This is a genomic window from Streptomyces sp. AA4, from assembly GCF_000158875.1.
Lineage (GTDB): Bacteria > Actinomycetota > Actinomycetes > Mycobacteriales > Pseudonocardiaceae > Amycolatopsis.
In genome coordinates, this window is sequence record NZ_GG657747.1 from 1 (window position 1) to 56414 (window position 56414).

At 68.8% G+C, this 56414-nt stretch carries 57 protein-coding genes, 3 tRNA genes and 2 pseudogenes (1 of these 62 running past the window's edge); 34 read left to right on the forward strand and 28 right to left on the reverse strand.

Annotated features, from left to right (window positions below):
• The 10 genes from recF to SSMG_RS38830 form a co-directional block, all read left to right on the forward strand.
• Window positions 1-624: DNA replication and repair protein RecF (recF, locus tag SSMG_RS38790; protein WP_037718901.1), on the forward strand; the 624-nt coding region annotated here is incomplete at its 5' end.
• Window positions 625-691: 67 nt separating this feature from the next.
• The gene (locus SSMG_RS38795; RefSeq protein WP_286157097.1) at window positions 692-1369 is read left to right on the forward strand and encodes a DciA family protein; all 678 of its coding nucleotides are present in this window, start codon (window positions 692-694) and stop codon (window positions 1367-1369) included.
• Between the two features lie 197 nt (window positions 1370-1566).
• Window positions 1567-3534 carry a DNA topoisomerase (ATP-hydrolyzing) subunit B gene (gene gyrB / locus SSMG_RS38800; RefSeq protein WP_009085476.1) on the forward strand — a complete coding sequence of 656 codons (1968 nt, stop codon included), beginning with the start codon at window positions 1567-1569 and terminating at the stop codon, window positions 3532-3534.
• A gap of 50 nt (window positions 3535-3584) precedes the next feature.
• Window positions 3585-6212 (forward strand): DNA gyrase subunit A, encoded by a 2628-nt coding sequence (gene gyrA / locus SSMG_RS38805; RefSeq protein ID WP_009085478.1) that lies wholly within the window; start codon window positions 3585-3587, stop codon window positions 6210-6212.
• Between the two features lie 35 nt (window positions 6213-6247).
• On the forward strand, window positions 6248-6904 hold the full coding sequence (locus SSMG_RS38810) for a DUF3566 domain-containing protein (RefSeq protein ID WP_009085480.1): 657 nt from the start codon (window positions 6248-6250) through the stop codon (window positions 6902-6904).
• A 50-nt stretch (window positions 6905-6954) separates the two neighbouring features.
• A tRNA-Ile gene (locus tag SSMG_RS38815) sits at window positions 6955-7028 on the forward strand.
• Between the two features lie 89 nt (window positions 7029-7117).
• Window positions 7118-8509 (forward strand): hypothetical protein, encoded by a 1392-nt coding sequence (locus tag SSMG_RS38820; protein ID WP_009085482.1) that lies wholly within the window; start codon window positions 7118-7120, stop codon window positions 8507-8509.
• Complete coding sequence (locus tag SSMG_RS38825; protein ID WP_009085483.1) at window positions 8506-9276, forward strand: phosphotransferase; 771 nt, start codon at window positions 8506-8508, stop codon at window positions 9274-9276. Before SSMG_RS38820 ends, SSMG_RS38825 begins: the two co-directional genes overlap by 4 nt.
• A gap of 157 nt (window positions 9277-9433) precedes the next feature.
• Window positions 9434-9604, forward strand: a complete 171-nt coding sequence (locus SSMG_RS44520; protein WP_009085484.1) for a DLW-39 family protein — start codon at window positions 9434-9436, stop codon at window positions 9602-9604.
• A 30-nt stretch (window positions 9605-9634) separates the two neighbouring features.
• Window positions 9635-9707: transfer RNA gene (locus tag SSMG_RS38830), tRNA-Ala, on the forward strand.
• 56 nt (window positions 9708-9763) lie between these two features.
• Here the strand turns inward: SSMG_RS38830 and SSMG_RS47450 are convergent.
• Entirely contained in the window at window positions 9764-9889 is a 126-nt protein-coding gene (locus tag SSMG_RS47450; protein ID WP_255409793.1) for a hypothetical protein, read from the reverse strand.
• 84 nt (window positions 9890-9973) lie between these two features.
• Between SSMG_RS47450 and SSMG_RS38835 the strand changes: the two genes are divergently transcribed.
• A complete protein-coding gene (locus SSMG_RS38835) occupies window positions 9974-10612 on the forward strand; it encodes an antibiotic biosynthesis monooxygenase (RefSeq protein WP_009085485.1) in 639 nt (212 codons plus the stop codon).
• A 6-nt stretch (window positions 10613-10618) separates the two neighbouring features.
• Here the strand turns inward: SSMG_RS38835 and SSMG_RS44085 are convergent, their stop codons facing one another.
• Window positions 10619-10849: an ester cyclase gene (locus tag SSMG_RS44085; protein WP_078561220.1), complete on the reverse strand. Its 231-nt coding sequence runs from the start codon at window positions 10847-10849 to the stop codon at window positions 10619-10621.
• Between the two features lie 172 nt (window positions 10850-11021).
• Here SSMG_RS44085 and SSMG_RS45755 point away from each other — a divergent pair, with 172 nt between their 5' ends.
• Window positions 11022-11183 (forward strand): hypothetical protein, encoded by a 162-nt coding sequence (locus SSMG_RS45755; protein WP_009085486.1) that lies wholly within the window; start codon window positions 11022-11024, stop codon window positions 11181-11183.
• Window positions 11184-11264: 81 nt separating this feature from the next.
• Here the strand turns inward: SSMG_RS45755 and SSMG_RS38845 are convergent, their stop codons facing one another.
• Together SSMG_RS38845 and SSMG_RS38850 are read right to left on the reverse strand one after the other, a co-directional pair.
• The gene (locus SSMG_RS38845; RefSeq protein WP_009085487.1) at window positions 11265-12329 is read right to left on the reverse strand and encodes an ankyrin repeat domain-containing protein; all 1065 of its coding nucleotides are present in this window, start codon (window positions 12327-12329) and stop codon (window positions 11265-11267) included.
• Window positions 12330-12375: 46 nt separating this feature from the next.
• Window positions 12376-12852 (reverse strand): MarR family winged helix-turn-helix transcriptional regulator, encoded by a 477-nt coding sequence (locus SSMG_RS38850; RefSeq protein WP_009085488.1) that lies wholly within the window; start codon window positions 12850-12852, stop codon window positions 12376-12378.
• Window positions 12853-12908: 56 nt separating this feature from the next.
• Between SSMG_RS38850 and SSMG_RS38855 the strand changes: the two genes are divergently transcribed.
• Complete coding sequence (locus SSMG_RS38855) at window positions 12909-13751, forward strand: LLM class flavin-dependent oxidoreductase (protein WP_009085489.1); 843 nt, start codon at window positions 12909-12911, stop codon at window positions 13749-13751.
• A gap of 101 nt (window positions 13752-13852) precedes the next feature.
• Here SSMG_RS38855 and SSMG_RS38860 read toward each other — a convergent pair whose 3' ends face one another.
• Entirely contained in the window at window positions 13853-14476 is a 624-nt protein-coding gene (locus SSMG_RS38860; protein ID WP_009085496.1) for a TetR/AcrR family transcriptional regulator, read from the reverse strand.
• A gap of 86 nt (window positions 14477-14562) precedes the next feature.
• On the opposite strand from SSMG_RS38860, the gene SSMG_RS38865 reads away from it, so the two are divergent.
• Window positions 14563-16617 carry an AAA family ATPase gene (locus SSMG_RS38865; protein ID WP_009085502.1) on the forward strand — a complete coding sequence of 685 codons (2055 nt, stop codon included), beginning with the start codon at window positions 14563-14565 and terminating at the stop codon, window positions 16615-16617.
• Here SSMG_RS38865 and SSMG_RS38870 read toward each other — a convergent pair.
• Together SSMG_RS38870 and SSMG_RS38875 are read right to left on the reverse strand one after the other, a co-directional pair.
• Window positions 16599-17798 carry a glycosyltransferase 87 family protein gene (locus tag SSMG_RS38870; protein WP_009085504.1) on the reverse strand — a complete coding sequence of 400 codons (1200 nt, stop codon included), beginning with the start codon at window positions 17796-17798 and terminating at the stop codon, window positions 16599-16601. The genes SSMG_RS38865 and SSMG_RS38870 overlap by 19 nt on opposite strands.
• A gap of 22 nt (window positions 17799-17820) precedes the next feature.
• A pseudogene (locus SSMG_RS38875) lies at window positions 17821-18055 on the reverse strand (helix-turn-helix domain-containing protein); the annotation flags it as partial.
• On the opposite strand from SSMG_RS38875, the gene SSMG_RS45760 reads away from it, so the two are divergent.
• Complete coding sequence (locus SSMG_RS45760; RefSeq protein ID WP_255409895.1) at window positions 18042-18881, forward strand: amidase family protein; 840 nt, start codon at window positions 18042-18044, stop codon at window positions 18879-18881. The pseudogene SSMG_RS38875 and the gene SSMG_RS45760 sit on opposite strands and share 14 nt — an antisense overlap.
• 1 nt (window position 18882) lies before the next feature.
• Here SSMG_RS45760 and SSMG_RS38885 read toward each other — a convergent pair whose 3' ends face one another.
• From SSMG_RS38885 to SSMG_RS38895, 3 genes are read right to left on the reverse strand one after another with little or no spacing between them, the layout of a single operon-like run.
• Entirely contained in the window at window positions 18883-21261 is a 2379-nt protein-coding gene (locus SSMG_RS38885; protein WP_009085509.1) for an excinuclease ABC subunit UvrA, read from the reverse strand.
• Between the two features lie 42 nt (window positions 21262-21303).
• Window positions 21304-21714, reverse strand: a complete 411-nt coding sequence (locus SSMG_RS38890) for a VOC family protein (RefSeq protein ID WP_037719044.1) — start codon at window positions 21712-21714, stop codon at window positions 21304-21306.
• A gap of 10 nt (window positions 21715-21724) precedes the next feature.
• Window positions 21725-22168, reverse strand: coding sequence for a helix-turn-helix transcriptional regulator (locus SSMG_RS38895; protein WP_009085513.1), 444 nt, complete (start codon window positions 22166-22168; stop codon window positions 21725-21727).
• A gap of 107 nt (window positions 22169-22275) precedes the next feature.
• On the opposite strand from SSMG_RS38895, the gene SSMG_RS38900 reads away from it, so the two are divergent.
• Entirely contained in the window at window positions 22276-23160 is an 885-nt protein-coding gene (locus SSMG_RS38900) for a hypothetical protein (RefSeq protein WP_037719046.1), read from the forward strand.
• Here the strand turns inward: SSMG_RS38900 and SSMG_RS38905 are convergent.
• Window positions 23157-23795 carry a pyridoxal 5'-phosphate synthase gene (locus tag SSMG_RS38905; protein WP_009085516.1) on the reverse strand — a complete coding sequence of 213 codons (639 nt, stop codon included), beginning with the start codon at window positions 23793-23795 and terminating at the stop codon, window positions 23157-23159. The genes SSMG_RS38900 and SSMG_RS38905 overlap by 4 nt on opposite strands.
• 1 nt (window position 23796) lies before the next feature.
• The gene (locus SSMG_RS38910) at window positions 23797-24510 is read right to left on the reverse strand and encodes a hypothetical protein (RefSeq protein WP_009085518.1); all 714 of its coding nucleotides are present in this window, start codon (window positions 24508-24510) and stop codon (window positions 23797-23799) included.
• 57 nt (window positions 24511-24567) lie between these two features.
• Between SSMG_RS38910 and SSMG_RS38915 the strand changes: the two genes are divergently transcribed.
• Both SSMG_RS38915 and SSMG_RS38920 read left to right on the forward strand, forming a co-directional pair.
• A complete protein-coding gene (locus tag SSMG_RS38915; protein WP_009085520.1) occupies window positions 24568-25095 on the forward strand; it encodes a DUF2020 domain-containing protein in 528 nt (175 codons plus the stop codon).
• 141 nt (window positions 25096-25236) lie between these two features.
• Window positions 25237-25689: a hypothetical protein gene (locus tag SSMG_RS38920; protein WP_009085521.1), complete on the forward strand. Its 453-nt coding sequence runs from the start codon at window positions 25237-25239 to the stop codon at window positions 25687-25689.
• A gap of 190 nt (window positions 25690-25879) precedes the next feature.
• Here SSMG_RS38920 and SSMG_RS38925 read toward each other — a convergent pair whose 3' ends face one another.
• Window positions 25880-26515: a hypothetical protein gene (locus SSMG_RS38925; RefSeq protein ID WP_037719053.1), complete on the reverse strand. Its 636-nt coding sequence runs from the start codon at window positions 26513-26515 to the stop codon at window positions 25880-25882.
• A 206-nt stretch (window positions 26516-26721) separates the two neighbouring features.
• Between SSMG_RS38925 and SSMG_RS38930 the strand changes: the two genes are divergently transcribed.
• Both SSMG_RS38930 and SSMG_RS38935 read left to right on the forward strand, forming a co-directional pair.
• On the forward strand, window positions 26722-27246 hold the full coding sequence (locus SSMG_RS38930) for a peptidylprolyl isomerase (protein ID WP_009085526.1): 525 nt from the start codon (window positions 26722-26724) through the stop codon (window positions 27244-27246).
• 43 nt (window positions 27247-27289) lie between these two features.
• A complete protein-coding gene (locus SSMG_RS38935; protein WP_009085528.1) occupies window positions 27290-28252 on the forward strand; it encodes a rhomboid family intramembrane serine protease in 963 nt (320 codons plus the stop codon).
• Here the strand turns inward: SSMG_RS38935 and SSMG_RS38940 are convergent.
• Both SSMG_RS38940 and crgA read right to left on the reverse strand, forming a co-directional pair.
• The gene (locus SSMG_RS38940; protein WP_050788525.1) at window positions 28238-28618 is read right to left on the reverse strand and encodes a PH domain-containing protein; all 381 of its coding nucleotides are present in this window, start codon (window positions 28616-28618) and stop codon (window positions 28238-28240) included. The two genes, SSMG_RS38935 and SSMG_RS38940, sit on opposite strands and share 15 nt — an antisense overlap.
• Before the next feature lie 133 nt (window positions 28619-28751).
• Complete coding sequence (gene crgA, locus SSMG_RS38945) at window positions 28752-29018, reverse strand: cell division protein CrgA (RefSeq protein WP_009085533.1); 267 nt, start codon at window positions 29016-29018, stop codon at window positions 28752-28754.
• Between the two features lie 629 nt (window positions 29019-29647).
• On the opposite strand from crgA, the gene SSMG_RS38950 reads away from it, so the two are divergent.
• The 3 genes from SSMG_RS38950 to SSMG_RS38955 are packed head-to-tail and all read left to right on the forward strand — an operon-like array spanning window position 29648 to window position 31742.
• Complete coding sequence (locus tag SSMG_RS38950; RefSeq protein WP_100266994.1) at window positions 29648-30601, forward strand: class E sortase; 954 nt, start codon at window positions 29648-29650, stop codon at window positions 30599-30601.
• A complete protein-coding gene (locus SSMG_RS46530; RefSeq protein ID WP_009085537.1) occupies window positions 30601-30759 on the forward strand; it encodes a hypothetical protein in 159 nt (52 codons plus the stop codon). Before SSMG_RS38950 ends, SSMG_RS46530 begins: the two co-directional genes overlap by 1 nt.
• Window positions 30756-31742 carry an LLM class flavin-dependent oxidoreductase gene (locus SSMG_RS38955; RefSeq protein WP_037719056.1) on the forward strand — a complete coding sequence of 329 codons (987 nt, stop codon included), beginning with the start codon at window positions 30756-30758 and terminating at the stop codon, window positions 31740-31742. The genes SSMG_RS46530 and SSMG_RS38955 overlap by 4 nt, the downstream gene beginning before the upstream one ends.
• A gap of 16 nt (window positions 31743-31758) precedes the next feature.
• On the opposite strand, the gene SSMG_RS38960 is transcribed toward SSMG_RS38955, so the two are convergent.
• From SSMG_RS38960 to SSMG_RS38970, 3 genes and pseudogenes are all read right to left on the reverse strand, one after another.
• Entirely contained in the window at window positions 31759-32145 is a 387-nt protein-coding gene (locus SSMG_RS38960) for an SCO5389 family protein (protein WP_037719058.1), read from the reverse strand.
• 92 nt (window positions 32146-32237) lie between these two features.
• Entirely contained in the window at window positions 32238-32963 is a 726-nt protein-coding gene (locus SSMG_RS38965; RefSeq protein ID WP_009085541.1) for an ABC transporter permease, read from the reverse strand.
• Between the two features lie 72 nt (window positions 32964-33035).
• Window positions 33036-33686 (reverse strand): annotated as a pseudogene (locus SSMG_RS38970) (ABC transporter ATP-binding protein); the annotation flags it as partial.
• A 168-nt stretch (window positions 33687-33854) separates the two neighbouring features.
• On the opposite strand from SSMG_RS38970, the gene SSMG_RS47455 reads away from it, so the two are divergent.
• The gene (locus SSMG_RS47455; RefSeq protein ID WP_037718911.1) at window positions 33855-35657 is read left to right on the forward strand and encodes a sensor histidine kinase; all 1803 of its coding nucleotides are present in this window, start codon (window positions 33855-33857) and stop codon (window positions 35655-35657) included.
• Entirely contained in the window at window positions 35597-36253 is a 657-nt protein-coding gene (locus tag SSMG_RS38980; protein ID WP_009085546.1) for a response regulator transcription factor, read from the forward strand. Before SSMG_RS47455 ends, SSMG_RS38980 begins: the two co-directional genes overlap by 61 nt.
• Here the strand turns inward: SSMG_RS38980 and SSMG_RS38985 are convergent.
• Complete coding sequence (locus SSMG_RS38985) at window positions 36246-36839, reverse strand: TetR/AcrR family transcriptional regulator (RefSeq protein ID WP_199841110.1); 594 nt, start codon at window positions 36837-36839, stop codon at window positions 36246-36248. The two genes, SSMG_RS38980 and SSMG_RS38985, sit on opposite strands and share 8 nt — an antisense overlap.
• Window positions 36840-36901: 62 nt before the next feature.
• Between SSMG_RS38985 and SSMG_RS38990 the strand changes: the two genes are divergently transcribed.
• Window positions 36902-37798: an NADP-dependent oxidoreductase gene (locus SSMG_RS38990; protein WP_037718913.1), complete on the forward strand. Its 897-nt coding sequence runs from the start codon at window positions 36902-36904 to the stop codon at window positions 37796-37798.
• On the opposite strand, the gene SSMG_RS38995 is transcribed toward SSMG_RS38990, so the two are convergent.
• On the reverse strand, window positions 37795-39138 hold the full coding sequence (locus SSMG_RS38995) for an FAD-dependent oxidoreductase (protein WP_009085552.1): 1344 nt from the start codon (window positions 39136-39138) through the stop codon (window positions 37795-37797). The two genes, SSMG_RS38990 and SSMG_RS38995, sit on opposite strands and share 4 nt — an antisense overlap.
• 83 nt (window positions 39139-39221) lie before the next feature.
• On the opposite strand from SSMG_RS38995, the gene SSMG_RS39000 reads away from it, so the two are divergent.
• From SSMG_RS39000 to SSMG_RS39015, 4 genes are all read left to right on the forward strand, one after another.
• The gene (locus SSMG_RS39000) at window positions 39222-39866 is read left to right on the forward strand and encodes an aminodeoxychorismate/anthranilate synthase component II (protein ID WP_009085554.1); all 645 of its coding nucleotides are present in this window, start codon (window positions 39222-39224) and stop codon (window positions 39864-39866) included.
• Entirely contained in the window at window positions 39863-40684 is an 822-nt protein-coding gene (locus tag SSMG_RS39005; RefSeq protein WP_009085556.1) for an ATP-binding cassette domain-containing protein, read from the forward strand. Before SSMG_RS39000 ends, SSMG_RS39005 begins: the two co-directional genes overlap by 4 nt.
• Entirely contained in the window at window positions 40672-41316 is a 645-nt protein-coding gene (locus tag SSMG_RS39010) for a hypothetical protein (RefSeq protein ID WP_009085558.1), read from the forward strand. The genes SSMG_RS39005 and SSMG_RS39010 overlap by 13 nt, the downstream gene beginning before the upstream one ends.
• 362 nt (window positions 41317-41678) lie before the next feature.
• Entirely contained in the window at window positions 41679-42005 is a 327-nt protein-coding gene (locus tag SSMG_RS39015) for a hypothetical protein (RefSeq protein WP_009085569.1), read from the forward strand.
• Window positions 42006-42073: 68 nt separating this feature from the next.
• Here the strand turns inward: SSMG_RS39015 and pknB are convergent, their stop codons facing one another.
• The 7 genes from pknB to SSMG_RS39050 form a co-directional block, all read right to left on the reverse strand.
• Window positions 42074-44068, reverse strand: a complete 1995-nt coding sequence (pknB, locus tag SSMG_RS39020) for a Stk1 family PASTA domain-containing Ser/Thr kinase (protein ID WP_009085571.1) — start codon at window positions 44066-44068, stop codon at window positions 42074-42076.
• Window positions 44065-45306, reverse strand: coding sequence for a serine/threonine-protein kinase (locus SSMG_RS39025; protein WP_009085572.1), 1242 nt, complete (start codon window positions 45304-45306; stop codon window positions 44065-44067). The genes pknB and SSMG_RS39025 overlap by 4 nt, the downstream gene beginning before the upstream one ends.
• Window positions 45307-45309: 3 nt before the next feature.
• On the reverse strand, window positions 45310-46773 hold the full coding sequence (locus SSMG_RS39030; RefSeq protein WP_009085574.1) for a penicillin-binding protein 2: 1464 nt from the start codon (window positions 46771-46773) through the stop codon (window positions 45310-45312).
• Window positions 46770-48257 carry an FtsW/RodA/SpoVE family cell cycle protein gene (locus tag SSMG_RS39035; protein ID WP_009085576.1) on the reverse strand — a complete coding sequence of 496 codons (1488 nt, stop codon included), beginning with the start codon at window positions 48255-48257 and terminating at the stop codon, window positions 46770-46772. Before SSMG_RS39035 ends, SSMG_RS39030 begins: the two co-directional genes overlap by 4 nt.
• Entirely contained in the window at window positions 48257-49633 is a 1377-nt protein-coding gene (locus tag SSMG_RS39040) for a PP2C family serine/threonine-protein phosphatase (protein WP_009085578.1), read from the reverse strand. Before SSMG_RS39040 ends, SSMG_RS39035 begins: the two co-directional genes overlap by 1 nt.
• Window positions 49630-50091 (reverse strand): FHA domain-containing protein, encoded by a 462-nt coding sequence (locus SSMG_RS39045; protein WP_037718919.1) that lies wholly within the window; start codon window positions 50089-50091, stop codon window positions 49630-49632. Before SSMG_RS39045 ends, SSMG_RS39040 begins: the two co-directional genes overlap by 4 nt.
• A 102-nt stretch (window positions 50092-50193) precedes the next feature.
• The gene (locus SSMG_RS39050; protein ID WP_009085583.1) at window positions 50194-51420 is read right to left on the reverse strand and encodes an FhaA domain-containing protein; all 1227 of its coding nucleotides are present in this window, start codon (window positions 51418-51420) and stop codon (window positions 50194-50196) included.
• A gap of 130 nt (window positions 51421-51550) precedes the next feature.
• Between SSMG_RS39050 and SSMG_RS39055 the strand changes: the two genes are divergently transcribed.
• The 3 genes from SSMG_RS39055 to SSMG_RS39065 all read left to right on the forward strand — a co-directional run bounded on the left by SSMG_RS39055 (window position 51551) and on the right by SSMG_RS39065 (window position 54478).
• Window positions 51551-51636, forward strand: a tRNA-Leu gene (locus SSMG_RS39055).
• Window positions 51637-51904: 268 nt separating this feature from the next.
• The gene (locus tag SSMG_RS39060) at window positions 51905-52390 is read left to right on the forward strand and encodes a hypothetical protein (RefSeq protein ID WP_009085585.1); all 486 of its coding nucleotides are present in this window, start codon (window positions 51905-51907) and stop codon (window positions 52388-52390) included.
• Window positions 52391-52429: 39 nt separating this feature from the next.
• Window positions 52430-54478 (forward strand): hypothetical protein, encoded by a 2049-nt coding sequence (locus tag SSMG_RS39065; protein WP_009085588.1) that lies wholly within the window; start codon window positions 52430-52432, stop codon window positions 54476-54478.
• Here the strand turns inward: SSMG_RS39065 and SSMG_RS39070 are convergent.
• Window positions 54440-55972, reverse strand: a complete 1533-nt coding sequence (locus tag SSMG_RS39070; protein WP_063632075.1) for a hypothetical protein — start codon at window positions 55970-55972, stop codon at window positions 54440-54442. The genes SSMG_RS39065 and SSMG_RS39070 overlap by 39 nt on opposite strands.
• 230 nt (window positions 55973-56202) lie before the next feature.
• Between SSMG_RS39070 and SSMG_RS39075 the strand changes: the two genes are divergently transcribed.
• On the forward strand, window positions 56203-56414 hold the 5' end (the start) of the coding sequence (locus tag SSMG_RS39075) for an ATP-binding protein (RefSeq protein WP_037718921.1). Its footprint extends 1801 nt past the window's final position; 212 of the gene's 2013 nt are visible here — the first part of the coding sequence; it begins with the start codon at window positions 56203-56205; its stop codon lies beyond the right edge, outside the window.

The following is a 56414-nucleotide window of genomic DNA, read 5'->3' on the forward strand; positions in this document are numbered from 1 at the left end:
CCGTACGCGCTGTCGACGCTCGACGTGTGGGACGACCATCTCTCGGTGGCTGGCGCGCAGTTGCTGGCGGCACGGTTGAACCTCATCGCGGACCTCGCGCCGTACACGGCTGACGCTTATATGGGAGTCGCGCCTGACTCTCGTCCGGCGAAGATCGCGTACAAGTCTTCGCTCGGCGAAGCGCTTCCGCCGTCGTACGGAGTGCCTGGCGGCGAGCGGGCCGAGCCGGAGGTACTGCGCGAGCTGTTGCTGAAGGCGCTGGCTGACACGCGGCGGCAGGAACTGGAGCGAGGGATCAGTCTCGTCGGCCCGCATCGGGACGAATTGGAGCTGATCCTCGGCGAGGCGCCGGCGAAGGGATACGCGAGTCACGGCGAGTCGTGGTCGTTCGCGCTCGCGTTGCGGCTCGGAAGTTACGAACTTCTGCGTGCCGAAGCGGGCGAACCGGTCTTGTTGCTGGACGATGTGTTCGCCGAACTCGACCGCAAGCGCCGGGCCCGGCTGGCCGAGGTCGCCGCGGGCGCCGAACAGGTGCTCATCACCGCGGCGGTGGCCGAGGACGTGCCCACCGAGCTCGCCGGAGCGAGGTTCACGGTGGCCGACGGGGAGGTGAACCGTGCCTGAACAGCCACGACGACCACGCGGGGTGACCGGGGTCACGCGGGTTGCCCACCGATCTGGGGACAAACCTGTGGACAGTGTGGATAAACCCGGTGGCGCGTTATCGCCGCGCGTGACGAACCGGCCGGATGGCGGTCTTGACACCCCGGAAGCGCGGGTTAACCCTCGAAATCCCGTCCGCGACGCCACGGAGCGTGACAGTTCCACTGGGCCGAACGAGACGCCCGCCGGGGACAAACCGAGCGGCCGCGACCTCGCGCACGCCGCGCTCGAGGCGGCGAAGGCCAAAGCCCGCGAACGCGGAGCCCCGCCGAACCTGCGGCGCGGCCGGATCACCGGGGGCGGCGGGCAGAACCGGGCGCGCCGGCGCTGGTCCGGGCCCGGCGCGGATCCGCGCGACCCGCAGCCGCTCGGCAGGCTCGTGTCGCGGCTGATCTCCGACAGCGGCTGGCAGGACACGATGACCAACGCGCGCGTGTTCGGGCAGTGGGCCCGGCTCGTCGGCGAGGACGTCGCCGAACACGCCCAGCCGGTCGCGTTGAAAGACGGCGAGCTGACCGTCCGCGCGAGTTCCACCGCGTGGGCGACGCAGCTGCGGTTGCTGCAGGGCAAATTGCTGGCGAAGATCGCCGCGGGCGTCGGGAACGGCGTGGTCAAGCGGATGCGGATCCAGGGTCCGACCGCTCCGAGCTGGCGGAAAGGCCCCCGGCACGTGCCTGGTCGCGGGCCGCGTGACACGTACGGCTGACGGGACTTGCGCTCCGGCGGATGAGTTCCCCGAGAACCGGGCCGCGCAGGTGCAGATACGAGATGACTCAACTGAGGGTGATTTCGTCCCTCTGCGACCGGCTGAGGGGTGTCCTAGCCGCATGTGAGCGCGTGCGGCCAAGTACACTGTTGTAGTAGCGGACGTCCGCTCGGGCGAGACGAGGAGAAACAACGCCGGTGACCGAGAACAAGAGCGAGTACAACGCGTCGTCCATCACCGTGCTCGAAGGCCTCGAAGCAGTTCGCAAGCGCCCCGGCATGTACATCGGTTCCACCGGTGAGCGCGGTCTCCACCACCTGGTCCAGGAGGTGGTGGACAACTCCGTGGACGAGGCGATGGCGGGGTACGCCACCAAGGTCGAGGTTACCCTGCTCGCGGACGGCGGGGTGCGCGTCGTCGACGACGGCCGCGGGATCCCGGTCGACATCCACCCCAAGGAGAAGAAGCCGACGCTCGAGGTCGTGCTCACCATCCTGCACGCGGGCGGCAAGTTCGACAGCGACTCCTACGCGGTGTCCGGCGGTCTGCACGGCGTCGGCGTCTCCGTGGTGAACGCGCTGTCCACGAAGCTGCTCGCGGAGATCAAGGTCGGCGGCCGCAGCTGGCGCCAGGAGTACCTCAACCAGGTCCCGGGCCCGCTCGAGGACCTCGGCCCGGCCACCGACACCGGCACCACCATCACGTTCTGGGCCGACGGCGACATCTTCGAGACCACCACCTACAACTTCGAGACCATCTCGCGCCGCCTGCAGGAGATGGCGTTCCTCAACAAGGGCCTCACCCTGTCGCTGCGCGACGAGCGCGTCGCCGACGAGGAGACCGAAGAGGACGCCGCGGGCAAGCAGGCCAGGGTCAAGGAAGTCGTCTACTGCTACCCGGGCGGGCTCGAGGACTTCGTCAAGCACATCAACGGCAGCAAGGACCCGATCCACGAGAGCGTCATCTCCTTCGACGCCAAGGGCTCCGGCCTCGAGGTCGAGGTCGCGATGCAGTGGAACACCGGGTTCACGCCGTCGGTGTACACCTTCGCCAACACGATCAACACGCACGAGGGCGGCACGCACGAAGAGGGCTTCCGCGCCGCGCTCACCCGCGTGGTCAACGCGTACGCGCGCGAGAAGAAGCTGCTCAAGGAGAAGGACGCGAACCTGACCGGCGACGACGTGCGCGAGGGTCTCGCCGCGATCGTGTCGATCAAGCTGGCCGAACCGCAGTTCGAGGGCCAGACCAAGACCAAGCTGGGCAACAGCGAGGCCAAGACGTTCGTGCAGCAGCAGTCGAACGAATGGCTCGGCGACTGGTTCGAGCGCAACCCGAGCGAAGCCAAGACGATCATCAACAAGTCGATCTCGTCGGCGCAGGCCCGGCTCGCCGCCCGCAAGGCGCGCGACCTGGTGCGGCGCAAGGGCGCGCTGGAGATCGGCGGACTTCCGGGCAAGCTCAAGGACTGCCGCTCGAACGACCCCGGCGAATGCGAGCTCTACATCGTGGAGGGCGACTCGGCGGGCGGTTCGGCCAAGGAAGGCCGCGACTCGATGTACCAGGCGATCCTGCCGATCCGGGGCAAGATCATCAACGTCGAGAAGGCCCGCATCGACCGCGTCCTCAAGAACACCGAGGTCCAGTCGCTGATCACCGCGCTCGGCACCGGCATCCACGACGATTTCGACATCTCGAAGCTGCGGTACCACAAGATCGTGCTGATGGCCGACGCCGACGTCGACGGCCAGCACATCACCACGCTGCTGCTCACCCTGCTGTTCCGGTTCATGACGCCGCTGATCGAGCACGGCCACGTGTTCCTGTCGCGGCCGCCGCTGTACAAGATCAAGTGGCCGCGGTCGGAGCCGGAGTACGCGTACTCGGACAAGGAACGCGACGCGGTCATCCAGGCCGGCGTCGAGGCGGGCCGCCGTCTTCCGAAGGACGACGCGATCCAGCGGTACAAGGGTCTCGGCGAGATGAACGCCGAGGAGCTGTGGGAGACCACGATGGACCCGGCGAACCGGCTGCTCGGGCAGGTCACCCTCGACGACGCCGCGCAGGCCGACGAACTGTTCTCCGTGCTGATGGGCGAGGACGTGGAAGCCCGCCGCTCGTTCATCACGCGCAACGCCAAGGACGTGCGCTTCCTGGACGTGTAGGCGTCCCCTCCTAACCCGCATCCCCAGGACTGCTCACCGAGAAGGACCCCATGACGGAAACCTTGCCGCCGGAACACGACCGGATCGAACCGGTCGACATCCAGCAGGAGATGCAGCGCTCCTACATCGACTACGCGATGAGCGTCATCGTGTCGCGGGCGCTGCCGGACGTGCGCGACGGCCTCAAGCCGGTGGCGCGCCGGATCCTGTACTCGATGTTCGACTCCGGGTTCCGCCCGGACCGCGGGTACAACAAGTGCTCGCGCGTCGTCGGCGACGTCATGGGCAACTACCACCCGCACGGCGACTCGGCGATCTACGACGCGCTCGTGCGGCTCGCCCAGCCGTGGTCGCTGCGCTATCCGCTGATCGACGGCCAGGGCAACTTCGGCTCGTCGGGCAACGACCCGGCGGCCGCGATGCGGTACACCGAGTCCCGGCTCGCGCCGCTCGCGATGCAGATGCTCGCGGACATCGAAGAGGACACCGTCGATTTCCGCGACAACTACGACGGCCGCACCCAGGAGCCCGACGTACTGCCGTCGCGCTTCCCGAACCTGCTGGTCAACGGCGGTTCCGGGATCGCGGTCGGGATGGCGACCAACATCCCGCCGCACAACCTGCGCGAGGTCTCCGAAGGCGTCGTGTGGGCGCTGGAGAACCCGGAAGCGACCGACGACGAACTGCTGGCCGCGCTGCTCGTGCGGATCAAGGGCCCGGACTTCCCGACCAAGGCGATGATCCTCGGCACGTCCGGCATCGAGGACGCCTACCGCACCGGCCGCGGTTCGATCCGGATGCGCGCGGTCGTCGAGGTCGAAGAGGACGCGAAGGGCCGCACCATCCTGGTCGTGTCCGAGCTGCCGTACCAGGTGAACCCGGACAACCTGGTGGAGAACATCGCGCACCTGGTGCGCGACGGCAAGATCACCGGGATCGCCGACATCGCGGACGAGTCCAACAGTCGTTCCGGCATGCGGATCGTCATCACGATCAAGCGCGACGCGGTGGCGAAGGTGGTGCTGAACAACCTGTTCAAGCACACCCAGCTGCAGCAGAACTTCGGCGTGAACATGCTGGCGCTGGTCGACGACGTGCCGCGCACGCTGCGGCTCGACCAGATCATCCGGCACTACGTGAAGCACCAGGTCGACGTGATCGTGCGGCGGACCCGGTTCCGGCTGCGCAAGGCCGAGGAACGGGCCCACATCCTGCGCGGTCTGGTCAAGGCGCTCGACATGCTGGACGAGGTGATCGCCCTGATCCGGCGGTCGCCGTCGGCGGACGAGGCCCGGCCGGGGCTGATGTCGCTGCTCGAGATCGACGAGATCCAGGCCACCGCGATCCTGGACATGCAGCTGCGCCGGCTGGCCGCGCTGGAACGGCAGCGGATCATCGACACGCTGGCCGAGATCGAGCTGGAGATCGCCGACCTCAAGGACATCCTCGAGAAGCCGGAGCGGCAGCGGTCGATCATCCGCGACGAGCTGATGGAGATCGTCGACAAGTACGGCGACGACCGGCGCACGCAGATCATCCCGTTCGACGGCGACGTGTCGGTCGAGGACCTGATCGCGCAGGAAGACGTCGTCGTCACCATCACCCGCACGGGCTACGCCAAGCGGACGAAAACCGATCTGTACCGCTCGCAGAAGCGCGGCGGCAAGGGCGTGCAGGGCGCGACGCTGAAGCAGGACGACATCGTCCAGCACTTCTTCGTGTGCTCCACGCACGACTGGATCCTGTTCTTCACGAACAAGGGCCGGGTCTACCGGGCGAAGGCCTACGACCTGCCCGAGGCCAACCGCAACGCGCGCGGCCAGCACGTGGCGAACCTGCTCGCGTTCCAGCCGGACGAGCAGATCGCCCAGGTCATCGAGATCCCGAACTACGAGGTCGCGCCGTACCTGGTGCTCGCCACGAAGCGCGGCCTGGTGAAGAAGACGAAGCTCACCGACTTCGACTCCAACCGCGCGGGCGGGCTGATCGCGATCAACCTGCGCGAGGGCGACGAGCTGATGGGCGCGGTGCTGGCCGCGGCCGAGGACGACCTGCTGCTGGTGTCGGCGGGCGGCCAGTCGATCCGCTTCCACGCGACCGACGAGGCGCTGCGCCCGATGGGAAGGCCGACCTCGGGCGTGCTGGGCATGCGGTTCAACGACGGCGACGAACTGCTCGGCATCAGCGTGGTCAAACCGGACAAGTTCCTGCTGGTCGCCACGGACGGCGCGTATGCGAAGCGGACGCCGATCGAGGACTATCCGGTACAGGGCCGCGGCGGCAAGGGCGTGCTCACCATTCAGCACGACAGCAAACGTGGCAGGCTGGTGGGGGCACTCATCGTCGACGAGGACGACGAGCTGTTCGCCATCACGTCCAGCGGCGGGGTCATCCGCACGCCGGCGCGGGACGTGCGCAAGGCGGGCAGGCAGACCAAGGGCGTTCGGCTGATGAACCTGGGTGACGGAACCACTCTTCTCGCGGTCGCACGCAACGCGGACGAGGGTTCGGACGTCGCCAATGGTGGCGAGGAGGCTTCCGACGCCGCTGAAGGTTCGGAGGGCTCGGAAGTTTCGGAAGTTTCGGAAGTTTCGGCTTCCGAGATGGTTTCGGAGGAAGCGGCCGAGGCTACGCCAGAGGAGCCCACAGCAGAAGACGGCACGGCGCCGGAGCAGTGATCGGCGCCCCACGCACGGGTAAGGACTGACTCAACGTGGCACCATCCGACAAGGCCGACGACGCGTCGGCCAACCCGCCCTGGCAGCGCACCGCCAAGGACGGCGGCGGCGACTCCGAGGCCATGGCCACGGCGCGGATCGCGACCGAGGACGTGCCCACCGCGGCTCCGGAACCGGCCGCCGCGGCCGAGAACGACTACCCGGTGACCGGCTCGGCGGCGCCCCGGCTCTTCGGAGGCGAGGCTCCGCCGCCGGCGGCGGCCGACGTGCCGCCCGCGGGCCGCACCCGGCCGACGCCGAGCGCGCTGCGCCGTCCCGGCCGGGGCCCGCGGCGGGCGAGCCTGCAGATCAAGCGGTTCGACCCGTGGTCGGTGCTGAAGCTGGCACTGGTGCTCGGCGTCGCGATGTTCTTCGTCTGGCTGGTCGCGGTCGGCGTGCTCTACACGGTGCTCGACGGCATGGGCGTGTGGGACAAGCTGAACGGCACGTACTCGTCCCTGGTCGGCGGCGAGGGCGCGAACGCGTCGCCGGACCCGCTGATCAGCGCCGGTCGCGTGTTCGGCATCGCGGCCATTCTCGGGGCGATCAACATCGTGCTGGTGTCCGCGCTGGCCACGGTGAGCGCGTTCATCTACAACGTGTCGGCGGACCTCGCCGGCGGCCTGGAGGTCACGCTCTCGGAGCGAGAGTAACCCGGTTGCAAGGGCGGATGAGGGGTCCGGTAGAGTTCTCCTCGTTCGACGGGCCCATAGCTCAGGTGGTTAGAGCGCTTCGCTGATAACGAAGAGGTCCCAGGTTCAAGTCCTGGTGGGCCCACATTTCCGGAAGGCCGGTTCGCAGTCGCGGACCGGCCTTTCTGGTATTTCGGATGACCGTCCGGTGGGGTCCTCGCGAGAATCATCCGCATGCAGACTCCAGCGCAGATCCGCGAGCAGTTGAGCCTCGCCGCGGCCAACCGGCGTTTTCCGTCCGGTCTGGCCGAAGCCGAGGCCTGGCTCGCATCGGCGACCGCGCGCGAGTTGCTGCGGATCGACTACTACGCCCGCCAGTCCCGTTATCCGGTGCCGGTGCTGGGGCGGGCTCGCGACTGGAAGCTGAAGAACGCCGCGCCGGTTGTCGCGGCGCTGGCTTCGCTGCACCCCGACGGCCGGCTTCGCGAGCAGGCCGTTCGGGTGTTGTGCGCGTCATCTGGAGTGGTGAGCGACCGGGCGTTGGCGGTCCGGGTCACCGACCACGTCGACGAGGTCCGCGAGCTGGCCGAACAAGAGGTGCTGCGGCGTACGACGTTGGCGCAGGCGGAGCGGATCGTGCCGGTGTTGCAGCGGATTTCGCAGCGTGGCCGGGGCTCGGGGGTACTCGGCCGCTATCTGCGTGCGCTGGTGGACGCGCATGGCGAGGCGTCGGTGTGGAAGTACCTGCGGAGTTCGGAGGACCTCGACGTCCGGCGGACCGCGTTCCGGCGCAGCTTCGAAACCGGACTGCTCGGCTTGGCGGACGCGGTCCGGATGCTGCCGCGGGAACGGGACCAGGTCGTGCGGCGGCAGTTGATCCACGTGATCGCCGAGTCGGCGGCGCCGGACGTCATCGCCGAGTCGTTGCTGCGCGGCCGCTCCGCGGAGAGCCGGGTGCTGGGGTTGGTGAAGCTGACTGCGGAGCAGCTCGATCCCGTTGACGTGGAACGACTTCTGGTCGACCGGTCGGTGCTGGTGCGGATGTGGGCGCGACTGCGGTGGCAGGAAATGGGACGGGATCCGGTCGAGGTTTACGCGGCGGTCGCGCGTTCTGCTGCCGGGCCGCTGGTGCGGGCTCGTGGGTACGTCGGGCTGGCGGAGGCTGGGTCCGAGCTGGACCGGGCGGAGATCGTCGAGCTTGCGCGGAGTGCGGATCTGGCGTTGAAGAAGATCGGATTGTCGTTGCTGCGCGGGAAAGCTGTTGCCTCGGAGGTGCCTTGGCTGCTGCGGGAAATGGCCGGCGAGGACTCGCGGGCGGCCCGGTTGGCGGGGGACGTGCTCAGCAGCAGTCCGCGGCTGTGGTCGCTCGCGGATTTGGCGGTGCTGAAGGATTCCGCGGACCCGGTGGTTCAGCGTCGGGGATGGTGGCTGCACCGGAGCCTCGGCGGCTGGGAAGCGGTGATCGTCGACCTGGAGTCCGGGGCGTTTCGCGACCGGCTGGAGCTGCCGATGTATTCCCGGCCGACTGCCGCGCAACGGCAACGAATCGGGGAGCTGGTCGGCACGCTTTCCCTTGGCAGCGGGCAGATTTCGGAGATTGAGTTCGCGCTCGGTCGTCCGGCGTGACCGGCGAGGAACTGGGCGAGGGGTGGGACAGCGTCGCGACTCTGGTCGACGGACGTTGGGTTGAACGACGGCCCAAACGGGACGAGGTGCGCGCCTGGCTGCTGCGGGAGACGCGGGTCTTGCCGTGGCTGGCTCCGCAGTTGCCGGTGGCGGTGCCGATTCCGTTGGTGTGGCGGGAAAATCCGTTGGTCGTCCGGCATGAACTGGTGCCGGGCGAGCCGGCGGAGTTGACCGCCGAGGACGGTCGCGTGCTCGGCCGCTTCCTTCATGCGTTGCACAGTGCGGACGCGGCCAAGGCGCGCGAACTCGGTGCCGAGCCGGAAGTTCTGGCGCTCGATGCGGTTCCGCCGTTGCTTGGCCCGCTGGCGGAGCGCGGGCGCGCGCTGCTGGCGGAGGTCCGAGATTATCCAGCAGACACCGTCATCCATGCCGACCTCGGACCGGAGCATGTGTTGAAGCGGGACGGCCGGTTGAGCGGCGTGATCGACTGGACCGACGTGGGTATCGGCGACCCCGCGCGGGACCTGGCGTGGTTGCTGCACTGGACGTCGGCGGAATGCGTCGAGGCGTTCTCCGAGGAGTACGAAGTCACTCCGGAACTGCGTCGGCGCGCGTGGGCGTGGAACCAGCTGGGTCCGTGGTACGAGGTGGCGTACGGAGTGCAGAACGACCGCCCTGACCTGGTCGAATCGGGTCTCGCGGGTACCCGCGCTCGGCTCGCGGAGACGAGTCAGCCCTGCCGGGAAGAGAAGGACCGGCAGGGCTGAGTGTTGCGTGGCCGCGAGGGCCGTCGGGTTCAACGGACCGCTCACTCCGGATATTCCCGGTGTTCCACGTGGAACGAGAGACGGAACCGCTGGACGGGACGCGCGGCGGGTCCGGTAGCATCGTGGGGTAGCGCAAGCACTCAGAAGGGGGCTTCAGGTGAAGAAGCTGTTGGCACTCGCGGTCGTCGCGGGCGGCGTCCTGTTCGTCGTCAAGCGGAACAAGGCGGCCAAGGCCGAGGCTGACCTGTGGCGTGAGGCCACCACGCCTGCCGCCCCGTCGGCGAACGGCAGCGCGCCGGTCAAGGCCGCGGACGCCTCGCGCAACTGACGTCATGCTTCGCGGACCCCGGTCCGCACCGGGCCTGTAGCTCAATTGGTAGAGCACCGCCTTTGCAAGGCGGGGGTCAGGGGTTCGATTCCCCTCAGGTCCACCGCAGTCCCCGTCCGGCCCGCGCCGGACGGGGATTCGTGCGTTACGGGACCGGTTTCAGCCGGTCGATGATCGGGAAATGGCCTCGCCGAATACCTGGTTGAGCGCGGGCGGCTGGTAGTCCTCGCTGCGAAACGCCGAGATGGTGACCACGTGGCGGCCCACCTTGAGCGCCAGATCCACGTGGCCGGGGGCAATCGGCTTGACTTCAACTTCCCTTGAAGTTTCATCCTTGGAGAGTCAGCACTGATCTCGAAGGGACCTTCAATGACTATCAACCGGCCTGACTTCGCGCGCTCGGACTTCGCCGCCGCGCTGGTTGCCGAAACGACCGTGGAGGCGGCGGAAATCCTTGCGCGGCTGGAGAAAGAGCCGTGGCCTGAGGGCTTGATTTCGTTTCATGCGCTGGCCAGTACCGAGGGAGAAGAGTCGCTGGTCTATACCCAGTGGACCGAGAACTCAGCTGATCCCGAGTTCGTCCGCGGCATCTCCGGGGGTGATCCGGTGGAATACCGGTTGTACCGCAGCGGAAATCGGGACGACGCGACGGTTCCCGGCTGCATTGTCGTAGTGAGCGTCGAGTTCGAGGGCGCGGACGCGCAGCGGCAGCGGCGTTGGGTGGACACCGTGTTCGACGCGTTGTCCAGTGAGGAAAAGCCCGCGCCGGGCGGGATCTCCGGGCACTTCCACGTCAGCACCGACGGGACCCGGGTGCTCAACTATGCGGAGTGGACGGACGAACAGTCCCATCGCGACGCGCTGGCGCGGTCCGGCCGGGGCACGGTCGGAGAGTCCGACGAATGGCGGAAGGTGCAGGAGTTTCCGGGAGTGCGGGGCAGCGGGGTCCGGCGGTATCGGATGGTGCGCAGCCTTTCGCATGGCCTGTCCGCGAAGGCGCCCGCCTGATCCGGATCAGGTGCCTTGCGGGGCAAGGGCGGGCAGCGCGCCGAGTTGGATGCGGGCGCCGAGTTCGTCTCGGACGCCCCAGTGTTCGGCGAGCAAAAGTCCTTCGGTGCGGTAGATGTGCACCGTGGTCATCCGGTAGGGCTTGCCTTCCGTGCCTGGCCCGTGAATCGCGTCGACGCCGGTGCCGGTGGCGGTCGCGCGGATGACGACCCGGTCGTCCGTGGCAAGGCAGTACAGCGCTCCGCAGCGGGAGGAGAAGGCGCAGGCGGACCCGTGCGCACATCGTGCGGACCGCCCGTGACCTGCTGCTCGGCGGCGGAGGCTACGCGGGCATGACGATCACCGGGCTCGCCGAGGCGGCGGGGGTCAGTCCGCAGACGGTGTACAACACGGTCCCGGTGGCGACAAGGTGGTGGAGGCCTTCGTCGCGACCATTGATTCCGAACGCAGAAAGGGCAACACGAACAGCCTCCGCGGCCTCGCCGAGCGCGGGCTCCTGCCGTCGCGCAGATTCGGCTTCGACGAGACGGTCGACGCCGTCTGGACGCTGACCGCGCCCGAGGTCCTATGACCGGCTAGTTCGGCGCTGCGGATGGACACCCGCGGCGTTCGAACGGTGGCTGGCCACCCAGTTGGGCGCGGTGCTGTCCGGCTAACGGTCGTATTTGGGAGAAGCCAACGGCAACGGGGCCGGGTTGAGCCGGACCCACGCGACGGCGAGTTCGGACAGCCGGGCGAGTTCGTCGTCGTCGCCGTTGCCGGAGCGGGTGCGTTTGGCGAGGGCCTGTGCTTCGTGAAGTTCGGCGTCGGGCAGCGGGGTGCCCGACGCGAAGTAGCCGGGGAGCGCGTCGATCATGGCGCGGAAGGCGCGATCCCAGTTCACGCCGCCGTTGCCGAGGATCTCGCGAGCGACCTTTCCTGATACGCGGATCGCTTCTCCCTGCACGGTTTCCGCCGCGCCCCCGGACGGGACGAGCAGTTCCCACAGCAGCTCGTGCTGCTTCTGCCAGGTGCCGTCGGGCATCTCGATCGGGGAGGTGCCGTCGTGGATCAGTCGCGGCGGGACCGGTTCGACGTCAAACAAGCGGTACAACTCGCGCAGCCCGGCGTCGGTCGCGTCCAGGAGATCGCGGCTGAAACGCGTGCGGTGGAACTCGAAGTTGGCGCCGATCCGGCGGACGAGATCGCGCGCTTCGTCCGTCACCGGCGCGCCGGCTTCGAGGAGCAGCGCCGCGGTTTCGGCCATTTCGGCGATATCGATGTTCTCCGTGTGCCGCAGGCCGTGCAGGAGCGGGGTGCGGCCAGGCCTGCCGTCGATCGTGGCGTGGATGTTCGCCCCGTGTTCGAGCAAAACTCGCACGGTCTCCGCACGCTGCCCGCTGGTCGCGCCGTGCAGCGGAGTGCCGCTGTGCGCGCGGGGTCGTTCGATGTCCGCGCCGAGCGAAAGCAGCAGCGGGATCTGTGCTGAGTGCCCGGCTTGGGCACGAGTCCACAGTGGAGTCTCGCCGTAGTGGTCGGCCGCGTCTACGTCGAGGCCTTGGCCGGCCAGCCAGGCGATGAGTTCGTCCGGGCAGTCGAGAAAACCGAGCGCGGTCGCCTTGCCGTAGCCGCCGCGGGCGTCCAACTCGGTGCGCCGGAACACTGCCTGGAGTTCGGCGAGCGACGCCGAGGTCAGCATTTCACCGAAGTTCTTCGGCAGTGTTTTTCTCTTGCGCATCGCGGGTTTCTCCTCGGCGTGGCTTCCGGCGACGCCAGCCTAATGATCAGGAGGGCAATTCGGATCGCAATCGGTGTTGCAGTTCGATGAGGGTCTGCCGGGCGAGTTCGAGGCGTTCCAGGTCAAGGCCGTCAGTCGTGCGGAGCGCCAGATCTTCGTACGCCGCTTGCATTCGGTGCAAAGCCGCCCGGCCGGTCGGGGTGACCTCGAGCAGTTTGGCGCGCTGGTGCGCGGGGTTCGGGCGATACCGGGCCAGGTCGTCGTCGACCAGCAGATCGGCGACTCGCTGGACGCTTTGCCTCGTGTGGCCCAGCCGGGTGGCGATCGCCGCGACCGGGGCGGCTTCCTTTTCGACCGCGGCCAGCACCTGGTACCGCGCGACGCTCAGTCCCGTCGGGCGGGCGATGCCGTTGCCGACCGCTTCCAGGACGTCGGAGAGCCGGATGACCTCCTCCATCAGGTCGTTATAGGCGTCGCAGGCCTTCTTGACAGCATGCTGTCGTATCGCTAGCTTGTCAGACATGACAGCATGCTGTCATTCAAGGCTGGGGCTCGCAACAGTTCGAGAGGATCAATCGGGTGCGAATCGGCATAGGGCTTCCGAATCAAGTGCGCGATGTCGACCCCGCGGTCGTGCCGCGGTGGGCGGCGCGAGCGGAGAAGGCGGGCTTTTCTTCGCTGGCGACGATCGGCAGGTACGCGTATCCCGGGGTGAGCGACACGGTCGCGCTGGCGGCCGCGGCCGGGGCGACGACGCGGATCGGGCTGCTCAGCGGCGTGTTGCTCGCGCCGACCTGGCCGGCGGCGTTGCTGGCCAAGGAAATCGCGGGCATCGACGGGGTTTCCGGACACCGGCTGACGTTCGGCGCGGGGGTGGGGCTGCGGGAGGAAGAGTTCACCGTGCCTGGGCTGGGGGCGCGTGGCCGGGGCGCGCGGTTCGACGCCGACCTGGAGATTTACCGCGAGGTATGGGGCGGCAAGCCGCGCGGCGAGAACGCGGCGGTGCCGAGCGGGACCCGGCAGGTGCCGATGTTGTTCGGCGGCTATACCGAGCAGGCGCTGCGGCGGATGGTGCGATGGGGAACGGGATACATCGCGGGTTCGGGGCAGGCGGCGGCGAGCGCGCCGTTGTTCGAAGCGGCGAAACGTGCCTGGCGCGAGGGCGGCCGGGAGGGACGGCCGCGGCTGGTTTCGTTGGCGTACTTCGTGTTGGGAGACGTCGATGCCGGGCTGGCGAACGTGCGGGACTTTTACCGGTTGGCTCCGAAAGAAGTCGCGGACAGTGTCGTGCCCTGCACGTCTCCGGAGATGGTGAAGAAGTCCATCGCGGAGTTCGCCGAGCTGGGCGTGGACGAGTTGATCTTCATGCCGGTGACTGACGACGTGGACGAAGTGGCCCGGCTGGCGGACATCGTCAGCTGAACGCACAGGGAAGAGCGGAGCAGGGGCCAATTGCAGTGAACTAGGCGGGACGGTCGGGTGCCGGGGATATCGAGGCGAAGAAGGACACCCCGCGGACCGAGTCACCGAAGCGAAGACAGCCCTTCCCGCAGCATCCGATAAGCCGACTTCGCCCGGGCCACCGCATCCGGATACGTCTCGTCCGCGCTTCGGCCCCCGCGGATCTCCCGGGCGTTGTGGAACCCCAAGATCCGCTGCGCCCCGAAGATTTGCGCGGCCGCCAACCGGGCGGTGAACTCGTCCTCGATGCCGCACGACGACTGCAGTTCGTCCACCAGGTCCTGCTCCTTCTCCAGCCGGTACGTGGCAAGGCGGGCCAGCAAGGCCGGGGTCGAGTACAGCAACGTGTGGCAGGTGATCGTGTCCGGCGAGTCGTTCAGGCCGGTCAGCGGGTCGCGCTCGGCCAGGCGGTCCAGGAAGGACCGTTCCAGCGCGGACAGCGCCGACACTCCATCAGCCCGGGCACGGACGACCTCCGCAGGGCCGTTGTCGTCGACAAACTGGTGGATGACCAGGTCTTCCTTCGTCGGGAAGTACGCGAACAGCGTCGGCTTCGAGATCTCGGCCGCGGCGGCGATGTCGGCTACCGACACCCCGTCGAAGCCGGCTTCCCGGAACAGCCGCAGCGCCGCCGAGGCGATGGTTTCCCTCGTGCGGTGGCGTTTGCGCTCGCGCAGTCCTGACACGGGCGTCAGCCTAGCCGGAACTCGAACCCGGATAAAAACTTGACTCGGTTGTATATTTAACTTAGTCAAGAAACGGGGGCGGGGAAGTGGAACCAGAGATCTGGGCGGAGCGCGAGTATCTCCAGGCCTGTCACGCGGAGCTGGACCGCATGCGAGCGGAGATCAAGGCCGCGATCGCGACGGGAACGGGCGAGGGCGACGCGGTCGACGACAAATACTTCAACCACGTCCTCCGGCAGTTTCGCATCGAGATCGCCGAGGAGCTAGCGGATATCGACGACGCACCGCTCTTCTTCGGCCGCCTCGACTATCCGCCCGGCGAGGTTTACGAGGCTCCGCGCGGGTCGCATACCCGGTCGCCGGAGCACGACCTGGTTTACCTGGGGCGCAGAGGAATTCGTGATGACGACGGCGAACCTCTGGTGATCGATTGGCGGGCCCCGCTCGCCAGAGCGTTTTACGAAGCCGATCACGAGCATCCGATGGGAGTGCGGGTCCGGCGGCGGTACGGGTTCGACCAGTCCGGAGTGCTCAGCGCGTACGAGGACGAACCGCTCGATCGGCCGGGTTCGGCGGCGAATCGGCTGCTCACCGCGGAGATCGAGCGGCCGAGGCAGGGGCCGATGCGCGACATCGTCGCGACGATCCAGCCGGACCAGATGCGGCTCGTTCGCGCGCCGGTCGATCGGACCATCTGCATTCAGGGCGCACCGGGCACCGGCAAAACCGCGGTCGGTCTGCATCGGCTCGCGTATCTGCTTTACACCGAGCGGGTGCGGTTGCAGAAGGCCGGCGGGGTCGCGGTGATCGGGCCGAACCGGGCGTTTCTCGCGTACATCGCGGGCGTGCTTCCGGCGCTCGGCGAGGTGGCGGTTTCCCAAGCCACGATTGACGAATTGACCGGGGCGGGCCACTCGGTCGGGTACGTCGACAGCCCGCGAACGGCGCGGATCAAGGGCGACGTCCGGATGGCGGAGGTCGTCCGGCGGCAGTTGTGGGCGCGGATCCAGCCGGTCGACCGGACGCTCGAGGTGAAGCACCAGCATCGGACCTGGCGGCTGTATCCGGAGGACATCGCCGAGGAACTCGCGGAAATCCTCAGCCGCGGCGCGGATTACCGCGCGGGGCGCGAATTGCTCGCCCAACGGCTCGCGCATCGGGTGCTGCGCGAGATGGAGCGGTCCGGCGGCACGAGCGCGACCCTGCAGCAGCTTCGTCGCAACGCCGCTATCACCAAGGCGGTTCGCGACATGTGGCCTGCCGTCGAACCTGTCCGGTTGGTCTACGAGTTGCTTACCGAGAAAGCACTTCTCGCCGAAGCGGCCGACGGAATTCTGACTGCGGAGGAACAGGAAGCCCTGATCCGTCCGCGGCCGCGCAGTCGTAAGGCGATGACCTGGTCGACGCTCGATCTGGCGTTGCTGGACGAGGTCGCGGCGTTGCTCGAACGGCCGCCGAAGCTCGGGCACGTCGTGGTCGACGAGGCGCAGGACCTCAGCCCGATGCACCTGCGGGCGATCGCGCGCAGGCTGGCCGGCGCGTGCACGGTTCTCGGCGACGTCGCGCAGGCGACCAGTCCGTCCGCGGTCCGCGATTGGACGACCGTGCTGACTCACCTGGATCGGCAAGGCGGACGGATCGAAGAACTCACGCACGGCTACCGCGTTCCGGCGGATGTTCTCGACTTCGCGGCTCGACTGCTCCCGCACATCGCGCCGGAGCTGCGCAATCCCACGTCATTCCGGCATTCCGCGGACGCGTTGCACCTGACCGAAACGGACGAGCCGGTTTCCACTGCGGTCGATGCTTGCGCGAAAGCGCTAGGGCAGGAAGGCTCGATCGGGCTGCTGGCCGCGGACGCGGATGTCCCTGAGCTGCAGCGGGCCCTCATCGAGCGCGGGCTGGACCATACGGTGCTGGGCACCGAAGGAACCGCCCGGATCACGTTGGCACCGGTGAGTTTGGCGAAGGGTCTGGAGTACGACACGGTCCTGGTGGTCGAACCCGCGCGCATCGTGGCGGCGGAAGAGCGTGGGCTGCAACGGTTGTACGTCGCGCTCACCCGAGCGGTCAGCACCTTGCGCGTAATCCACGCGGACCCGTTGCCGGAGCCGTTGCTGGCTCAGACCGCGGCGGTTTGACGGCGCGTCGAGCAGAACTGCCAGCCCAGAAAACCCAGCGCCAGCAACAAGTAACTGTTGCCGACCACGTGCTCGACCGGTCCCCAGGACAGCTCCAGGTACCCGTTCTTCGGCAGCCACGCGTGCGGCGCGATCACGAAAATCGCCGCCACCGCAGCCAACCCGGCAACGGCGAGCCGGGTGTGCACGCGAGCGGCGAACAGCACGAGCGCGGGCACGATCCACACCCAGTGGTGCGACCACGAAATCGGCGAACACACCAGGATCAGCGCGGTGTTGAGCAGGAACGCCATCCGCGGGTCGGCGCGCAGCATCGCCGGAATGGCCAGCGCGAGTGCGGCCAGGGTCAGCACCGCGACCAGGAGCAGCGTCGGCGTTTCCGGAAGCCCGAATCGGTGCACCGCGCCCTGGATGGTCTGGTTTGTCGCGAAAATCGATCCGCTCATGCCGGACGCACCGGTCAGGCCGCCGCCGAACCAGTACTTCGCCGACGCGTCCGGCGCGATCACGAATCCGGCCACCCCGGCGAGCACGAACGTGATGACCGTGGTCACGGCCGCGCGGAAGTCCTTTTTCAGCAGGAAGAACAGCAGGAACCCGGCCGGGGTGATCTTCATGGCGGCGGCGAGGCCCAGCAGGACGCCGCGGGGAAGCCGAGTCCGGGGGCCGAGGCAGTCGAGCACCACGAGCGCCATCAGCAGCAGGTTGATTTGCCCGAACCACAACGTTTCGCGGACCGGCTCGAACGCCAGCGACCCGGCCCCGATCAGCAGCGCGGCCAGCACCGCGGTCCGTCGTCGGGCGTGCGGCCGGAGCACGACGTAGACCGTTCCGCACAGCGCCGCCAGCGAAACGGCGAGCATCAGCATCGCGCTCAGCGGCAGCGGCATCGCGGCGAAGATCAGGAACACGACGGCCGCGAAGGGCGGGTAGATGAACGGCAGGATCAGCCCGGCGCGAGTCGGCGGGAGCGGGCCGTAAACGTCCTCACCCTGCGCCAGCGCTCGCGCGCCGGACCGGTAGATCTCCAGGTCGAGCGGCCACATCGTGCACACGAGCCACAGAATCGTCGCCGCCACCGCGATCGAGGCGAGGACCAGCAGGAACACTGTCCGCCGCCGGGTCGCGGCGTCGTCTAGCCACCGGCGCAGCGCGACAGCGGGGGGCCGGAGGGAAGTCACCCCGCGATCATGCCTACTGCGGTCACCCGTTCGCGCAGTGGGGGCGAGACCAGGCGACCTCGTCGACCGCGAGCCACGGCGCGCTCGCGGCCGCGGACGGGGTCACTCCAGCGAAGGCTTTGACCTCGTGGTGCAGGTGCGACTGGTCGACGTACCCGCTCTCCGCCGCCACCGACGCCGGGCTTCCGCCAGCGGCGAGCCGGTGCACGGCGTGGTCGGACCAGTTGCGCGGCGCGTTTCGGGCTGAGCCCGAGCTGCCCGGATAGCGGCGCCGACGACGAGGTCCGTGTCGCCGCGAGAACCGCTGCGGACGCTGTGGTGCACTCCGCGCCGGAGGAACTGCCGCCGTTCCACGGGGTGCCGCTGCCGATCAAGGACCTCGTCCACGTCGCGGGCTGGCCGACCACCTACGGCTCGTTGGCCACCGACATCTCGATGACCCCGATCGCGCACGCGGAGGACGGCGGCGGATCCATCCGCATCCCGGCTTCGTGCACCGGTCTCGTCGGATTGAAGCCGACCCGCGGCCTGGTCACGAACGCCGTGGTGGAGGTCGAGGGCTTCGCGACCAGCGGCGTCGTCAGCCGGACGCTGGCCGACACCGCAGCCGACGCCCACGCGGTCGCTCGCCGACGCTCTGAATACAGAAGCACCGACTGGCATGCGGATCGGCGTCCTCACCACGTCGCTGATCGACGGCCTCCCGGTCGACCCGGCTTGCCTGGCCGCGGTCGACAAAACTCTTCGCGCGCTGGAAGACACCACCTTGTCGACAAATCGCTTCCGCGGCCGACGTCCGACGAGCTGATCTCGACGTTCATGAAGGTCTGGAACGTCGCCAGCGCGGGCGTCCCGCTGGTCGACCCGGACCGCGTCGAGCCGCACAACCGGGCACAGCGCGAAGCCGCGAAGGCGGTCGATTCCTGGACCTACGCGAAGAGCGTGCACCAGACCCAGGTGACGCCAGCGGCCTGCCGGTCGGTGTCCAGCTGGTGGCCGCGCCGTGGCGGGAAGACCTGCTGCTGCAGGTCTCCCGCACCCTGGAGCAGGCGCTGCCCTGGTCGGACCGGCGGCCGTCGGTGAGCTAGCCGACGTAGGCGGCCAGGTGCTTCCCGGTCAGCGTCCGCTTCTTCTTCACCAGCTCGGCGGGCGTCCCCTCGAAGACCACCTGGCCGCCGTCGTGCCCGGCGCCGGGGCCGAGGTCGATGATCCAGTCGGCGTGCGCCATCACGGCCTGGTGGTGCTCGATGACGATCACCGACTTGCCCGAGTCGACCAGGTGGTCCAGCAGCCCGAGCAGCTGTTCCACGTCGGCGAGGTGCAGGCCGGTGGTCGGCTCGTCGAGGATGTACACGCCGCCGTTCGACCCCATGTGGGTGGCCAGCTTCAGCCGCTGCCGTTCGCCGCCGGACAGCGTGGTCAGCGGCTGGCCGAGCGTCAGGTAACCGAGCCCGACCTGCTCCATCCGCTCGAGAATCCGGTGCGCGGCCGGGGTTTTCGCGTCGCCCTCGGCGAAGAACTCGGTGGCCTGCGCGACCGACATCGCGAGCACCTCGCTGATGTCCCGTCCGCCGAAGCGGTACTCCAGCACCGAGGCGTCGAACCGCTTGCCCTCGCAGACCTCGCAGGTGGTGGCCACTCCGGCCATCATCCCGAGGTCGGTGTAGATGACGCCGTTGCCGTTGCAGTTCGGGCACGCGCCCTCGGAGTTGGCGCTGAACAGCGCGGGCTTCACGTTGTTGGCCTTGGCGAAGGCCTTGCGGATCGGTTCGAGCAGACCGGTGTAGGTCGCCGGGTTGCTCCGCCGCGAACCGCGGATCGGGGCCTGGTCCACCGACACCACGTCGTCGGATTCCCGGATCGACCCGTGGATCAGCGAACTCTTGCCCGATCCGGCGACGCCGGTGATCACGCAGAGCACGCCGAGCGGGATGTCGACGTCCACGTCCTGCAGGTTGTGCGTGTTCGCGCCGCGGATTTCCAGCACGCCCGTCCGTTCCCGCACCGACGGCTTGAGCGAGGCGCGGTCGTCCAAATGCTTGCCGGTCAAAGTGTTGCTCGCGCGCAGACCGTCCACAGTGCCCTCGAAGCACACCGTGCCGCCGTTCGTGCCCGCGCCCGGACCGAGGTCGACGACGTGGTCGGCGATCGCGATCGCCTCCGGCTTGTGCTCCACCACGAGGACGGTGTTTCCCTTGTCCCGCAAGCGAAGCAGCAGATCGTTCATCCGCTGGATGTCGTGCGGGTGCAGGCCGATGGTGGGCTCGTCGAAGACGTACGTGACGTCGGTCAGCGACGACCCGAGGTGCCGCACCATCTTCACGCGCTGCGCCTCGCCGCCGGACAACGTGCCCGCCGGCCGGTCCAGCGACAGGTAACCGAGCCCGATCTCCACGAACGATTCGAGCGTTTCGTGCAGCGACTTCAGCAGCGGCGCGACCGACGGGTCGGACAGCTTCCCGACCCACTCCGCGAGGTCGCTGATCTGCATCGCGCACACGTCGGCGATGCTCATCCCGTCGATCTTCGACGACCGAGCCAGCTCGCTCAGCCGCGTCCCGTCGCACTCCGGGCACGTCGCGAAGGTGACCGCCCGGTCCACGAACGCGCGGATGTGCGGCTGCATCGCCTCGACGTCCTTGGACAGATACGACTTCTGGATCCTCGGCACCAGACCCTCGTAGGTCATGTTGATGCCTTCGATCTTCATCCGCGTCGGTTCCTTGTACAGGAAGTCCTGCAGCTCGCGCTTCGTGTACTTGCGGATCGGCTTGTCCGGGTCGACCAGGCCGGACCCGGTGTAGAGCCGGTAATTCCAGCCGCCCGGGGTGTAGCCGGGGATGGTCAGCGCGCCCTCGGCGAGCGATTTGGAATCGTCATAGAGCTGCGAAAGGTCGATGTCGTTGATCGAACCGCGGCCCTCGCAGCGCGGGCACATGCCGCCGGTGACGCTGAAGCTGCGCCGCTCCTTGATCTGCTTCCCGGCACGCTGCACGGTGACCGCGCCCGCGCCGCTGATCGACGCGACGTTGAACGAGAACGCCTGCGACGACCCGATGTGCGGCGTGCCGAGCCTGCTGAACAGGATCCGCAGCATCGCGTTCGCGTCGGTGGCGGTGCCGACCGTCGAACGCGGATCGGCCCCCATCCGCTGCTGGTCGACGATGATCGCGGTGGTCAGCCCGTCGAGCACGTCCACCTCGGGACGCGCCAGCGTCGGCATGAAGCCCTGCACGAAACTGCTGTACGTCTCGTTGATCAGCCGCTGCGATTCGGCGGCGATCGTGCTGAACACGAGCGAGCTTTTGCCCGAGCCGGACACCCCGGTGAACACCGTCAGCCGGCGCTTCGGGAGTTCGACGCTGACGTCCTTGAGGTTGTTCACGCGGGCGCCCTGCACGCGGATCAGGTCGTGGCTGTCCGCGGCGTGCTCCCGCGTGGGCTTCCCCTTGGCCTTGGTCATCGTCTCTCCCTTTTCTTCCCCGGCGGTCCGGCTCGGACTTGTTCAGCTCGCTTGCTGGATGCGGATCAGGTTCCCGGCGGGATCGCGGAACGAGCAGTCGCGAACGCCGTAGGGCTGGTCGGTGGGCTCCTGCACGACCTCGGCGTCGCTGGCCTGCAACCGGTTGAAGGTCGCGTCGACGTCCTTGGTGGCCAGGTTGAGCGCGCCGTAGGTGCCCTTGGCCATCATCTCGGCGATCATCCGGCGCTCGTCGTCGGTGAGGCCGGGGAACGCGGCGACCGGCTGCAGCACGAGCGAGGTGTCCGGCTGTCCGGGCGGGCCGACGGTGATCCAGGCCAGGTCCCCGTACTTGACGTTGTTGCGCACCTCGAAGCCGAGGATGTCGCGGTAGAAGGTCAGCGTCGCTTCCGGATCGGTGTGCGGGAGGAAGCTCGCGTGAATCGTCATGTCCATGCCGGTCACACTAGGTTCGCGCCGAGCGGGGTGCTTCTCGATTCCTGATCGGTCGGGTGACCTGTTTCGCGACGCACGGCGCCATGCCCTCGGTCGCCCCGGTCTCTTCCTGGCGGTAGACGCTCGGCGGCTTCCCGACCAGCTCGGTGAAGCGCGTGCTGAACGTCCCCAGCGACGAGAACCCGACCTCGAAACACACCTCGGTGACGCTCAGGTCGCCTCGCCGCAGCAGGGCCATCGCGCGTTCGATGCGCCGGGTCATCAGGTACGAGTACGGCGACTCTCCGTAAGCGGCGCGGAACTGCCGGCTCAGGTGCCCGGCGGAGACGTTGACGCTCCGCGCGAGCGCCTCGACGTCCAGCGGACGCGCGTACTCGCGGTCGATCCGGTCGCGCACGCGGCGCAACCGGGCGAGATCGGCCAAGCGCTGCGCGTCGTCCGGTTTGCTGGTCACTTCCGAATCGTGCCACGGCGATCGCCCGAGCCCCAGTAATCCGCTCTTTCGGGCCGGTGGCCGATTCGTTCAAGACCGCCGCGCGGCGGTCGTGCGACGGTGTCCGGGTGACTGTGAAACTGGAGGCCGTCGCCCCGTTCCTCGCCGGGCACGGCCGGTTGCTGGACCAGCGGCGGTTCGAGCTGCTGGAAGGAAACGGACGGGCGGAGGAGGTGCTCGCGGCGGTCGCGGCCTACCGGAATCCGGACGGCGGCTACGGCTGGGGGCTGGAACCGGACCTGCGCGCGCCGGAAAGCCAGCCGGGCGGCGCGCTGCACGCGTTCGAGATCTTCGCCGACGTCGCGCCGGCGACCACGCCGCACGCGGCGCAGCTGTGCGACTGGCTGGAAGCGGTGTCGTTCGCCGACGGCGGGCTGCCGTTCGCGTTCCCGGTCGCCGACCCGACCGCGTGCGCTCCCTTCTGGACCGGAGCCGACCCGACGGTGTTCTCCTTGCAGAGCACCGCGTTCGTCACGTCCGCCGCGTGGCGGGTCGCCGAACACGACCCGGCGGTCGCGGCGCATCCGTGGCTCGTGCGGGCGACCGAGAGGTGCCTGCGCGCGATCCGGGACCTTGCCGAAATGCCGCACGTCATCGAGTTGAGCTTCGCGATCCACCTGCTCGACGCCGTGCACGGCCGGTACCCGGAAGCCGACGAACTCCTGACCAAACTCGGGAAGTTCTTGCCGGAAAGCGGAATCGTCCCAGTGCAGGGCGGTTCCGAGGGCGAGGTGCTGCGTCCGCTGGACTTCAGTCCGGTGCCCGGCCCGTCCCGGCGGCTGTTCACCGCGGAGGCGATCGAGGCGGACCTGACCCGGCTCGAACGGGGCCAGCAGCCCGACGGCGGCTGGACGGTCGACTTCGCCAGCTACTCCCCGGCGGCCGCGCTGGAATGGCGCGGCTACGCCACCGTCGGCGCGATTTCCAAGCTGCGCGCCAACTCCCGGCTCTAGGGCCAGAGCCGTTCGCGGACCCAGCCGGCGGGTTCGCGGCGGTAGCGGACCCGGATGTGCTGCCGGTCGTGCGAGGCCTGCCAGAACTCGACCGATTCCGGCTGGATCAGGTAGCGCGTCCACGTTTCCGGTGCCATGTCCGGGTTTTCCGCTACCCACTCCGCGGCTGCCTTGGCGGCTTCGGCGAGCTTCGCCGGATCGGACAGCACCTCCGACTGATGTCCGACGTACGCCTCGGCCCGCGACGCCGGCGGGCGGGCGAGGAAGTCGGCGGCGGACACCTCGGGCGCGGCCGGAACCACCAGACCGCGCACCCGCACCTGCCGTCCGCGGCCGGGCCAGAAGAACGTCAACGCCGCGCGCGGGTTCGCCGTCAGCTGCTGTCCCTTGGGGCTTTCCGAACTGGTCGCGACCGCCCAGCCGTCCGCGCCGACGTCCTTCAGGATCACCACGCGCGCGTCCGGCGCGCCGTCGGCGTCCACTGTGGACAGAGTGACGGCGTGCGGGGCCAGCACGTGCTCGCCGGCTTCGGTCAGCCAGGAGAGGAACAGCTCCTCGGGCGTTTCCGGGGTGTCCTCCGGATCGAATTCCGGGAGCTGTTCGGGGAACGACTGCCAGCCGCGCAACGAAACCATGTCACCGACCGTACGGCGGTTGCCCCGGCGGCGGGTAGTGCGGCGGCTGCGGCCCGGCCGGACCGGCGGCGGGCGGCGGACCGGTCTGCGGCATCGGCCCGGACGGGATCTGCCCGGGAAAGCCGCCGGGACCCGGTTGCGGGGGCTGCTGCTGCCCGTAGGCCTGTTGCTGCTGCCACTGGATCTGCTGGAAAGCCTCGCCCGGCTGCGGGAAACAGAACGTCAGCTTCGCCCGGATCGCGCCGTGCATCGCCGCGCCCCAGAGCTTGCCGCCGGTGAACGCGTAGGTCATGCCCGCGTGCGGATCCACCGCGACCATCCGGGTTTCGCCGCCGAACTGGTTGCTGGTCTTCGCGCTCGCCAGCTGCGCGGCGTCCGGGTGCACGTGCCCGACCAGCCCGCAGATCACCACCGACGCGGCGGTCCAGCCGATCGTGCCCTGCACGTTGGCGCGGGCGTGCTGGGTGGCCATGCCGGTGAACTGCTGCAGCGTCGCCGCGTCGATGTTCGGGTAGGCCCCGGCGACCACGCAGTAGTTCATCGTCGACAGCATGATCGACTCGGTGAACAGGCCGACCGCGGACGTCACCGGTCCGATCTGGACGGTGTTGAGCCTGCCGCCGCTGCGCACCACGCGTTCGGCGACCACCTGCAGGTACTGCTCGGGCGTGAGCACGTCCGCGACCTCCCCGGGCTGAGCGGAATCCGCTGCCATAGTCGCACGCGCCGCCTTCGCACGGACTTCACCCGGGCATGGTTGACTGTGCCCGCCATGCGCCGACTTCTCGTTCTCGCCCCAGCCCTGGTCCTGCTCGCCGGCTGCAACCCGTCGAGCCCGGCGAAGGAGACTCCGTCTTCGGCGCCGGCGAGTTCCGCTCCGGCCTCGGCGGGGCTGCCGCCCGATCCGCAGCCCGCGCGCACCGCCGATTGCCCCTACCTGTCGAACGAGACAGTGCAGGACGCGAACGGACAGCACGTCACCAAGGTGAAGGTGTCGGACGACGAGCCGCATCCGACGTGCTTTTTCTACCGCCCGGACGGCAGCGTCCAGCTGACCGTGCGGGTGTACGTGGGCAACAGCGACGTCGCGACCGAGCTGGTCAACAAGGCCGCGCCGGTCGACACGTCGAACCCGGCTTCGGACCCGGCGGGGTGGAAGGGCGGCTACCAGCCCGCCGGCGACGGAGTGGTCTACGCCGTCGCCAAGGGCGGGAACGCCGTCATCGTAACGAGCAACCAGAAGCAGAGCATCAAAGCACGCACAGTGGCGAAAAAGGCTATCGCTGCCCTGAAGCTCTGAGTAACGGGCTCCGCACGGGTGAGTGAAGTTGATCTTGTATTACTCTAAGCAGCACGCGCGGTTCCCCCAACACTCGCGCGGCGGGTGCCCGTCCGGCACCGAATACTTTGGTTACCCCTTATCGACGACAAGGACAGATTCGTGGCTGACACCCTCAAGGAAATCCTGCTTGACTCGAGCCGTCGCCCCACCGTGGTCGCCGACTTCGCGGAGCTCGTGGACGCCGAGGTCGCCGACAAGGGCGGGGTCTCCGGCGCGGTCGTGAAGACCGGCTTCGCCGCCGTCAAGAAGATCAAGCCGGGCATCATCCCGTCCGCGATCGACAGCCTGCTGGACGACTTCTCCAACGCCCTCGAGCCGTTCTACGGCGACTTCCGCGCCCAGGGCGGCAACGACTTCGGCGCGTACCTGAGCAGCCGCTCGGACGAGGCCTCGGACGCGCTGCTCGGGGTCACCGACGCCCGCGCCGAGCGCAGCAGCCGCGACAGCATCAAGAAGGTCTACTCGAAGCTGCGCCCGAACGGCAAGAAGAACGTCGAGGAGGCGCTGCCGCGTCTCGGCCAGCTGATCGACAAGCACGCCGCCGCGGCCTGACCCGGCTGGGTTCCGCCGGACTCCAGGTCGCCGATCGCCCCAATGCCACATTGGGTGCGTCAGACGCACCCAATGTGGCGTTCGGTGCGTCGCATGCACCCAATGCCACATTGGGGCGCTGGCCGGAACCGCTTGCGCGACAGAACAAAAAGGGCCCCGGGACGCACTTCCCGGGGCCCTTTTCGCGCGTTCAGTTCTTCTTCTCGGCGGCCGAGGGGCTCGGCGCCTTGCCGTTCGTCTTCGGCTCGCCCGGCTTGGCGTCCGTCGCGTCCTTGGCCTCGGGAGCCGGCTTCGGCGCAGGAGGAGCGGGCGGGGTGGCCTTCGGCGGAGCCGGGGCGACCGGCGGCTCCTGCTGCCGCGACTTCAGCGCGACGGCGGTGCCCACCGCGACCGCGCCGAGGCCGAGCAGCCACGGCCAGCGGCGACGCTTGCGAGTGCCCTTGGCGGCGCTCTTCGCCTCCTCCAGCGCGGCGCGGAACTCCTTCTTGGCCGCCTTGAAGTCCTTCTTGCCGCGGCGCTTCGACTCGCCGGCCGACGCGGCGGCCTTGATCGCGGCCTTCTTGGCCTTGCGGCCCGGCTTCTTCAGCTCGGCGAGGCGGGCGAGCGCTTCCTTGCGCGCCGCGGCGGAGCTCTTCTTCAGCTCCTTGCGAGTCAGCTCGGTCTTCTTCGCCAGCTTGCGCTGGGCCCGGCGGCTCCGCTTCCCCAGCTCCTCCGCGCCGGCCTCGGCGGCCTTCGCGCCCGCCTTGCCCGCCTCGACGACCAGCTTCCGCAGGTCCGTCGAGCCGGACTTGACCGACTCGCCGACCGATTCCACGGCCCGGGTCATGGTCTTCACCTCATCAATCGTTGTGAAACAGATCTGTTGCTTGACATCTATCCTGCCCTTTTTCCGCCCGCACCGCTGCGGCTTCCCGCTGCGGGCGTCGCGGAAACCTCGGGAAAGTGTGTTCTTCCTGGGCCGACGTCCGGCGCGACGGGCCGGGACGGCCCCCTGAACCCCCCATTTGTGCGAAGGGGTGGCACGATGGCGGCGTGACTGAAAGCGCCCGCAAGGCCACCCTGCACACCAACCAGGGTGACATCCACGTGAACCTGCTGCCCGACCACGCGCCGAAGACCGTGGCGAACTTCGTGGGGCTGGCCACCGGCTCCAAGGAGTACACCCAGCCGAACGCGAAGGGCGGAAACTCCGGTCCGTTCTACGACGGCTCGATCTTCCACCGCGTCATCGACGGCTTCATGATCCAGGGCGGTGACCCCACCGGCACCGGCCGCGGCGGCCCCGGCTACAAGTTCGGCGACGAGTTCCACCCGGAGCTGCAGTTCTCCAAGCCGTACCTGCTGGCCATGGCGAACGCCGGGCCGGGCACCAACGGCTCGCAGTTCTTCATCACCGTCGCGCCGACCTCGCACCTGAACTTCCGGCACACGATCTTCGGCGAGGTGGCGGACCAGGAATCCCGCAACGTCGTCGACGCCATCGCGACGACCGCGACCGGACCGGCGGACCGCCCGCTGTCCGACGTGGTCATCGAGAAGATCACCGTCGAAGACTGACGCGCCGCAGGCAGGGATGGGGTTTCGGTAGGTTGGAGTCATCGTGAGCCAACCGCCGAACCCGTCCGCGCCCTCTCTTCCCGGTTGCTGGTGGCATCCGAACCGCCCGACCGGCCTCAGCTGTGCCCGCTGCGGACGTCCGGCCTGCCCGGACTGCCTGCGCGAAGCCCCGGTGGGGTTCCAGTGCACGGACTGCGTCCAGGCCGGGGCGCACCAGCAGAAACAACAGCACCGGCAGTACCGCGACGCCGGAATGGGCGCCCGCACGATCGCCGGGGCCCGGCTTTCGAATTCTTACGTCGTCACCGCCACGCTGATCGCGGTGAACGTGGCGATCTTCCTGATCACCGTCGTCCAGGCGAAGAGCCTGTTCGACAACGGAGCCGCCCGCATCGAGATGCTCGGCGAGCTGTGGACGTATCCCGCGCTCGGCGGCGGCGAATGGTGGCGGATCTTCACCTCGGGCTTCCTGCACTACGGGCCCATTCACATCGCGGCGAACGCGTTCTCCCTGTGGATGATGGGCCGCGCGCTGGAGCAGGTTTTCGGCAAGTCGCGGTTCCTGGCGCTGTACTTCGTGTCGATGTTCGGCGCGTCCACCGCGGTGCTGCTGTTCGACGCACCGAACCGGCCGTCCGCGGGTGCTTCCGGGGCGATCTTCGGCCTGCTCGGCTCCTACGCGGTCATCGTGCTCAAGCTCCGGCTGAATCCGACCGCGCTGCTGATCAACCTGGTCATCAACGCCTACGTGACGTTCACGATCCCGCAGATTTCGATCCTCGCGCACGTCGGCGGCCTCGTTACCGGCGCGCTGGTGGCGGCCGCGATTCTCTACGCGCCGGAACGCAACCGGGTGCGGTGGCAGACGATCGGCCTGGTGATCATCACCCTCGCTCTCGTCGGGCTGGTCGCCTGGCGAGCCAGCCAGATTCCGTCGCTCGTGTGCGATTTCGGCATGGCCCGCGGCCAGGTGAGCTATCTCTGCGGCTTGTCAGGTTCCCGCTGAGCGAGCCCGCAGTTCGGTAAGCACGTCCAGCACGTCGCGAGGATCCTCGCCGAGGTCGGTCTGCCCGAAGATGAAGAGCTGCTCGTCGCGCTCCAGTTCGAGCGTCACGCCGTCGCGGCCGAGGCGGCGGGTGCTGCGCAGCCGGACCGTCGTGCCGGGCCAGGGGAGCCGGTGCGTGCCGGTGAGCGTGCGGGCCGCGAGGCCGTGCTCGTCCGCGGACAGGCGAGGTCGCACGAGCGTCCAGTGGACCGCGAACGCGCCGACGGCCAGCGTCGCCAGGCCGGTGAGCACCGCGCCCTTGCCGTCGCCGAAGAGCGCGTCCAGGACGGTCCCGACCAGCAGCAACGTCGTCAGGCCCCACGCCATTACCACGAGGTTGCGGCGCGGAGCCCAGGAGGTCGGGTGGTTATCCACAGGGGTTATCCACACTGGGGATGAGTCACACCGGTGTGATTCGGTGTCAATCGGCCGACCGGAGCAAAGCTGACCCGGCGGATGGTCAGCGCCACCGCATCGTCATCAGCAGGCCGGCGATCATCGCGGCGAATCCGATCGCGAAATTCCAGTTTCCGAGTTCGCTGAGGAACGAAACTTTGTCGCCGGCGATGTAGTTCACGACCAGCCAGATCAGCCCGAGGAGCATGAGGCCGAACATGACGATCTTGTAGAACAGGTTCGACGGTCCCGCGGCCTGGACCTTCACCGGGGTGCGGCGGTCGACAGGCGGGGTGTACGCGGTCTTCTTGCGGACCTTCGACTTCGGCATCGTTTCCTCGCGTGCTCTCGGGCATTCCTGGTGGCGGCATCCTGGACGAGGTCCCGCTGTCGGGGTGCGCAACCAGCGCCACGTGCACACGTTAACGTAAAGGACGGCTCCGCAGCACCGGGCGGGAGCGGTCGGGGTTTCTCAGACTGTGACAATAGCGCCACCTGGAGTGCCGAGGAGGACTCCGGCCGGGCGCGGGAGGAGCTTGCGTGACGCCGCAAGATTGGCCGGGCGAGGACGACCGCCGCCCCGGCACCGGACCTGACCGCCCGGTCCGCCGCCAGCCGCCGCCGCGACGGCAGTCCGGGGAGACTCCGCCGCCGCGGCGAAGAGTGGCCGGCGACCCGGGCCGGAGATCACCCGAACAGCGCACGCCGATCGACCGGGGAGTACCGCGTCGAGAGGGCGGCGAAACCCGGCCGGTGCAGGGCCGGACGGGCGAGGGCAGGCCCCGCGAGGGGGACCCCCGCGGCGGTGATTTCGGCGGCCCGCGCGACCCCGGCCCCCGGCGTACCGCGGAGTTCCGTGCCGAAGGCGCCTCGCAGCGACCGCGTCGTACCGGAGAATCCCCCGCACAGCCCGGTGCTCCCGCACGACCGCCGCGTCGTCAGCCGGAAGAAGGCCGGCAGATGCCTCGCCGGGTCGGTGCCGGAGCCCCGGATCCGTCCCGGCGGCGGATGACCGGACCGGAGTTCGCCGAGCAGCCGACCGAGGTGTTCTCCGCGGTCGCGGTCGCCGAGAAGGACGACAAGAAGGCGAAAAAGACCCCGCCGCCGCTGGGCAAGGGCGGGCTGGCGATCCGCACCGCGGGCGAAATCTTCATTACGCTCGGCGTGATCGTGCTGCTGTTCATGGTGTACGAGGTGTGGGTCACCGACCTGTTCTCGGCGGAGAAACAGCACACCGCGAGCGACCAGCTCGACGGCGACTGGGCGAAGGACCGCACGCTGCACCCCGAGCTGATCGACGGCAAGGCGTTCGCGCGCATCCACATCCCGTCGTTCGGCGCGGACTTCAACTTCACCATCCAGGAAGGCACCGGCGAGGATTCGCTGGCGGTCGGCCCCGGCCACTACAAGGGCACCGCGCTGCCGGGCGAACCGGGCAACTTCGGCATCGCCGGACACCGCGTCGGCAAGGGCGCGCCGTTCAACGACCTGGACAACCTGAGTTCTTGCGACCAGATCGTCATCGAAACGCACAGTGATTTCTTCATCTACCAGGTGCTGCCGTACGAGGACGAGATCAAGGGCTGGAGCAGCGGCAAGGGCGCGCAGCCGGAGTGCAAGGGCGTGTCGACCCTGCGCGATTCGAGCATTCCCGGCGGCGGACCGTACGACGAGACGTTCGGCCGCAAGGTGGTCCAGCCGAGCCAGGGCGACGCGGTGAACCCGGTGCCGTACAAGCCGGCCGGGGCGCTGCCGAAGGCGCAGCAGGCTTCGCTGCTCACGCTCACCACGTGCCACCCGCAGTTCTCGGCGAAGGAGCGGCTGATCATCACCTCGGTGCTGACCCGCCAGGTGCCGAAGACACAGGTGCCGGATTACACGACGTTGCTGAAGAAGATCGGAGTCGCGTCCTGATGTACGGCTGGCTCTGGCGGCATCTGCCCGGTCCGTTCGCGGTGAAGTTCGTGATCGCGCTCGTGCTGGTGCTGGGAATCGTGGCGCTGCTGATGTTCGTGGTGTTCCCGTGGCTGGACCCGTTGCTGTGGTTCAACAACGTGTCGGTGAACAACTGAGGTTCGGGGTCTTCCTGGTCTCGGGCCGCTTCCCGGGCCAGGACGACGCCGCCGTACTGCGGCGCACCGTCCGCGCGGCGTGCGCCGCGGAGGCCGCCGGTTTCGACGACGTGTGGCTGGCCGAGCATCACTTCATGCCGTATGGAGTGTGCCCGTCGGCGATCACGCTTGCCGCGCATGTGCTTGGTCAGACTTCGCGGATCAGCGTTGGTACCGCGGTGAGCGTGCTGTCGACGACGCATCCGGTCGCGCTGGCGGAACAGTGGTCGATGCTCGACGCGATCTCCGAGGGCCGCCTGCGCTTGGGCGTCGGCCGGGGTGGGCCGTGGCAGGACCTGGAGGTGTTCGGGACCGGATTGCCGCGCTACGAAACGGGTTTCGCGGAGTCGCTGGACCTTCTGCTGACCGCCGCCACTGGCCGGGTTTCGGCTGCGGGCTCTCATTTCTCTTTTCGTGAGGTGCCGCTGCGCCCTACCCCGCAACGCCCCTTGGAAGCCGTGGTGGCGTGCGGTGGCCCGACTTCCTCCGCGGTCCAGCTCGCCGCGGAACGTGGGTTGCCGTTGTTGCTGGGGCTGCACGCGGATGACGCCGAAAAGGCGGAAACGGTCGCTGCTTACGGCGCGCCTGCGGCCCATGTGTCGACCGTGCTGTGCCAGGTCGGCGACGACGCTGCTGCGGTGGTGCGCGGTGCTTTGCCGGGTTGGCTGGCGGATGGCTTAGCCGCCCATGTTCCGGTGGACGAGCGGCCTGGTCCGTCTCGGGATCCTTGGGAATACACGGAAAAACTGTGCGCGATCCATCCGGTCGGCCCGGTCGCGCATTGTGTCGAGGTTTTGCGGACCAGCCTCCGGCGCACCGGGGTGTCCCACGTGATCATGTTCGTGGAAGCTTCCGGCACGCCGGAGGGCACGATGTCGAATATCGCGCGGATCGGCGCCGAGGTGTTGCCCGCGCTGCGCGACGTCGAGCCTGCGACTCTCTAGTTCGCAGGTTCGAACCTCAGCAGTCCCGCAGCTCCGGGCTCTGGTTCAGCAACTGCCCCCGAGGCGAAACGAACGCCCGGTACCGATCCCCGTCCGTCTCGCGGAACACGGCTACCCGGTGGCAGTTCTGGAACGCCAGCTTCACCCCGAAATGCCGCTCCAGCCCGCCCCGGATCGCGTCCGAGGCCAGTGCCCGCAGGAGCTGACCGCGGGCGGCCTCGTCCGGCGGCGGGGTTTCGTTGTCCGCGAATCCGTCCGCGGCGGTGTCTGCTTCCGCGATCACTCCGGTGATGACCTCCCACGCGTACGGCAGCGATTCCCGCACGCAGGCCACGAACTCGGCGTCGGAGACCTCCCCGCGTTCGGCCTTTTCCAGCAGCGCGGGCGATACGTCCAAGGACAAGACAACCTCCATGGTCAGCGGTACCCCTCAGAGCTACCGGCCCGCCCGACCCGGCCACAAGAGAAAACGAGTTTCATCACCACTTTGGTGGATCACTCCCACCGGAACAGCCGCACGGCGAGCACCGTTCCGCCCAACGCGAAGGCGGCCAAGGCGACGAACTGCAGCGGCTGTCCGCCGGTGCCGACCCAAGCGTCCTGCAGCGGTTGCGTGCCCGGCGGCACGTAGGCCCCGATTTTCTGGAGCACCGCGGGCAGCAGCGGTCGCGGCAGGTAGACGCCGCCGAGGAACATGATGGGGAAGAAGGCGATCATCGCGAGTGCCCCTGCGGCTTTGCCGGTGCGGGCGAGGGAAGCTGCGATCAAGCCAAGGGCGAACACTGAGACCAGGCCGAGCAGCAACGCCAGCAGGAAGAGCGCGGGGTGTCGGGGAAGCGGCACGTCGAAGGCGATTCGTGCGGTGGCGAGCATCAGCGCTACCCCGGCGAGTGCGACGGCGGCGTGGATCAGCACCTGCGCGAGCAGGAGGTACGCGGGCGGCACGGGCGTGGTGGCGAGGCGGCGGAGGATGCCGTGCTCGCGGTAGGTCGCGACAGCGGCCGGGATCACCTGCAGACCCAGCATCGCCAACGCGAGCACGACCAGCGACGGCACCCACAAGTCGACAAATCGGTAGCCGCCCGTGACCGGGCTGGGCTGCCGCATCCCGGGGATCGAGCCGACGCCCAGCAGGATCGCCGTCGGCAGTAAGACGCCCAGGACCGCCCACAGCGGCGTGCGCAGGAACAGTTTCGCTTCGGTGAGCAGCAAAGTACGCATGGGAAAGCTCCTTCAGTCGCGCGAGGTGAGGGCGACGAATGCGTCCTGCAAGGTGGGTTGACCGGAGTCGGCGAGCAGTTCGGCGGGAGTGCCGGTGGCGACGACTCGGCCGTGATCCAGCAGCACCAGGCGATCGCACAGCCGTTGTGCCTCGTCCATGAAGTGGGTGACCAGCACGACCGTCACACCGGAAGCGCGCACGTTTTCGACCAATCGCCAGGTCTCCTGCCGCGCGTGCGGATCGAGGCCGGTGGTCAGCTCGTCGAGAATGGCCAGCTCGGGGTTGCCGACCAGGGCGAGTGCGATGGACAGCCGTTGCCGCAGACCGCCGGAAAGCTTGCCGAAGGCGAGGTCTCGGTGGGCGTCGAGGCCGAGCTGGGTCAGGAGCGTGTCGATGTCGGCCGGGTCGGGATAGAACGACGCGAACAGCGAAAGCGCTTCGCGGACCCGCAGTTTTTCCGGCAGCCGTGCGTCCTGCAGCTGGGTGCCGACGCGGCGGCGCAGTTCGGCATCGTCGCGACCCGGGTCCAGGCCCAGTACGGAAATCGTCCCGGAATCCGGGGAACGCAGGCCCTGAAGGCATTCGACCGTGGTGGTCTTCCCGGCTCCGTTCGTGCCGAGAACGCCGAAAATCTCGCCGCGTTCGACGGAGAACGAGACGCCGTCGACCACGACCCGGCCCGCGTAGGCCTTGCGGAGTTCGGAAACTTCGATGAGTGGCATGAGAACGACGCTAGAAGCGCGGGCGGTCCGGCAGAATGAGCCGGAAACCCCAGTTGAGGTGGGGTTCTGCGGGGGTCGGGGGTGGGGCTGGGGCCACCCCGGTCCGGGAGCTGGGGCCAGGGGCCGGGAGCGCTGGAAAGGCGAGACTGGAGCGCGAAAGGGGGTGCCATGACGTCGGTGCGGCGCGCGTGGACACTCGCCGGTCTCGCGGCGGTGAGCTGGGTTGACCTCCTGCTCGAACTGATCGCGTTCGCGCTGTTGTGCGTCGGCCTCGTGCTCTTCTTCTCGCCGGCCATCGAACTCGCGCGCGTCCGGTCGCGGCGGACTCGGGAGCTGGTCAGCCGGTGGACCGGGCGGGAGATCCCGAGCCCGTACCGGCCCGCGCCGCCGGACCCGGAACGCGAGCGCGACGGCTGGTATCGCGACGGCACCCAGCTCTACCGGCGGGCGTGGTGGATCCGCTGGAATCGACGTTTCACGTGGATCATGGAGGATCCGGCGACCGGCCGGGAGTTCGGCTGGCAGCTGCTGAACCCGCTGGTCGCGCTGGTTTTCGCAGTGTTTTCCCTCGTCGCCGGGCCGGTCGCGCTGCGCGGGTACGCCCGGTGGACCCGGTACTGGCTCGGCCCGCGCGCCCCGCGCCGGAAGGGCTGGCTGCACCGCCGGTTCGAGGCGCTCGGGCATCAGCTCGGGCTGTGGGCGATTTCCCTGGCGCAGCTGGGCGTGGCGGTCGCCCAAGTCGTCGTGCTGACCGGCGCGGTGCCGGTGTTCCCGACTGTCACGCGAGCGAGCCGCGCGGTCGCCGACACCTTCCGCCGCGAAGCGGAACGCTGGACCGGCGTGCGGATCGCCCAGCCGTACCTGCCGCCGCCCGCCCTGCCGGTGCCGCGCGGCGACGGGCTGTACCAGTTCGGCAAGCAGTTGTACGAGGAACCGTGGTGGCCGATGCTGCGCGCCCGGATCCACTGGGCGCTCCACGACCGCGCGACCTGGCGGGACATGGCCGCCGCTGTGCTGCTGCCGGTGGTGTTCCCGGTGCTGTGGGTGCCGTCGGCGGCGCTGGTTGGCTGGGGGTTGTACGGCCTGGTCGCGCTGTGGATCACTGGCCCGCACGGCTGGTTCGGGATGGTCGGCCTGCCTGAAGTGACGAGCACCGGCGGCGCGTTCGCGATGACGCCGGTGGCGTTGGCGGCGGTGTCGGTCGGACTGCTGCCGACGCCGTGGCTCGCCAGGTGCCAGGCGAAACTCGGAAGGTGGCTGCTCGGCCCGACTGAAGCGTCCCGGCTCGCCCAGCGCGTCCACCGGCTGGATCAGACCCGGGTCGAGGTCACCGTCGCGCAGGCCGCCGAGCTGCGCAGAATCGAACGGGACCTGCACGACGGCATCCAGTCTCGGCTGGTCGCGATGGGGATGAAGCTCGGCGCGGTGGAGGCGCTGATCGACCGCGATCCGGACAAGGCCAAACAGCTGGCCGCCGAGTTGCGGGAAGCGTCGTCGGAGGCGCTCACCGAGCTGCGGTCGCTGGTGCGGGGCATCCATCCGCCGGTGTTGTCGGAGCGCGGGCTGGTCGACGCGGTGCGTGCGGCGGCGTTGGACAGTCCATTGAAAGTCGAGGTCACGGCCTCGGTGCCGGGGCGGCTCGAACAACCAGCGGAAGCTTGTGCGTACTTCGCGGTGTGCGAATTGCTGGGCAACGCGGCAAAACACGGTGAGGCCCGGCGCGCGGCGATAGTGCTGGAGTATCTCGACGGGCTGCTGCGCGCGACTGTGACCGACGACGGCAAGGGCGGTGCCGACGCCGCGCGCGGGACGGGTTTGCGCGGGATCGAACGGAGGCTGGCCGGATTCGCCGGTAGGTTGGCGCTGACCAGCCCGCCGGGCGGCCCGACGGAGGCGATTGTGGAGGTGCCGTGCCTGCTCGACCCCGGACTGTCGTCGCCGAAGACCAGTACCTCCTCCGAGACGGCCTGACCCATCTGCTCGCCGCGCACGGCTTCGACGTCGTCGCGGCCGTCGGTTCCGGGCCTGAACTCGCCGCCGCGCTCCGCGAACACCGGCCCGACGTGTCCATTGTGGACGTCAGAATGCCGCCGACCAACACCGACGAGGGTTTGCAGGTCGCGCTCGCTGCCCGGCGAGAGACGCCCGGGTTGCCGATTCTCGTTCTGTCGCAACATGTCGAGCAGTTGTATGCGCGCGAACTACTGGCGGACGGCACTGGAGCAGTCGGTTATCTGTTGAAGGATCGCGTATTCAACGCGGAGCAGTTCATCGACGCGGTTCGCCGGGTCGCCGCGGGCGGTACTGCGATGGATCCGGAAGTGATCGCGAAACTGGTGACTGGCAACGCTTCCGACCCGTTGGCGGCCTTGACGCCGCGGGAACGCGAGGTGCTCGGCTTGATGGCGGAAGGTTGTTCGAACGCCGCGATCGCCAGCCGGTTGCACTTCAGCGAGGGCGCGGTCGGCAAGCACACCGCGAATATCTTCGCCAAACTCGGGATTTCCGCTTCAGACGACACGAATCGCCGGGTGCTCGCAGTGCTGAAATTCCTCGGTTCTAGCTGAGCGGCACCCGCACCGCAGGCGGTAGTTGGCCGGCCTCCGGGTGCGCCCGAAAAGACTGGATCAGCAACGCCGTGAACCGACGGACCGCTGCGATTCGGGCGGTGGCTGGTTCCACCTGGATGCCCTCGTTGGCGACCAACGCCAGCACCAAATCCTCCAGCACGAAATCGGCACGCAGTTCACCGGAGGCCTTCGCCCGGCGGATGAGTTCCAGCAGCAACCGCAGCGTTCGGGCGCGGTCGGCGGTGAAGTCGGGTCGGCGTGGCAGTTGGGCGACGAACGCGCGGAATCCCTGCTCCCGCGCGTGCACCTCGGTCAGCTTCTCCAGCACCAGGACGAAACCCTGCCACGGATCAGCCGCCGCCAAACCCTCCTCGACGATCGACGAGCAAAGTGCCAGTTCCTCGGCGAAAGCTTCGGCGATCAGCGCGTCTTTGGTCGGGAAATGTCGATAAACCGTCGCGACGCTCACCTCGGCCTGTCGCGCGACCTCCCGGATCGGTACGCCGTATCCGCGGACCGTGAAGGCCACTCGCGCTGCCGCGAGGATGCGGATTCGGTTGTGGGCGGCGTCGGTTCGTCTCACTTCGGGCCCCGCCCCTCTCACTTCCGCCGGTGTGGCTGACCTGCTGGAATACCGTCGAACGCGTGAAAGCCGTCCAGTTTGACCAGTATGGCCCGCCCAGTGTCGTGTACGTCGCGGATGTCGCCGAACCGCATGCCGGGCCTGGGGAGATTCGGATTTCCGTTCGTGCGTCCGGTTTTTCCGCGGGCGAAACCGCTATCCGAGCCGGTGCGCGGAAAGACCTCGTGACGTTGCCGTTCCGGACCGGGTACGACGCGGCTGGCGTGGTCGACGAGGTGGGCGACGGGGTCGCTGGAATCGAGCCTGGCCAGCACGTCTTCGGCATGACGGACGCGGGGCGTCGCGGAGCCAACGCCGAGTACGCCGTGTTGGTGCATTGGGCGGCTAAACCGGACACGTGGAGCTGGGCCGAGGCCGGGGGTGCCGCGGGGGCAGTCGAAACCGCGACCCGGGTGTTGGATCAGCTTCCGGGCGGAACGATCCTGGTGCACGGCGCGGCGGGCGGGGTCGGGACGGTCGCCGTCCAGTTGGCGATCGCTCGCGGGTCCGCGGTGATCGGCACTGCGAGCCCGCGCAACCACGATTTCCTGCGGTCCCTCGGGGCCGAGCCGACGGCTTACGGTCCAGGGCTGGTCGACCGGGTCGGCCGCGTTGACGCGGTTTTCGACTGCGCCGGGGGAGCGTTGCCGGACCTGATCGAGATCGCCGGAGATCCGAAAAGGGTCGTCACGATCACCGACGGCACCGCGCCGCGGCATGGCGTGCACTTTTCGCACAGCGCCGCGATCCCCGGCGCGGATCCGTTGGCGGTACACGGCCTTGCCGCAGCGGTAAAACTCGCGGAGGAAGGACGCTTGAGCATCCCGGTCGCAGCGACCTTCCCGCTGAGCGAAGCCGCGGCCGCGCACGAGCTGAGCGAAAGCAGGCACGCCCGCGGGAAGATCGTCTACCTGAATTAACCGCGGGAAACTCGCACCATCTCGTCGCGCTCCACGACCTTGATCCGCTCGCGGCCCTCGGCCTCGCCGAGCGACTTCTCGTGCGCGTCGAGTTTGCCCCACCCTTCCCAGGTGGTGAACGAAATCCCGCGCGCGGTCAGGAATTCCAGGATCGCGTCCGGCGACGAATGCCGCGGCGCGGCGAGCGTGTCCGCGTCCGCCAGCAGGTTCGCGACGGTCTCGGCCGCGTCGCCCTTCGTGTGTCCGATCAGGCCGACCGGGCCGCGCTTGATCCAGCCCGTCACGTAGACGCCGGGGACCTGGTTCTCGTCCAGGTCCAGCACCCGGCCGCCCTGGTTCGGGATCACGCCCGCGCTGTGGTCGAACGGGATTTCCGGCAGGTGCGACGACAGATAGCCGACCGCGCGGTACACGGCCTGCACGTCCCAGTCGTGGAATTCGCCGGTGCCGACGACCTTGCCGTCCCGGTACTCGGTGCGTTCGGTGCGCAGGCCGACGACCTTGCCGTCCTCGCCGAGCACCTCGACCGGCGAATGGAAAAAGTGCAGGTGCAAGCGGCGCGGGCGGTCGCCTTCGTCGCGAATCGCCCATTCCTGCAGCGTCTTCACGACCATGTCGGTCTGCTTCGACGACCGGAGTTCGGCGACGCTCGCCTCGTCGAACTCCATGTCCTCGGGGTGCACGATCACCTCGACGTTCGGCGAATGGTCCAGTTCGCGCAGTTCCAGCGGCGAGAACTTCGCCTGCGCCGGACCGCGGCGGCCGAACACGTGCACGTCGGTGACCGGGCTGGCCTTCAGCGCCTCGTAGACGTTCGCCGGGATGTCGGTCGGCAGCAGTTCGTCGGCGGTCTTGGCGAGCATGCGCGCCACGTCCAGCGCGACGTTGCCGACGCCGAGCACCGCGACCGACGACGCGGTGAGCGGCCAGGTGCGCGGCACGTCCGGGTGGCCGTCGTACCAGGACACGAAGTCCGCGGCGCCGTGGCTGCCTTCGAGATCGATGCCGGGGAGGTCGAGCGCGCGGTCGGCCATCGCGCCGGTCGCGAAGATGACCGCGTCGTAGAACTCGCGCAGGTCGTCCAGCTTCAGGTCGGTGCCGTAGTCGACGTTCCCGAGCAGCCGGATGTTCGGCCGGTCCAGCACCTTGTGCAGGGCGTTGACGATGCCCTTGATGCGCGGGTGGTCGGGCGCGACGCCGTAGCGGATCAGCCCGAACGGCGCGGGCATGCGCTCGAACAGGTCGATCTCGACGTCCGCGTCGGACTTGTCCAGCAGGTCGGCGGCGTAGATGCCGGCGGGACCGGCGCCCACGACGGCGACACGAAGGATTCGGCTCACCGGTCCACGGTAAGTTAGGTGATCCTAACAATCACTGTGATCTGGCGTACGGTCCAGCAGGTGGGAGCCGCTAAGCTGGCGGCATGCGCGTTCTCGTCGTCGACAACTACGACAGCTTCGTCTACAACCTCGTCCAGTACCTGGCGCAGCTCGGCGCCGACTGCACGGTGTGGCGCAACGACGTCGTCGACCTCGAACGCGTGCCGGAATTCGACGCGGTGCTCGTCTCCCCGGGTCCCGGAACGCCGGAACGCGCAGGTCAGAGCATCGAAGTGATCGCGAAATGCGCCGAGACGCGCACGCCGATGCTGGGCGTCTGCCTCGGCCACCAGGCGCTGGGCGTGCACTTCGGAGCCACCGTCGACCGGGCGGAAGAGCTGCTGCACGGCAAGACGAGTCAGGTCCGGCACACCGGCGCCGGCATCCTCGCCGGGCTGCCGGAGGAGTTCACCGCCACGCGCTACCACTCGCTCACTGTGCTGCCGGACACCATCGATCCGGACATTTTCGAGGTCACCGGCTCGACCGAGAGCGGCATCGTGATGGGCATGCGGCACCGCGAACTGCCGCTCGAGGGCGTGCAGTTCCACCCCGAATCCGTGCTCACCGAATGCGGCCACCGGATGCTGGCGAACTGGATGGCCTTGGCGGGCCACCCGGTGGAGCCGACCGTCGTCGACGATCTGGAGCGGGCCACTCGCGCGCTGCAGAAGGCCGCGGCTGCGTGACCGCGCCGACTCCGCTGATCCGGCTCAGCGGAGTCGGAAAGCGGTACGGCAGCGGCGAACCGGTCCTGACGCACATCGATTTCGAGGTGCCCGCCGGACAGGTGGTCGGCATCCTCGGCGCCAACGGATCGGGCAAATCGACACTGCTGCGGATCCTCGCCGGGGTGTCGCGCGCGTCGTACGGCGAAATCTCCGGGAGCCCGGCGGTCGGCTACCTGCCGGACCGCTTCCCCGGCGGCCAGCGGCTGAGCGCGCGGGCGTACCTGCGGCATCTCGCGCGGATTCGCGGGCTCGCTGACCTGTCCGGGATCGATCCGCTGCTGAACCGGCTCGCGCTGGTCGGCAGCCCGGACGCGCAGTTGCGCACGCTGTCGAAGGGCAACGCGCAGAAGGTCGGCCTGGCGCAAGCCGTGCTGGCGCGGCCGGACCTGCTGATCCTCGACGAACCCTGGTCCGGCCTCGACGTCGGCACGCACGCGGTGCTCGGCGAACTGGTCGCGGAAACCCGGGATCGCGGCGCGAGCGTCGTGTTCACCGACCATCGACCGGACGTCGTCCGCGCACACGCCGGCGAGGTGTACCGGCTCGAATCCGGCCGCCTCGCGCCGTGGGAAACGCATCCGGAGCGGAAGCGGATCACGCTGCTGCCGGTGTCGTCGAGCGTCGACAACTGGTCCGCCGAACCCGGCGTGCACGCCGTCGCCGACCAGGCGGGCGGCGTGGTCCTGACGGTCGACGCCGAACACGCCGACGCCGTACTGCTGCGCGCGCTGTCCGGCGGCTGGTCGGTGCGGGAGGTGGCGCCGTGCTCGCAGTGAGCCGCTATTACCTGGCGCTGCTGGGGCATTCGCAGCGCTATCTGCCCGCCGGGCTCGCGTACCTCGCGTTGTGCTCGATCCTTTACGCAGACCCGAGTTCGCCAGTGCTTCCGCTGTACGGCGTGAGCGGCGCGGGGGTTCTCGTACTCGGTTGCTGGCTCACGATCGCGTTGCTGGACATCGAGGATCCGGTGCAGCGCCTGATCACGCTCAACCACGCCGGCGGCAACCGCAAAACCATCGGCGGCGCCGTGCTGACGGTCTTCGGCTGCACTGTGGTGTGCACGGTGGCGACCGTCGCGTGGGCCGCGACGCATCGGAATCAGTTGCAGGGACAGCTCATCGGCACCGGACTGGCGACGCATCTGGCGTGCGCTCTGGCCGGCATCGCGATCGGCCTGCCGTGCTCGCGACTGCTGGTGTCGCGCATCGGCTGGACGGTGCTCGCCGCGGTTCTCGTGCTTGGCGTGGTGTTGCTGGGAAAGTGGGTTCCGCTGGTGCATCCGCTGCTGGAAGCGTTGATGAGCGGTTCTCCGTACGGCGGCCCGCTCGCGTTGGCGGTGGGTACGTCGGTGGTGCTCCTGGCGGCGAGCGTGACGGTGGTGGGCGCGGTTTCGGCGCGCCGGTCTTGAACAAGGGCGAGGACAAGCTCGAACTGGAATGCAGCTCTCGCGCGGCGGGAAATGCCTCGACCGAAAATGCGGGCGATGGATACCAGCAGCAGTCTTCGCAGTGCCGGGAACCGTGGGCGGAGGGTGGAATATTCTCCCCAAGGTGGCCCAGGGCAACCACTTCCGTTCGGGCCGCGAATGCGGCACCGCTTTCTCGCTCGGGGCGCTCAGGGGTCTCTTAGCGCTGGTCAAGCAGCTTCTCCGACAGCGCTGAGCACTGTAGTTTGCAAATTGCATTAGGCAAATGCCGATTTGGGGGTTCCGGCCCCGGTGGCGAGTCGGTTACCCTCGCGCCGTCTGTTGGGCCCGCGAGGGGAGCATCCGTGACGGCAGGGATCGCCGCGATCACCGTGGACGGCTCCGCGGACGAGTTGCAGCACCTGGTTTCCTGGCTCGGCGCCGAGGACGAACTGGCCGGGCGGGTGCGGCTCGCCGGGCCGGGCAGCGGCGTGGTCGTGATGGTGAGCAGCCGGTCGGCGGGGGCCTTCTGCCGGTCGCTTTTCGGCTGGCTGCACCGGCAGCGCGACGGACGGCGGGTGTCGCTCACCGTGAAACGTTCCGGGGCCGTCGAGGAGCTGGACGTCGACTGCGGCGGGCACGACGTCGACGAGGTGGTCGCCAGCGTGCGGAGTTTCCTCGACCAGGACTGATCGGCCGGCGCGAAAAAAGGGCCCGCACGGTGCGCACCGTGCGGGCCCTCCTTTGCGAGACGAGCGGATCAGCCGCCGTTGTTGTTGCGGATCCCGCCCGGCGGGAAGATCCCGCCGGTGGAGCTGGACGTCGGCGAGCCGCCGCTGCCGTCGTCCTCCTTGATCGTCAGCACGATCGTCTGGTTCGGGCTGATCTGGCTGCCCGCCTGCGGGTTCTGCTTCACCACGGTGTTGGGCTTGCCGCTGCCGGACGAAGTCGACTGCGTCTGGATGCTGCCCGACCAGCCCAGGCTCTGCAGCTGCCGCGTCGCCTGGTCCTGGGTCATGCCGGTCAGGTCCGGCATCTGGATCTGCTGCGGGCCGGTCGACACGATCAGCTTCACCGGGCTGTTCGGGGGCAGGTTGCCGCCGTTCGGCTGCTGCTCGATGACCTGGTCCTTCGGCTGGTCCGAGGCCTGGTCGACCCGCTGGGGCTTGAACCCGGCGTTCTGGATGATCTGCTTCGCCGTCGCGTAGTCCTTGCCGACCGTGTTCGGGACTTCCCGCTGAGTGAGGCCCGATCCGACGACGATGTCCACCGGCGTGCCCTCGGGGCTCTGGGAGTTCGCGGTCGGGTTCTGCGACACGACCTTGCCGACGTCGCTCGGGTTGTCGACCGGCTGCGAGGTCGTGTTGCCGAGCTTCAGCTTGGCCTGGTCGAGCGCCGCCTTCGCGTCGTCCGGCGACTTGCCGCGCAGGTCCGGCACGGTGGTGGTGCCCGGCTGCTTGCCGACGGTGAGGGTGATCGTGGACGTGGTCGGCACCGACTGGCCGACCGGCGGGTCGATCGCGATGACCTTGCCGATCTGGTCCTCGGTACACGTCAGGCCGCCGGGGTTGCTCGCCTCCGGGCCGCACACCACTTCTTTGTTCGGCGCGAACGACGAGAAGCCCGCCTGCTGCAGCGACGCTTTCGCCTCCACCAGCTGGTGGTTGATCACCTGCGGGATCTGCGCGTTCTCGGCCTTGTCGCGGAACGCTCCGTTCAGCCAGAAGATCAGCAGCACCACGCCCGCCACGAGCAGCGCGGCGATCAGGCCGAAGATGATCCGGCGGCGGCGCTTGGCGCGCGGGTCCTCTTCCGGCTCGTCGGCGTACTCGTCGTAGGCCTGCGGCTGGCGCCGGTCGGCGTTCATCACCTGGGTGCGCTCGTCGTCCGACATCACCATGGGGGCCGACGGCCGCTGCCCGGACAGCGTCCGGACCAGGTCCGACCGCATTTCCGCGGCCGACTGGTACCGGTTAGCCGGGCCCTTGGCCAGGGCCTTCAGCACGACCGCGTCCAGCTCCGGCGACACCGCCGGGTTCACCGACGACGGCGGGTTCGGGTCCTCCCGCACGTGCTGGTACGCCACCGCGACCGGGGAATCGCCGGTGAACGGCGGCTCTCCGGTGATCAGTTCGTACAGCACGCAGCCCGCCGCGTAGACGTCCGACCGGGCGTCCACCGACTCGCCGCGCGCCTGCTCCGGCGAGAGGTACTGGGCGGTGCCGATGACGGCCGCGGTCTGCGTCATCGCCGACTGGCCGTCGTGCATGGCGCGCGCGATGCCGAAGTCCATCACCTTGACGGCGCCGTTCTTCGTGATCATCACGTTCGCCGGCTTCACGTCGCGGTGCACGATGCCGTGCCGGTGCGAGAAGTCGAGCGCGGCGCAGACGTCGGCCATGACCTCCATCGCGCGCTTCTGCGACAGCGGGCCCTCGGTCTTGACGATGTCCCGCAGCGTCCGGCCTTCGACGTACTCCATGACGATGTACGGCAGCGGCCCGACGTCGGTGTTCGCCTCGCCGGTGTCGTACACGGCGACGATCGCGGGGTGGTTCAGCGCGGCGGCGTTCTGCGCCTCGCGCCGGAACCGCTCCTGGAACTGCGGATCGCGGGCGAGGTCCGCGCGCAGGACCTTGATCGCGACTTCCCGGCCCAGCCGCACGTCGTGCCCGTGGTGGACCTCGGACATACCGCCGTACCCGAGCGTGTCGCCCAGCTCGTACCGATTGGAGAGCAGTCTGGGTGTCGTCATCGCTTCGTGCCGTTCCATTCCGTCCAAGGTGTGGTCATCATGCCTTGCAGGCCCTGGGCCTCGCTCGTGCCGGCCGGGGTGGCTGAGGTCGGTTCGCTCCCGTTGTCCACGCTTCGCGGCGGTCCGCCGTTGCCGGAGGACACCACTCTCGCGATCAGGAACGCCACGGCCACCAGGACCACGACGACGACCACCGCGAGCAGCACCCACCAGCCCCACTGGTTCCGCTTCGGCGGCGGGACCGGCGGACCCGGCCGCACCGGCGGGCCTGGGGGACCCGGCGGAGCCGAGAGCGGCCGGAACGCCGGGTTGGAACTGGGCCCGACCGGCGCGCCGGGAGCCGCCTGCGGCACCGGCGGCTGTCCCGCCGCGTAGGCGGCGTTGACCAGGCCGAGCGGGGTGGGCAGCGGGCGTCCGGCGCGGACCGCGGCGACCGCGCCGGCGAACTCGCCGCCGCTCGCGTACCGCTGCCGGGGGTCCTTCACCAGCGTCGCCTCGATCACCGCCCGCGCGCCCGGCGGGACGTCCGGCGGAAGCGGCGGCGGAACGTCGCGGATGTGCATCATCGCGACGGTCACCGCGTTCTCGGACAGGAACGGCCGGTGCCCGGCGAGGCATTCGTACCCGCACACGGCGAGCGAATAGACATCGCTGGCCGGCTCCGCGTCCTGGCCGAGCGCCTGCTCCGGCGCGATGTAGTGCGCTGTGCCCATGACCATGCCGGACCGGGTGACCGGAGCCGCGTCGGCGGCCTTGGCCACGCCGAAGTCGGTGATCTTCACCTTGCCCGCGGGGGTGACCAGGATGTTGCCCGGTTTCACGTCGCGGTGCACCAGGCCCTGCTCGTGCGCGGCCTGCAGTGCGTTGCCCGCCTGCTCGAGCAGGTCGAGCGTGTAGTCCGCGGTGAGCCGCCCGTGCTTGGCGAGGATGCCCGCCAGCGGATCGCCCTCCACGTACTCCATCACCAGGTACGCGATGGACAGGTCCTCGTCGACCGTCTCGCCGTAGTCGTGCACCGCGGCGATCCCGGCGTGGTTGAGCGAGGCGGTCATCCTCGCCTCGGTCCGGAACCGGTGCAGGAATTCGGCGTCGCCGGACAGTTCGGCCTTCAGCACCTTCACCGCGACGATCCGGTCGAGCCGGGTGTCGCTCGCCTGCCAGACCTCGCCCATCCCGCCGACGGCGATCCGGTTCGTCAGCTTGTAGCGCTCGGCCAGCAGCTGACCCGAGGACAGCATCGGCTATCCACCCCCGAGGCGGGCGGCGATGGCGGCGCGGCCGATCTCGGCGGCCACCGTGCCGCCGGTCGCGGCGAGACCGCGGTTGCCGCCGTTCTCGACGATGACCGACACGGCGATCTGCGGGTTGTCCGACGGCGCGAACGCGGTGTACCACGCGTGCGGCGCGGTGTTCTTCGAATCGGCGCCGTGCTCGGCGGTACCGGTCTTCGAGGCGATCTTCAGCGCGTCGTTCTTGCCGCCGCCCTTGGTGAAGGACTCCGACGCGATCATCATGTCGGTGAGGATCTTGTCGTTCTCCGGCGACAGCGCGGGCTTGCCGGTGAGCTGCTCCGGGTCGACGTTCTCGATCGTCGACAGGTCCGGGGCCAGGATCGACTGGATCAGCTGCGGTTTCATCGCGTAGCCGTTGTTCGCGACGGTCGCCGAGAGCAGGCAGTCCTGCAGCGGCGTGAGCCGGACGTCGCGCTGGCCGATGCCGCTCTGGTAGAGCGCGCCCGGCGAGTCGAGCGGGCCGACGGTCGAAGGGACGACCCGCATCGGCACGGTCAGGTCGTTCTGCCCGATGCCGAAGTTGGCCGCGGCCGCCTTCATCTTGTCCGCGCCGAGCTGGCCGGCGAAGGTCGCGAACGGGACGTTGCACGAGTGCGCGAGCGCGTCCTTGAACGTGTTGCCCGGGCAGGTCTCGCCGCCGTAGTTCTCCAGCGTCGTGTTCGTGCCCGGCAGCTGCACGTTCGGCGCGGTGCTGACCTGGGTGTCCGGGCCGATCCCGCTTTCCAGCGCCGCGGCCGCGGTGACGATCTTGAACGTCGACCCCGGCGGGTAGTTCTCCGAGATCGCCCGGTTCAGCATCGGGTTCTTCGGGTCGCTCGAGTAGGCCGACCACGCCTTGTTCTGGTCGGTGCCGTGCGTGGCCAGCTGGTTCGGGTCGTACGACGGGGTCGAGACCATCGCCAGGATGCGGCCGGTCTTCGGCTCCATCGCGACCACCGCGCCGGTGTAGCCGCGCTTCGTCATCAGGTCGTAGGCGGCCTTCTGCACCTTCGGGTCGATGGTGAGCTTCACGTTGCCGCCGCGCGGGTCGCGGCCGGTGACCATGTCCGACAGCCGGCGCACGAACAGCCGCGGGTCCGACCCGTTCAGCACGTCGTCCTCGGCGCGCTCGAGGCCGCCCGCGCCGTAGTTGATCGAGTAGTACCCGGTGACCGGGGCGTACATCGGCCCGTCGGCGTAGGTGCGGAAGAACTTGAACTTGTCGGTCGAGGGCTTCACCCCGGCGAGCACGGTGCCGTCCGGCGTGACGATCTGGCCGCGCTGGCGCGAGTACTCGTCGTAGAGCACGCGCTGGTTGCGCGGATCGGTGCGGTACGCGTCGGCCTTGATGACCTGGACGTAGGTGTCGTTGGCCAGCAGCAGCACGATCATCACGAGCATCGCCATGCCGACCTTGCGCAGGGGCGCGTTCACGCGGTCCTCCCGTTCGGGTCGCCCTCGGCTGGCGGACGCCGCACCATCACGGTGTGCGCCTCGGCGATCGGAGCCTGCGGCTGCTGCGGCTTCGGCCGGGTGGCCGGCCTGCGCGCCGCGTCCGAGATCCGCAGCATCAGGGCGACCAGGATGTAGTTGGCCAGCAGCGAGGAGCCGCCGTAGGACAGGAACGGCGCGGTGACGCCGGTTTCCGGGATGAGCGCGGTGACGCCGCCGACGACCACGAAGATCTGGATCACGATGGTGAAGGCGAGCCCGCCGCCGAGCAGTTTGCCGAACGTGTCGCGCACGGCCAGCGCGCTGCGCATGCCGCGCATCGCGAGCAGCAGGTACAGCATCAGCACCGCGGCCAGTCCGATGAAGCCGAGTTCCTCGCCGATCGCGGCGGTGATGAAGTCGGTGCTCGCGGCGGGCGGGATGTCCGGGCGGCCGGCGCCGAGCCCGGTGCCGCCGACGCCGCCGGTGCCGAGCCCGAACAGCGCCTGGGCGAGCTGGTAGCTGCCGCCGCGCGCGTCGTAGCGCGGGCCGAGCGGGTCGGTCCAGTTCTCCACTCGCTGCTGGACGTGGCCGAACAGGTTGTAGGCGATGAGGCAGCCGCCGACGAAGAAGGTCAGCCCGACCGCGATCCAGATCGCGCGTTCGGTCGCGACGTAGAGCATCACCAGGATGATGCTGAAATACAGCAGCGACGTGCCGAGGTCCTTTTCGAACACGAGGATGCCGATGGCCGCGGCGGCGGCGATCAGGATCGGGCCCAGATCACGCGCGCGCGGCAGCTCCACGCCGAGGAACTTCTTGCCCGCCACCATGAACAAGTCGCGTTTGGACACCAGGAACGACGCGAAGAAGATCATCAGCAGCAGCTTCGCGAACTCGCCCGGCTGGATCGAGAAGAACGGCAGCTTCAGCCACACCTTCGCGCCGTTGACCTCGGACAGGCTGCTGGGCAGCACCGCGGGCAGCGCCAGTGCGCCGAGCCCGACCAGCCCGCAGATGTAGCTGTAGCGGGTCAGCGTGCGGTGGTCGTTGACCACCACCAGCACGACCACGAACAGCACCAGCGAAACCGCGGTGAACAGCAGCTGCTTGGTGATCTCCGGCGAGTACTCCTTGCCGCGCTGCATGAACGATTCGGCATTCGCCAGATCGAGCCGGTGAATCATCACCAGCCCGATCCCGTTCAGCAGCGCGACGCACGGCAGCAGCACCGGGTCGGCGTACGGGGCCCAGCGGCGAACGGCGAGGTGCGTCGTGGCGAGCACGCCGAGATAAGCGAGTCCCACCCACAGGATCGAGAGCGTCAGCTCCTGCTCCTGGTTGGCTTCGACGATGACCAGGGCGAGGGTGACGATGCCCGCGGCGAACGCCAGCAACGCGAGCTCCGTGCCCCTGCGCTTGGGGAGTTCTCGCGGCGGATTCGTGGCGAACTGGGCGGACGTCGGGTCGGCCAATGGCTGGCCCATCAGTTACCGCCCCCCGTCGGCGGCGTACCCGCCGTCGAGCAGTCCCTCCCCGCAGGCTGGTTCGCCGACGAAGGCGTGCCGCCGGGCGGCGGCACGCTGGACGAGGGCGCGCCCGACTGCGGGACGCCCGGAAGAGGAGTCGGCTTGCAGTCCGACAGCTTCTTCTTGAGACGCAGGAAATCGTCGATGTACTTGCGCGCGTCGTCGAGGCTGTCGCGTTTGACGCCGTTCTGCACGGCGATCCGCGCGTCCTCCTGCAACGCGGTGACGCGGAGCTTGTCGGTGCACAGCTGGCCCGGCGGGCACGAGCCCTGCTCGAGCGAGTGCAGGTCGATGCCGAGGATGCTGCCCGGGACGCCGCGGTAGATCACGACTTCCTGATCGGGGCCTTCTCCGACGTAGTACTGGCTGAGCACGAAGTATCGAGTCGCGATCGCGGCGGCGCCCAGCACGATCAGCACCACGACCGCCCCCACGAGCCAGCGGAACCGTTTCCGCCGTTTCGCCTTGGGATCTTCCTGCGGGGCTTGCGCTTCCGGCCGCGGCGGAGGAGGCGGCTGAGTCAGCGCCCGCGCTCTCGCGGCGGGGGAATCGCCCTGGTGCATCTCGTCGCTGCCGTCGCCGGCGGCCCCGCCCACGATCGGGGCGTCGTCGCCGAAATCGACGTCGACCACGTCGGCGATGATGACGGTCACGTTGTCCGTGCCGCCGCCCTTGAGGGCCAGTTCGATCATCCGGTCGGCGCAGTCCTGCGGATCCGGGATCTGCACGGCCTCGGCGAGCGTCTCGTCGCTGACCATTCCGGACAAACCGTCGGAGCAAATCAGGTACCGGTCACCGGGACGCGCCTCGCGCACGGTCAGGCTCGGCTCGACCTCGTGTCCGGTGAGCGCTTTGAGCAGCAACGACCGCTGCGGGTGCACCGCGGCTTCTTCCGGCGTGATGCGGCCCTGTTCGAGCAGTTCGTTGACGAAGCTGTCGTCCCGGGTGATCTGGGCGAACTGGCCGCCGCGCATCAGATACGCGCGCGAGTCGCCGACATGGACCAGACCAATTCTGCTCCCGGCGAACAGGACGGCGGTGAGCGTCGTGCCCATGCCGTCCAGATCCGGGTCCTGGGACACGAGTTCGGCGATCGCCGCGTTGCCGTTCTGGACGGCTTCGCGAAGCTGAGCGAGCAGGTCGTCGCCCGGCTCGTCGTCGTCGAGCGGGGCGAGCGAGGCGATGACGACCTTGCTGGCCACCTCACCTGCGGCGTGCCCGCCCATGCCGTCGGCGAGCGCGAGGAGACGCGGGCCGGCGTAGACGGAGTCCTGGTTGTTGGAACGCACCAGGCCCCGGTCGCTGCGGGCCGCGTAGCGGAGGACGAGAGTCATGGGCGAAGCTCGATCACCGTCTTGCCGATCCGGATGGGGACTCCGAGCGGGACCCGGAGGGGTGCAGTGACCTTAGCCCGGTCGAGGTAGGTCCCGTTCGTCGAGCCCAGATCTTCCACGTACCAGTCCTCCCCGCGCAGCGCGATCCGGGCGTGCCGGGTCGACGCGTAGTCGTCGTCGAGCACCAGCGTCGAGTCGTCGGCGCGGCCGATGAGGATCGGCCGCCCGTCGAGCGCGATGCGGGTGCCCGCGAGGGCCCCGTGCGTCACGAGCAGTTGCTGCGGGGCCTTGCTGCCCCGCGGCTTCTTCTCCTTGTTGCGGCGGAAGGACGGCACCTGGACTCGCAGGCCCGACGCGGCGTAGAGGTCCGAGCGCACGACTCGGAGCGCGGCGAACACAAAGAGCCAGAGCAGCACGAGAAAGCCCACTCTGGTGAGTTGAACGACCAGCTCTGGCACTTGTTGTGTCCGCTCCCGCCTGTGCCTGCAAGCCGCGGCGCCACGCACGCCGCGGTTCCCCCCGCAAGACAATTCTGCGGGAACCCTGTGGACGGTCTGCGATCAGCCCTGGGTTCGGAAGACCAGGGACGAATGACCCACCCGGATCACGTCGCCGTCCGCCAGCTGCCACGTCTGCACCGGAGTGCCGTTGACCGTGGTCCCGTTGGTCGACCCGATGTCGGCGAGCGTCGCGCTCTGCCCGTCCCAGGTGATCTCCAGGTGCCGCCGCGAAACGCCGGTGTCCGGGAGCCGGAAGTCGGCGTCCTGCCCGCGGCCCACGACGTTGCCGCCCTGCTTCAGCGAGTAGGTGCGGTTGGAGCCGTCGTCCAGCTGGAGACTCGCCTGAAGCTGACGACCCGCGGCCGGCGCGCCCTGCTGCGCGTACGGGTCCTGGCCGTACGCCGCCTGCGGCTGCCCGCCGTACTGGTCGTACCCGCCCTGCTGGCCGTAACCCTGGTCGTACCCGGCCTGCGGGGCCTGCCCGTAACCCTGGTCGTAACCCGCCTGCGGGGCCTGGCCGTAACCCTGGTCGTATCCGGCCTGGGGAGCCTGGCCGTAGCCCTGGTCGTACCCGCCCTGCTGGCCGTAACCCTGGTCGTAGCCGCCCTGCGGGGCCTGCCCGTAACCCTGGTCGTACCCGGGCTGCTGGCCCTGGCCGCCGTACTGGTCGTAGCCCTGCGCGGGGGGCTGGCCGCCGTAGCCCTGCTCGTAGCCCTGCTGCGGCTGACCGCCGTAACCCTGGTCGTACCCGGGCTGCTGGCCACCCTGCTGTCCGTAGCCGTACTGGCCGCCGTGCTGGCCGTACGGGTCACCCTGGTCGTATTGGCCGTAGCCGGGGGGCTGGCTCATTGGTGGGTCTCCTGCGTTGCTGGGTCGTGCCGACCGTGACGGCCCTTCCCCCGCGGTCGCGCGGGCGTCGGGATCGACGGACGAACGGGTCTTGAACTGTCCAGTATGCAGCGCCTCGTTGCGCTCGAGTGATACGACGACGTCACCATAGGTGTCCCAGCCCTGCGCGGCGAGGTGTTCCGCCACCGCCCTCGCGAGAACCCCGGTGACCCGCTGCTCATCGCCGGCCATGCGATCGTGGTCAGCCGCCCCCAACGACACGATGTAGTGATTCGGGGCGAGCTGCCGACCGCCTGCCAGCTCACGAACGTTCTCCTCGCCTTCCCTCTCGAGCGCAACCGCCACTTCCTGCGTGACGACGTTGCCGCCGAACATGCGCGCGAAAGTATTCCCCACCAGGTTCTCGAGCCGCCTGTCGAACCGCTCAACGCGACCCACCGGGGACAACCTCCTCACACGTGTGCTTCCGCATCGATCCTATCCGGGGTTGGAAGGGTTGGGCATGCCCCCGGTGAAACCCGTCAGAAGGCCCTGCTAAGCTTTGCTGGCTGCCTCAAGGAAGCAACTCGGGCGAGTGGCGGAATGGCAGACGCGCACGGTTCAGGTCCGTGTGTCCGAAAGGACGTGAGGGTTCAACTCCCTCCTCGCCCACCATGGTCAGGCCCCCAGCCGCTTGCGCGACTGGGGGCCTTTTCCGTTTTCGGTCGTTCTTTCGCCCGGGGGCCGAGTCCCCGGACCCCCGCGGTGCCATCGGCTGCGGTTGGCAGGGTGGGGGCTTAGGCGGCACTGGGGCTTGGGTGTGTGCCAGGGCACACTTTCGGGGTTTGGCGGTCGTGGCGCTTCTTGGCTCGATCAACTTGAGCACCGCTTTTCGCTTTCTTCCCTTCGCGCGCGGGCTGAGTCGGTACGGTTCCGGGGCGCGATGACCGAATCGGATGGGTGGCTGATGGGCCTGGAGCCGAGTGCCCGGATCGAGCAGCATTTCGAGGGCGACTGGCGCGAGCCCGTCCAAGTCGTGGTGCTGGGGCGGGTCAAGGTGGGGCGCGATCGGCGGCGCGAGCGGGCTGATCGATCGCTGGGATGCGTCGCGGAGTCGGTCCTCGAGATCCTCGCCAACCTCGCCTGGCCCTTCCTGGCCCTGTGGGAATTCGTGACAGTCCCGAAGCGACGCCGGAAACCGGTGGCTGTGCCCAGTGGGCCGGCGCGCGGGGAGGCGTTCGCCGTGGCCGCCGGGTTGAAGGGGCGTCGCGGAGATATTGCCGTGGTGCGTGGGGCGGCGCGGGTGGCGTTGGTTGAACTGCGGGACGGCGAACCGGTCGTGGTGTGGCAGGGGAGTGCGCGGTGGAGTCCTTCGCCTGCCTGTTTGTACTGGGAAGACGGCTCGATGTTGATGCTCGCGCCGCGCTGAATCGGTAAGCTGGCGGTCACTCGGGGTGAGGGGTGGACGGTGCACAACGAAGTCGGGTCGGTCGACGGTGGTTCTCTCGTGCAGGCGCAGTACATCGGCACGCTCAACCAGCAGTTGCCCGGACCCGAGCGCGTCGTGCCGCACGAAACGCCGCGGGCGGTGCGGCGTTTGGTCGGGCGGGAGAAGCAGATCGAGGCCTGCCTTAAAGCTCAGCGGGTGCCGCTTTTCGTGTTCGACGGGTTGACCGGGGCCGGGCGGCGGGCGTTGGCCCGGTATGTCGCCGAGCACGTGAAAGACCGCTACCCCGGCGGGGCCTATTACACGGACTACGCCACGCATACGGTCGACGGTGAGGCGGTGATACCCGCGGCGTTGCGTTCGTTGTTGCGTCGCGACGGGGTCCGCGACGAGGTGATGCCCGCCGAACCTGGGCTGGCGAGTCTGTGGCGGAGCCGGTCGTCCGGAGCGCCTGGCGTGCTGCTGCTGGAGAACGTCACCGAATCCGAGCAGTTTCTGCAGCTGATGCCTGGCGGACGGGACTGGCTGGTACTCGTCGCGGGCCGGGTGGAGTCACGGCTCGCGGTCGATGATTTCGACGGAAAGCTGATCAAAGTCAAGCCGCTCGACGACAAGCAGGCTGCTGAGTTGTTCCGTGAGCTGAGCGGACTGGACGCGGAGACGGACGATCCGGTGCTCGCCGAGGTCCTCGGCTACTGCGGCGGATTGCCGTTGGCCCTGCGGAACGCCGCGACGCTCGTCGTGGTCGGGCGGTGTCCTTCGTTGCCGGAGCTGGCGGCTCGGCTTCGCCGTTCGCGCGCCGAGCTGATGCGGTCCGACCGCGGGCCGAACAAGGGGGATCCGGTGTTCGAAGCGACGTATCAGGAAGCGACCCGGCCCGCCCAGCGTGCGTACCGGTTGCTGGGCGCGTACCCGGCGATCGATTTCCCCGCGCCGGTCTTCGCTCTGCTGCTCGGGCTGGACGAAGCCACGTCGAGGGATATTCTCGCCGAACTGGTCCTGCTGAAGGTGCTCCAGGAAGAGCGCGGCCGGTACTCCATGCACCCGCTCGTCCACGACCACGCGGCGTCCCTTTCGGGATTGGGCGACGAGGAGACCTGCGAGGCGCTCGCCCGGGTGGTGCGCGGGTTCCGCGACGCCGCCTACTACGCGGACGCGGCGATGATCGGGGTCGAGCGGTACCGGGTCGCGGACGCGCCGGAGATCGCGGACCCGTTCACCGACGACCGGCGGGCCAACGGGCTGGGCTGGTTCGAGGAGAACCGGCGCGCGCTGCACGAACTGCTGCCGGTGGCCAAGCAGATCGGCCTGGTCGACGAGATCTGGCAGATCGCCGAATCGCTCGCGGCCTACTACTTCGATCGCAAGCGGCACGCCGATTCGCTCAGCAGTCTCCGGCACGGCATCGAGGCCGCGGAGGAGGCCGGGAATCGAGCGGCGGAGGCGCGGTTGCGCAGTCTCGCGTCGCGTCCGTTGACGGACAGCGGGCAGTTCGAGCAAGCCGGGGACTTCGTGCGCCGTTCGATCGAGTTGGCGGACGAGGACGGGCACCTCGTGCTGCGGGCATCGGTGCGGGAATTCGCTGGGCGGTACCACGATTTGACCGACCAGCCGGAACTGGCGCGGCAGCGGTACCGCGAGTCGATCGAGCTGAACGAGGCAGCCGGGGAAAAGCGCGGCGAGGCGCTGAGCCGGATGTTCCTCGGGCAGTCGCTCCGCGACGCGGAGGGGCTGCGCGAACTGGACGCGGCGCACCGCGCGTTCGGCGAGCTTGGCGACGGGCGGTCGGCTGCGCGCGCCATGCTGATCACCGGGCAGGTGCGCGTACGCAGTGGGCTGCCGGGCGGCGTTGAGGCGTTGACCGCGGCGGCGGAGGCTTTCCAAAAGAGCGGGGCGACGTTTTACGAGGCTCAGGCGCGGGAATCACTGCACGCGGCTCTGGTCGAGGGGAATCCTGCGGAGGCGCGTAGGAACCTGGAGCGGGCGATTCAGCTGTATCGAGAACTGGGCAGTCCGCGGGCCGAGGAGCTGTCAGAAAACGACGGTGGTCTCGAGGGAGCCGAGTCGTAGCGACAACGGGCGGTCGCGCTCCCGGCCGGTCGCCAGGCACGCGTGCAGCGCAGAGGCCAGGGCGGCGAGGTCCGCTTCGCCAGTGACACGGAACATCTCGCCGTCCCTGGTGCGGGCGACGCATCCGTCCGGGACGGCGGCTGCGGCCAGCGTGCAGGCGGGGTGGAGCCGCAATGCGTTGGCGCACCAGTCTTCCGGTGCTCGATGCAGAGCAGTTCGGGTGAGTACGGTCGCGTTGCTTATTCGGCCGAGGTTGTCGTCGCTTTCGTCGGCGACCACGTGTCTCAGCTTCGTTGCGGCTCGCTCGAAGTCGGGTCGCCATTCTTCTACCGAGCGGGGAAATCGCTGCAAGGTAAGGGAATCCGGGCCGGCGAACTCCGGATAAGTGGTGAAGGCGAGCGGAGCGGTTGGATTCGGTTCCGGGTCCGGTGCACGCAGGAGTTCGAGCGGACGGGGTTCGAGATTCGCTAGCCGGAGGACGAGCGCGTGCAGTTCCGCGGCTGCCCCGTGCGGGTTCGCGAAGGTGCGTTCGGCGAGATCTTCTTGCCAGGGCTGGGTTTCCGCCTCGGCGATCTGGTCCCGCAACGGCCGGTCGCGGGTGAGCCGGGACGCGTGCTGACCGAGCAGTGCGGCGCTGGTTCCGGGCACGACCTCGCTGCCGAACGCGCCGAGCAGCAACGGCCGTCCGGTCGCGGCTGCGAGCAAGGAGACCGAGCCGTGGTCGCCGACGACGACGTCCGCGGCGACGAGGGCGGCCTGCCATCCGCGTTCCGGCGGGAGAAGCAGCAGTCCGGCGTCCTCGGCGGCGGCGAACCAGGAGCGGATCTGGAACGGCCGGTAGCGTGACCAGACGTTGGGGTGCAGCACGAGACCTACCGCTGCGGAGTCGTAGTCCAGTGCTGCCAGCAGCTCCGCGGGAAGACGCGGGCGGCGGCCGATCAGCGAGGTCTTTCCCCAGGTGGAGCTGACCAGCACGAACTTGCGCCCCGCGACTCCAAGGACGGCGCGGTAGTGGTCGCGGTGCGGTTCGCTGCGGACGAGCTGCTCGAACTGCGGATCGCCGACGAGCACGGTCTGTCCGTCGGTCAGCGGGTCGGCGTCGCGCAACTGCGTCTGCTGGCTCGGATGCGACACCGCCATCAGCACCCGCCCGGACCGCAGCGCCGCCGACGGGATCAGCCCGGAAAGCCGGAGGCCGGCAGAACCGGCGTCGGGAACGTACTTGTGGAATCCGACGCCGTGCGGAAGGACGAGCACTGGACCGGAGATGTGGTCGAAATCGATGTTTTCGCTGGCGGTGATCGCGAGTGCGTAATTGAGTTCCGGAACGTTTTCCCACGGCGTGCGATGCGCTTGTGCGCGGGCGAGCAACTCCTCGACGCCCGCGCTGAAGCGGGAGCCGCGGTCTACCGTGAACGTGAAGCGAATCCGCTGGTCATCCTGGAACAGACGGCAGACTTCGAGCAGCTTGATCGCCGAAGTCCAGGTGCGCACGACCCCGAGCACGACGACCGGGTCGAAGGTCCGCCACCTGCTTTGCTGCTTTGCTGCTTTGCTGCTTTGCTGCTTTGCTGCTTTGCTGCTTTGCTGCTCAATTCAATTCTACCAAATCCGTCCTGGAATTCCTGGGCAGAACCTTACCTGGACCTGATCGTGGTGAAGAGCTGGACACGGACCGTGACGTTTCCGGTAGCCTGAGCCGGGACCAGCTGGGCGGGGGAACGGTGAGCGACGGCAACTACTTCGACGGCCAGGCGGACAAGGTCTTCCAGGCGCGCAACGTCTACGGCGACGTCCATTTCCACGGGCCGCGGCAGCCCGCGGCGCCGGCTCTGCAGGTCCAGGCTCCGCCGAAGCATTACCGGAACAACGAGCCGCAGCTGGCCGCGCTCACTCGCATTCATGACGAGGCGCTGGACCGGGTAGCGGTCGCGGT

Excerpts from the sequence above, each read along its gene's own strand:
- gyrA (WP_009085478.1), top strand. The coding sequence starts at position 3,585 with ATGACGGAAACCTTGCCGCCGGAACACGACCGGATCGAACCGGTCGAC.
- SSMG_RS38820 (WP_009085482.1), top strand. The coding sequence starts at position 7,118 with ATGCAGACTCCAGCGCAGATCCGCGAGCAGTTGAGCCTCGCCGCGGCC.
- SSMG_RS38835 (WP_009085485.1), top strand. The coding sequence starts at position 9,974 with ATGACTATCAACCGGCCTGACTTCGCGCGCTCGGACTTCGCCGCCGCG.
- SSMG_RS38845 (WP_009085487.1), bottom strand. The coding sequence starts at position 12,329 with ATGCGCAAGAGAAAAACACTGCCGAAGAACTTCGGTGAAATGCTGACC.
- SSMG_RS38850 (WP_009085488.1), bottom strand. The coding sequence starts at position 12,852 with ATGTCTGACAAGCTAGCGATACGACAGCATGCTGTCAAGAAGGCCTGC.
- SSMG_RS38885 (WP_009085509.1), bottom strand. The coding sequence starts at position 21,261 with ATGACCAAGGCCAAGGGGAAGCCCACGCGGGAGCACGCCGCGGACAGC.
- SSMG_RS38890 (WP_037719044.1), bottom strand. The coding sequence starts at position 21,714 with ATGGACATGACGATTCACGCGAGCTTCCTCCCGCACACCGATCCGGAA.
- SSMG_RS38905 (WP_009085516.1), bottom strand. The coding sequence starts at position 23,795 with ATGGTTTCGTTGCGCGGCTGGCAGTCGTTCCCCGAACAGCTCCCGGAA.
- SSMG_RS38910 (WP_009085518.1), bottom strand. The coding sequence starts at position 24,510 with ATGGCAGCGGATTCCGCTCAGCCCGGGGAGGTCGCGGACGTGCTCACG.
- SSMG_RS38915 (WP_009085520.1), top strand. The coding sequence starts at position 24,568 with ATGCGCCGACTTCTCGTTCTCGCCCCAGCCCTGGTCCTGCTCGCCGGC.
- SSMG_RS38925 (WP_037719053.1), bottom strand. The coding sequence starts at position 26,515 with ATGACCCGGGCCGTGGAATCGGTCGGCGAGTCGGTCAAGTCCGGCTCG.
- SSMG_RS38940 (WP_050788525.1), bottom strand. The coding sequence starts at position 28,618 with ATGGCGTGGGGCCTGACGACGTTGCTGCTGGTCGGGACCGTCCTGGAC.
- crgA (WP_009085533.1), bottom strand. The coding sequence starts at position 29,018 with ATGCCGAAGTCGAAGGTCCGCAAGAAGACCGCGTACACCCCGCCTGTC.
- SSMG_RS38950 (WP_100266994.1), top strand. The coding sequence starts at position 29,648 with ATGCCTCGCCGGGTCGGTGCCGGAGCCCCGGATCCGTCCCGGCGGCGG.
- SSMG_RS46530 (WP_009085537.1), top strand. The coding sequence starts at position 30,601 with ATGTACGGCTGGCTCTGGCGGCATCTGCCCGGTCCGTTCGCGGTGAAG.
- SSMG_RS38965 (WP_009085541.1), bottom strand. The coding sequence starts at position 32,963 with ATGCGTACTTTGCTGCTCACCGAAGCGAAACTGTTCCTGCGCACGCCG.
- SSMG_RS47455 (WP_037718911.1), top strand. The coding sequence starts at position 33,855 with ATGACGTCGGTGCGGCGCGCGTGGACACTCGCCGGTCTCGCGGCGGTG.
- SSMG_RS39000 (WP_009085554.1), top strand. The coding sequence starts at position 39,222 with ATGCGCGTTCTCGTCGTCGACAACTACGACAGCTTCGTCTACAACCTC.
- pknB (WP_009085571.1), bottom strand. The coding sequence starts at position 44,068 with ATGACGACACCCAGACTGCTCTCCAATCGGTACGAGCTGGGCGACACG.
- SSMG_RS39025 (WP_009085572.1), bottom strand. The coding sequence starts at position 45,306 with ATGCTGTCCTCGGGTCAGCTGCTGGCCGAGCGCTACAAGCTGACGAAC.
- SSMG_RS39035 (WP_009085576.1), bottom strand. The coding sequence starts at position 48,257 with ATGGGCCAGCCATTGGCCGACCCGACGTCCGCCCAGTTCGCCACGAAT.
- SSMG_RS39040 (WP_009085578.1), bottom strand. The coding sequence starts at position 49,633 with ATGACTCTCGTCCTCCGCTACGCGGCCCGCAGCGACCGGGGCCTGGTG.
- SSMG_RS39060 (WP_009085585.1), top strand. The coding sequence starts at position 51,905 with ATGACCGAATCGGATGGGTGGCTGATGGGCCTGGAGCCGAGTGCCCGG.